Genomic DNA, 57,671 nt, shown 5'->3' on the forward strand with positions numbered 1-57,671 from the left:
CGGCCCGACTCACCGAGAGCACGACCCGGCCCGGCTCCATCGAGCGCACCGTGACGGCTTCGTGCGGATCGGGGTCGGGGTCGAACACGTTGGCCTCCACCACGAGGCGGCCCTCGGGGGCCAGCCGCGCCGCGACACCGCGGAGGCACCGCTGCTGCGCGGTCACGTCCGTGAGGTTGAACAGGGTGTTGAAGGCCGCGAACACCACGCCGAACGACGTGCCCGCGGGAGGCGCGAGGGCTTGCACGTCGGCCATGTCGCCGACCGCCACCTCGATGGCGTCACCGCCCGGCTTGGCGGCCAGCCGGGCGACCATGGCCGGTGAGGCGTCGATGCCGCTGACGGCGACCCCCGCGGCGGCGAGCGGCAGGGCGAGGCGCCCGGTGCCGATCCCCAGCTCGAGGACGGCCCGCCCGGCGGCCTGCGACGCGAGGTGGGCGACGGTGCCCTCGGTGTCGGACACGTCGGCGTACCACTCGTCGTAGACGTCGGCGAAGGCCTCGCCGTAGCTTTCCGGGCCCGCGGGGTCCATGGGCGCCAGTGTGGCCCACGGTGCCTCGGGCACCCCCGGCGCTCGGCACCGGCGGCGGGCCGCGGCCGACCGCCGTACTCATCGTCGTCGCGGGCGCCGCTGCTGTCGCCGCCGCTGCTGTCGCCGCCGCTGCTGCTGGTGTCGCCGCCGCCCGCGCTCCCCGGCCCGGACCGGGTGGGTGCGCTATCAATGGGGCCGTGGACGGCCTCGAGGTGCAGCGCCGGTTGCGGCCCATGGCCATCGGCGAGCTGCTCGACGCCTCGTTCTCCATCATGAAGGCCCGACCCCGCGCCGTCTTCGGCATCACCGCGGTCTTCGTGCTGCCGGCGCAGCTGCTCGCAGCCTTCCTCCAGCGTGACCTGCTGGCCTCGGCGTCGTTCAGCGAGATCTTCAACGACCCGTCGCTGGCGGGCGGGACCACGAGCAGCGGGTCGGGCACCGCGCTGGCGCTGCTCGCCGGCCTGCTCCCGTCGATGTCCCTGCCCTTCATCGCGGGCGCCCTCGGCCGGCTGGTGGCCGCATGGCGCGCCGGCGGCGACATGACCGCCGGAGCGGCGCTCCGGGCGGCGGCGCGGAAGTGGTGGGTGCTACTGATCGCCTGGCTGCTCACCCACCTCGCCGAGGGCCTGGCCATGCTCGCCTTCCTCTTCCCGGCGCTGCTCTTGATGGCGCTCTGGCAGGTGGCGGCGCCGGCGATCGTGGTCGAGGACCTCGGCCCGATGCAGGGCCTGCGTCGCTCGGGTCGCCTCGCGGGCACCCGGTTCTGGCCGACGGTGCTGGCGGTGCTCGCCGCCGGATTCGTGCACTACGTGCTCAACGCGATGCTCCCCCTCGTCTTCCAGCTGGTGGCGACCGCGCTGGGCGACAGCGGTGGGTGGGTGGTCCTGGCGGTCGGCACCACGGCGACCAGCCTCGTCACCACGGCCTTCCTCGCCGGCTTCGCCGTCGCGCTCTATCTCGACCTGCGGGTGCGGAGCGAGGGCCTCGACCTGCAGCTCGACGCCGACCAGCACTTCGCCGCCACCCCGTAGGGGCGCGGGTCAGCAGTCGGGGGCGCCATCCAGCGCCTCGTCGGAGGTCAGGGCGTCCCGGAGGGTGCTGACGGGCACGACGAGCCCGTACCCCGTGGCGATCTCGATGGCATAGACGACGCCGGCGACGTTGCCGTCCTCGTCGATGAGCGGGCCCCCGGAGTTGCCGGGCACCACGTGGACGTCGACCCGCATGATGAGCCCGCCGTTGCCGAGCCGGTCGTCCACCACGTAGTCGACGACCTCGCCCTGGGTGACGGCCTGGGGTCCGCCGAGGGCGTAGCCGACCGCCTGCACGGCGGCGCCGGGCTCGGGGTCGTCGGCGGCCATCTCGATGGCCTCACCGACCCCCGACTCCACCCGCACGATCGAGAGGTCGGCCGACGTGCCGATGGCGACCACCGCAGGGTTGAGGCGCCGGCCGTCCCAGGTCTCCAGCTCGAGGCTGCCGAACCCCTCCACGACGTGGCGGTTGGTGACCAACGTGTGCTCGTCGAGCAGGAAGCCGGTCCCGACTCCGAGCCCGCCGGCACACGGGATGTTGCGGATGCGCACCGTCACGTTGCGTCCTGCCCGTGCGGCCTGGCGCTCGGTCAGCGGCGGCGGGCTGGCGAAGGGCTCGTCCGGCGGCGGCATCGGCCCCGGGAGGTTGGCGCAGCCCGTGACCCCCACCGCGAGGAGGGAGGCGACCACGATCCCGAGCGTTCGGCGGGACGGGCGCACGTCAGGGGGCCAGCTCGTAGCCGAGCGAGTTGAGCGCGTCGTTCAGCAGCCGGTTCTCGTCGGTGAGGGCGGCGTTGTCGGCGGCCAGGTCTTCGATCTGGCGCTGCTGCTCCGCGTTCTCCTCGTTGAGCTCCCGGTTGCGGCCCCGGGACCGGCCGATGCGGGCGATGGCCTCGTCCCGCTCGTTGGCGTGGTCGCCCGCCCGCTCCTCCCACTGCTCGGCCCGCCGCTGCCACGCCTCCTGAGCGTCGTAGGAGCGGGCCGCGGACGCCCAGGCGAGCCCCAGTCCCACCACGAGCACGACGAGGGCGACGCCGGCGACGGCCAGCACCTTGACGCCGCCGATCCTGGTCAGGACGCTCGTCCCGGCGTCGGCGCCGTCGGCCGGTGGTGGGGCCTGGGGCGGGGTCCCGGCGCCCGCAGACTCGCGGGAGCGGCCCCATCGGCGGGCCGGGGAGGGGCCCGCAGCCCCGCCGGGGGCATGGTCGGCCGCCGGGTGCACGGCCGGCGTCGGTGTGGCCTCGGGCTCGGACCCCCGGTGGACGGGAGCGCGCGGTCCCATCACCGCCGCGGGGGAGATGTCGAAGCGCTCGACCGGCTGCTCCTCGACCGACCGGGTGTCGACCACCGCCTTGCCGGTGCGCTCGACTTCGGTCGCCGCCGGCTGCGGTGTCATGCCGAGCGGTGCGCCCGCCGGCGCCATGGGGCCGTCCGGGCCCGTGGGTGCGGCGGGTGCGGCAGACGCGGCGGGCGGAATGAGGCCGAGCGGTGCGCCGGCCGGCGGGACCGGGGCGTCCGGCGCAGCGGAGGACGTGGGAGCAGGGCGCGGGTCGGGCGTCGGCGCCGTCGTGGGGGCAGAGGCACCCGAGGGGGTGGGGGTGGCAGTCGTTTGTGCCGCGGGGCCTTGGCCGACGGGTGCGGACGACGAGGGGGCCGACCGGGCGCCGGCGGCGGCCATCGCCTCGGCCCACCCCCGGTCGATCCCCACCTGGCGCTCGGCGTTCACCACGTTGGCGGTCCATTGTGCGCCGTCCCAGTACCGCAGGGGGAAGCGGCCGACCGGGTCGGGATGCCAGGCGGGGGGCGATGCGGCAGCGGCGCCGGCCGCAGGGGTCGCGCCTGCGCCTCCGCCCGCGGTGAGGCGCTGGTCGGTGGAAACGGTCACCGGATCTCCTCGGGTGTGCTGGCGTGCCCATCGGATGGGCGCGCCGCGAACTGAGGGTCCGGGGCGGGTCAGGGGGTGGACCCGCTGCCGCCGGAGAGGGGCCACGCCCGGGCGGGCGGGTGACCGTATGCTGGCGGGATCGTGACGGCGGTGAGAGGCGCCAACCTCCGAGTTCGTGCGCCCGTCCGGCGGGGCCACCCGTGACCGACCGCCGCGGCACGGCCCGTGGTGCGCCGCCGAGCGCCCCGGCCGGCTTCCGTCGGTGGCACGGCCACGCGGCGTCGGCCCCCGGGGTGCGGGTCGCCGGCCGTGCCGGCGCCGTCGTGGCCGTCGTGGCCGCCGTGCTCACCGTGCTCACCGGGGTGGCCCTCCCGCACGCGGCCGCGGCGCCGGCGGTCGCCGCCGAGCGTGCGGGTTCGGGCGCCGTGGGGTCGGGCGCCACCGGGTCGGGCGGCACGGGGCTGAGCGCCGCAGGGTCGAGCGCCACGGGGTGGGCGTCCGTCGCCACGCACCACCCGTCGGGCAACGCGGCGGTGGGCGCGGTCGCCACGCCCCACGTCGTGTCGGGCCCAGCCCGCACCGCCGACCTGCCCGAGCCCACCTGGACCCCGCCCGAGGTCCGCGACGCCGCCGACGACGTGCTCGACGGGGCCGAGTTCCAGCGGCCCGAGCCCAACCTCCTCGAGCGGGCGAGGGCCTGGGTGGAGGAGCGCATCGGGCGGGTGCTGCAGGGCCTCGTCACCGGCGACGGCGCGTCCGTGCTCGGTTGGATCGTGCTGCTCGCCTCGGTCGTGGCCATCGGGCTGCTCCTCGCCCGCTTCAGCCGCTCGGTGCAGCGCGACCCAGCCCGGGCGGCGGCGGTCAGCGTCGAGCGGGCCCGCACCGCCGCCCAGTGGGCCGAGGAGGCCGAGCGCCTCGAGGCCGAGCAGGAGTGGAAGTCGGCGCTGCGGTGTCGCTTCCGCTCCCTGGTGGCCTCACTGGTCGATCACGGTCGGGTGGACGACGTCCCCGGCCGCACCGCCGGCGAGTACCGGGCCGAGGTCGATGCCGGCCTGCCCGAGGCCGCCGCCGACTTCGCCGAGGCCACCTACCTGTTCGAGGACGCCTGGTACGGCGACCAGCCGACGGGCCGGGCCGAGAACGAGCGGTTCCGCGCGCTGGCCGCCGCGGTGCTGGCCGCCTCGGCCGAGCATCGCTCCGAGGGGCCCGCCGGGCCCGTCGTGACCGAGGCCGAGGCGGTGTCGGCGTGACCGCCACCGCCGGCATCGGCGCCGCACCGGGAGGGGCCGGGAGCGGCCCGTCGGCCCGGCGCGGCGGCGCCCTCTTCTGGGTCGGCCTGGGGGTGGCCGTCGTGGCCCTCGCCCTCGTCGCGGGCCGCCCGCCGAGCGACGGCGAACCCCTGTCCCCGGACGCCACCGGCCCCCTCGGGGCCAAGGGCCTCGTCCTGCTCCTCGGGGACCTCGAAGCCGAGGTGGACACGCCCACCGAGGTGCCCGACGGCGCCACCGACGTCGTCCTCCTGCTCTCCGACCAGACCGACGAGGCGCAGCAGGACGAGCTCCTCGAGTGGGTGGGGGAGGGTGGCATCCTCGTCGTGGCCGACCCCGCCTCCACGTTCACGCCCGCCCCGGCGGGCACCACCGACGTGCTCGGTGGTGTCGTCACCACCAGCACCCCTCCGGGCGTGTGCACCATCGACGTGCTCGCCGACGTGGGCCGCATCGATGCCCGCGGGGGCCTCGCGTACGACGTCGAGGGGTCGTCGGGCCGCTGCTACGGCGACGACGACGCGGCCTTCGTGGTCACCACCGACGTGGGTGACGGCACGGTCGTCGCCGTCGGCGGCGCCGGCATGTTCACCAACGAGGCCCTCGGCGAGCTGGACAACGCCGTGCTCGCCGCGGCCTTCCTCGCACCGCAGCCAGGCACCCGGGTCGCCTTCCTCCAGCCCCCGACCCCCGGATCGGGCGACGACGGCCTCGGCGACCTCGTGGCCCCCGGGGTGAAGGCCGCCATCTTCCAGCTGGTGGTCGCCTTCGTGGTCTACGCGCTCTGGCGGGCCCGCCGCCTCGGACCGCCGATCGAAGAGCCCCAGCCGGTGCAGATCGCCGGCTCCGAGCTCGTGGGGGCGGTCGGTGAGCTGCTCCAGCAGTCACGCGACCCGGCACGCGCCGCCGACCTGCTCCGTGACGATCTCCGTCGCAGCCTCTGCGCCCACCTCGGCCTCGGGGCCGACTCGACCCCCGAGGTGGTCGCCAGCGTCACCGCCCAGCGCACCGGCGTCGACGCCGAGTCGATCCACGCCGCGCTCGCCGGCCCTCCCCTCACCAGCGACCACGACCTCGTGACGCTGGCCCAGACCCACGAGACCATCCGCAAGGAGCTCCTCCATGGTTCCGGAACCTGACGGCCCCGCCAGCCCGCCCCCGGCTTCACCGCCGGCCGGGTCCCCGCCACCGGTGCCGCCACCGCCGGGCGCCCCGCCGCAGACCCCGGCCGGGGGACCGTCCGGCCCGTCACCGTCGCGGGCGGCCGTCGTGGCGGTCCGCGACGAGGTCGGCAAGGTCGTGGTGGGCCAGGAAGGCGTGCTCTCCGGGCTGATCGCCGCCCTCCTCGTCGACGGCCACGTGCTCCTCGAAGGAGTCCCCGGCGTGGCCAAGACCCTGCTGGTGAAGGCACTCGCGGGTGCGCTCGACCTCGACTTCAAGCGGGTCCAGTTCACCCCCGACCTGATGCCGTCCGACGTGACCGGCCAGGTGATCTTCGAGGCCTCCGAGAGCACGTTCCGGTTCCGTGAGGGCCCCGTGTTCACGAACCTGTTCCTCGCCGACGAGATCAACCGCACCCCGCCCAAGACGCAGGCGGCCCTGCTCGAGTCCATGGAGGAGCGCCAGGTCACCGTCGACGGGGAGCGCCGCCCGCTGCCCGAGCCCTTCATCGTCATCGCCACCCAGAACCCCGTCGAGTACGAGGGCACCTACCCCCTGCCCGAGGCACAGCTCGACCGGTTCCTGTTCAAGCTGCTGGTCGACTACCCGACCGCCCAGCAGGAGCAGTTGGTGCTGGCCCGCCACGACCAGGGCCTCGACCCCCACGACCTCGCGTCGACCGGCCTGCGGGCGGTGGCCTCGGCCGCCGACCTGCTCGCCGCGCGCGAGGAGGTCAAGGCCGTGCGGGTCGAGGCGCCGGTGCTGGCGTACATCGTCGCCTTGGCCCGGGCCACCCGTGAGTCCCCGTCGCTCACCCTCGGCGTCTCCCCTCGTGGCGCGGCCTCGTTGCTGCACGCCTCCAAGGCCTGGGCCTGGCTGGCGGGCCGCCCGTTCGTCACCCCCGACGAGGTCAAGGCCGTGGCCAAGCCCGCGCTGCGCCACCGGCTCCTGCTCCGCCCCGAGCTCGAGCTCGAGGGCGCCACGGCCGACGGCGTCCTCGATGGCGTGCTCGCCGCCGTCCCGGCGCCCCGCTGAGGCCGGCGCCACCCTCCGTGCTCCCCGTTCCCACGCGCCGCCTGGCCGTCGTCGCCGCGGTCGCGGCCCTCGTCGTCCTCGCCCTCCCCGTCGACGGGCGCCTCCTGGTGGTGGACGGTCTCCTCCTGCTGGCGGCGCTCTCCGACTGGCTGCTGGCGCCGCGCCCGGACCGGGTCGAGGTCCGTCGGGACGTGCCGGGGGTGCTCGCCCTCGGCGGGCGGGGCGAGGTGGTGTGGCATCTCGCCAACCCCCTCGGCCGGCGCCTCCGGGTCACGCTGGCCGACGACCTCGCTCCGTCCCTGCGGGCCGGCACCCGCCGGATCCGGGTCCGCCTGCCCGCCCGGGGCCGAGCCGAGGCCCGCACCGAGATCCGCCCGGCCCGTCGCGGCCGGTTCGACATCGCCCACGTCACCCTCCGGGTCGAGGGCCCCCTCGGGCTGATGGCCCGTCAGCGCCGGGTCGCCTGCCCTGGCCTCCTGCGGGTGTTCCCACCCTTCCGGTCGCGCGACGAGGCCGAGCTGCGCATCAACAAGGCGCGCATCCTGGAGGTCGGGCTGCGCTCCGCGCAGGGGCGCGGCGGCGGCACCGAGTTCGACCAGCTCCGCGAGTACTCGGTCGACGACGAGTTCCGCCGCATCGACTGGTCCGCCACCGCCCGCGCCGGCAAGCCGATCGTGCGCACGTTCCGGGCCGAGCGGAACCAGACCGTCATCCTGCTGCTCGACAACGGCCGCGTGATGGCGGGCCGGGTGGACGACGTGCCCCGCGTCGAGCACGCGATGGACGCCGTGATGATGATGACCGCGGTCGCGACCCGCCTCGGCGACCGCTGCGGGCTCGTGGCCTTCGACCGGCAGGTCCAGCGCGTGGTGGGGCCGGCCCAGAGCCGCACCCAGCTCGCCCGGGTGACCGAGGCCATGTACGAGCTCGAGCCGCAACTGGCCGAGAGCGACTACGCCGGCGCGTTCGCGGAGACCCTCGGGCGCTTCCGACGCCGGGCCATGCTCGTGATCCTCACCGACCTCGTCGAGCAGGCCGTGGGCGAGTCGCTCGTGCCCGCGCTCCCGCTCATCGTGCGCAACCACCTCGTCGTGGTGGCCGGGGTGCAGGACCCCGACGTCGTCCGGTGGGCGGCGGCGACGCCCACCGACGCCTCCGGGGCCTACCGCAAGGCGGCGGCGGTGCAGGCGCTCGAGGAGCGTCGGCGCACGGTGGCACGGCTCCGCGGCCTCGGCGCCCGCGTGATCGACGCGCCGCCCGGTCGGCTGGCCCCGCTGCTGGCCGACACCTACCTGGCGGTGAAGGCCACCGGGCGCCTCTGAGCCCCGTCGCCGGTGCTGCCGGTGCTGCCGGTGCTGCCGGCCACCTCGTCGGCCGGTGGGTCCCAGCCCTGCTCGTCCTCCCAGCCCCGCGGCACCTCGCCGAGGACCCCCGTGATGCCCCGCGCCGCGGCGGCGCGGCCCTGCACCACGATGTAGGTGACGAAGGCGAGCTCGACGGCGACCCCGATGCCCACTCGGACGGCGGTCGGGAGCGTGGACCCGGTGACGAAGCCCTCGATGGCGCCGGCGGTGATGAACGCGGCCACGAGGCCCATGACGATGACGACCGCCCGGCGACCCGCGTCGGCCAGCGCCTCGGCCCGACGGCGGTCCCCCGGGGCGATGATGGCCCAACCCAGGCGCAGGCCGGCGGCGCCGGCGATCACGACCGCCGTGAGCTCGAGCAGGCCGTGGGGCAGGATCAGGCCCCAGAACTTCGGTTGTTGGCCGGCCGCCGCGAACAGGCCGGCCGCCACCCCGACGTTGGCCCCGTTGAACATGAGGATGTAGGCCGCGCCCACGCACAGGGCGATGCCGGCGGCGAAGGCCAGGATCGACACCTGGATGTTGTTGACGGTGACCTCGGTGGCGAACTGCCCGGCGGGGGCCGACGAGTAGTACGACTCGAAGTCCTCGTTGATGTAGGCCTCGCGCAGGGCCGCCGGCGCGGTGGCGTCGAGGGCGGCATCCGAGTTGGCGATCCAGACCCCCATTGCCGCGGCGGGCACGAAGGTGAGGAGGAAGCTCACCGCCACGAAGCGCCGCGCGTCCCACACCGCGGCCGGGAAGGTGACACGGAAGAACTCGGCGAACGCCCGCACCGTCCTCGCCCGCTTGCCGTAGATCACCCCGCTGGCTCCGGCCACCAGGCGGGTGAGGCGGGTGGTGAGGGCCGGGTTCCCGTAGTTGGTGCGCACGTAGGACAGATGGGTCGACGTGCGCTGGTAGAGCATCACGAGCTCGTCGAGCTCGCCGGGGTCGAGGCGGCGCACCCCCCGTCGGGCCTTGGCCGTCAGTTCGCCGAGGCGGATCCACGACGGCTCGTGCGAGGCGATGTAGCGGTCGATGTCCACGACCCGCCCATCATGGCGCACGGGCGGCCGCCCGGCTTGGCTACCGTCGCTCGTCGTGGACCCCGCCCTCGACCCGCTCACCTTCGCCGGCCTCATGGCCCTCGAGCCCCACGGGCCCGACACCTTCATCGGGGTGAGCGAGCCCGTCCCCTTCCCCCGCGTGTACGGCGGGCAGGTCGCGGCGCAGGGGCTCCGGGCGGCGGCCGCCACCGTCGAGGACCGGTACCGGGTGCACTCGTTGCACGCCTACTTCATCCGCCCCGGGGTCATGGACGAGCCCATCCGCTTCGAGGTGGACCGCACCCGCAACGGCCGTTCGTTCGTCACCCGCAACGTCGTGGCCCGCCAGTCCGCGGGGGCCATCTTCTCGATGTCGGCCTCGTTCAAGGTGGCCGAGGACGAGGCCGAGGTGGTGCTGCACCGTCCTCCGGCCGGCCTCGCGGGGCCGGAGGGCCTGGCGTCGCAGCGCTGGGGTGACCTGCTCGACCGGCGGCCGGCGCCGGTGCCCGAAGGCCTGTCGAGCACGACGCTGACCTGGTTGCGCATCACCGACGACCTGGGCGACGACCCCCTCCTCCAGGCCTGCGCCCTCACCTACTGCTCGGACGACATGCCCACCGCGGCCGCGATCCTCGACCACCCCGCGGCCCGCACGGGCATGGAGTCCGACGACGACTGGCAGCGCTTCATGGCCGCCACGCTCGACCACGCCATCTGGTTCCACCGTCCCCTCCGCGCCGACGAGTGGCACCTCCACGCCTTCCAGGGCCAGGGCCTCACCGGTGGGCGGGGGCTCGCGATGGGGCGGATCTACGACGGTGAGGGCCTCCACGTCGCGACGGTCGCCCAGGAGATCGTGGTGCGCGAGGTGCGCCCCGTCGCCGGCTGAGCCGGGTCTCCGCCACCGGTCGGCCGGTCCGGCCCCGGGTGGGGACGACTGGGTACGGTGGCGCCGATGAGCCAGCCCATCCGAGGGATCGTCACCCCCGAGGCGGTGCTGCTCGAGTTCCAGACCGCGTCGGTGCCCACCCGGGTGCTGCAGTTCTCGCTCGACTTCCTCGTGCAGTTCGCGGCGCTCATCGCCGTGTTCCTCGTGCTGGGGGCTGCGTCGGCCGCCGACCTCGCCATCCCGGAGGCGGTCGCCATCATCTTCGTCACGGTGATGGTCTTCCTGATCTTCCTCGGGTACCCGATCCTCATGGAGACGCTGTGGAACGGGCGCACCCTGGGCATGGCCGCCGCCGGCCTGCGCACGGTCACCACGGAGGGGGCGCCGATCCGCTTCCGTCACGCCCTCATCCGGGGCGCCCTCGGCATCATCGACTTCTGGCTCATCCCCGTCGGCGTCATCGCCACCGTCGTCATCCTGTTGACCCGCGACAACCAGCGCCTCGGTGACCTCGCCGCGGGCACCCTGGTGCTGCGGGAGCGCTCGCCCGTCGACCGCACCGCACAGGCCATGGCCTTCTACCCGCCCTACGGCCTCGAGGGCTACGCCGCGGGGCTGGACGTCACCACCGTGACCCCCGAGCAGTACGAGGTGCTGCGCTCCTACCTGCTGCGGGTGGCGGGCTTCACCCCCGAGGCGCGCTGGGCGTTGGGGGCACGGCTCGCCAACCCGGTGGCCACCGGGATGGGCCACACCCCGCCGGCCAACCTCGCCCCCGAGACGTTCCTCGTCTGCGTGGCGGCCGCCTATCAGCTGCGCCACGGCGGCCCGCCGGGCGGCTGGCCCGACCGAGCGCCGTCCTACGGCGGGCCGGTGGCCGCCCCGCCACCTCCTCCTCCGGGCCGCCCGATGGGGCCCTCGCTGGCCCCGCCGACCGGGGCCGGACGGGCGGCGGCGCCGGCGCCCCTCCCGCCGTCGGCCCCGGCTCCGGGCATGCCCCCGGGCCCGGTCGCCCCGCCGCCGACCGCGCCACCTACGCCACCTACGCCGCCGCCATCCCCGCCCGCAGCCGGGCCCGACGACGGCGGGTTCGCCCCACCCAGCTGAGGCCCACCCACCTGAGGCCCTTCCTCCTAGCCTGACGGGGTGCCCGACGCCCCTGTCGCCTACCTGGACCACGCGGCCAGCACGCCGCTGCGGCCCGAGGCGCACGATGCCGTCCTGGCGGTGCTCGAGGCGAGCTACGCCAACCCGTCGGGGTCGCACCGCGCCGCCCGCGCCGCCCGTCAGCTGGTCGACGAGGCCCGTGACGTCGTGGCCGAGGCGCTCGGGGCCCGTCCCGGTGAGGTCGTGTTCACGAGTGGCGGGACCGAGGCCGACAACCTGGCCGTGCTCGGGGTGCACGCCCGCCGGGCGGGTGCGGTCTTCTGCTCGGCCGTCGAGCACCCGGCCGTGGCCGAGGCCGTGGCCGCCGTGGGGGGCCGAACCGTCGCGGTCGACGAGCGGGGCGCCCTCGACGTGGCCGCGCTCGAGGCCGAGCTCGACGCGTGCGCCGCCCGCGACGAGCCGGTGGCCCTCGTCTCGGTGATGGGCGTGAACAACGAGGTCGGCACCATCGAGCCCCTCGAGGCGGTCGCGGCGGTCGTCCGCGAGCGCGCCCCGGGGGCCCGGCTCCACACCGACGCCGTGCAGGCGGTGCCATGGATCGACGTCGCCCCGCAGGCCGCCGGCTTCGACCTCGTGGCACTCAGCGCGCACAAGTTCGGGGGCCCGAAGGGGGTGGGCGCGCTCGTGGTGCGCGAGGGCGTCGACCTGGCGCCGCTGCTGCTGGGTGGTGGTCAGGAGCGTGAGCGGCGCAGCGGCACCCAGAACGTGGCCGGCATCGTGGGCCTCGCCGCGGCGCTGGCGGTGACGGTGGAGGAGCGCAAGGCCACCGTCGAGCGCGTGGCGGCCCTCCGCGACCGCCTGGCCGACGGCCTGGTCGCCGCCGTCCCCGGCCTCGTCGAGACGGGGGTGGCCGCGGCCGGCGGCGGCTCGCCCGACCGCTCGCACAAGGTCGCCGGCGCCTGCCACGTCTGCATCGAGGGCATCGAGAGCGAGTCGTTGCTCTTCCTGCTCGAGGAGGCCGGCGTCTATGCCTCGGCGGCGTCCTCGTGCGCCAGCGGGGCCATGGAGCCCTCGCCCGTGCTCGCGGCGATGGGGGTGTCCCGGGAAGCGGCCCGCGGGGCGTTGCGTCTCTCGCTGGGTGCCACCACCACCGATGCCGACGTCGCCCTCGCCCTCGCGGCGGTGCCCGCCGCGGTCGAGCGCCTCCGGCGGTTCCCGTGACCGGGCCGATCGCCGCTCGGGACCCCCTCAGCGGGGCAGGGAAGGGCGGCCCCGGCCGGAAGGTGCTCGTCGCCATGTCCGGAGGAGTGGATTCCTCGGTGGCCGCCGCCCTGCTGCTCGACGCCGGCCACGACGTGGTCGGCGTGACCATGCGCCTCTGGGGCGGCGCCTCCGACACGGGCTGCTGCTCGGTGGCCGACGTGGACGACGCCCGCCGGGTGGCCCAGCAGCTCGGCATCGCCCACCACGTGTTCAACTTCAGCGACGAGTTCGAGGCGCAGGTGGTCGCGCCTTACGTGGCCGACCACGCCGCCGGCCGCACGCCCAACCCGTGCGTGGAGTGCAACCGCCACCTGAAGTTCGACCTGCTCCTCCGGCGCGCCGAGGCCCTCGGCTTCGATCTCGTGGCCACGGGACACCACGCGCGGGTGGTGGTCGACGCCGACGGCCACCGCCGGGTCGCCCGCGGCGCCGACGCGGCGAAGGACCAGTCCTACGTGCTGCACATGCTCGACGCCGCCGCGCTGGCCCGGGTGGCCTTCCCCGTGGGGGGCCTTCACAAATCCGAGGTGCGGGCCGAGGCCGAGCGCCTGGGGCTGCGCACGGCCGACAAGCCCGACAGCCAGGACGTCTGCTTCATCACTTCGGCCGGGCGCGCCCAATTCCTGGGCGAGCGCATCCCGTTGCGGCCGGCCCGCGTCCGCGACACGTCGGGTGCGGTCGTCGGCGAGGCGCCGGCGGTCGAGCTCGTCACCATCGGCCAGCGCAAGGGCCTCGGCCTCGCCGGAGGGGCCCGCCCCCGCTACGTGGTCGCGGTGGACGCCCCCGGCGACGGCGCCGAGCCCGTCGTGACCGTCGGCGACCGGGCCGACCTGCTCACCGACCACCTCGAGCTGCGCGACCTGGCCTGGTCGGCGGCGCCCGTCGAGGGGCCCGTGACGGTGCAGTGCTCGGCCCACGGCGCCGCCCTTCCCGCCGTCCTCGACGGCACCACCGTCCGGTGGGACCAGCCGCAGCGCCGGATCGCCCCGGGGCAGAGCGTGGTGCTCTACGCCGGCGACCTCGTGGTCGGCGGCGGCACCGCCGTCTGACGCCCCGCCGCCTGACGCCCCGCCGCCGACCCTGGCGCCCCATCGCACCTTCTGGTGCGTCGCTGGCGACGCCAGGGGAGCGTCGATCTTTCCAGCGGCGCCTGCATACGGCCAGCGCGGCCGAGCGTTTCCCCTGGTGGGAATGCATCGTCGCGCAGGTCCGAGCATGGCTATGCGTTCTGGTCCCATTGCGCGACAGCCCCCCAGCGTTGCCGACGAGCCACCAGAACGACGGTTGGGGCGGGTCAGGCGACGGGGAGGTGGCGCTCCTCGGCGGCGTCGAGGACGTGCGCCGGCCGGGTGGGGGTGAAGAGCAGGCGCTCGACGGTGGCGGTCTCCGGGCGGTCGGCGCGGGGCCGGTACAGGCTCACCGGCAACGGGTCGTTCAGGTCGACCTGGAGGGCGAGGCCGAGTGCCCGCTGGGTCAGGTCGTACGCGTCGGTGTCGGCCGACGCAGGCCCGAGGCGGGCGATCCTGGCCTTCGGCATGAGCACCGACTCGGTGACGGTCAGGGGATCGTGGATCACGACGCCACCGGGCACGAACACCAGCCAGCGGCGGCTCAGGGTGTGGAGCGAGCGCACCGCCCAGAACCCGAGGGGCAGGCCGACCATCAGGGCGGCGCCCCCGGCCACCCACTGCTCGGCGGCGAGGAGGAGCGGGCCGGCGAGCGCCCCGACCAGCAGGAGGGCCCAGGTGACCTCGAGCGGCCCGAGCAGCACCGGCGCCGGGACCCGGAGGGCGAAGCGCCGCTCCGGGCCGTAGGACGACCCGTCCACGAACGTGTCGCCGACGCTCGGGGCCATGGCCACCACGGCCGCGGCGGCGCTCACTACCAGGCCGGCCACCTCGGAGAACCCGATCTCACCGACGTCGGCATCGGTGCCGACGGCCACCGCGACCGCCCACATGGTGGTGACGGCGGCGGCCGGCGCCAGCGCCCGCAGCACGGTCAGGCTCACCGTGCTGGGGACGAGCGAGGCCACCAGCACGGCGGCCCACCCCAGCCAGAGCGCGACGGAGGCGACGAGTTGCACCGGGCCGCTCCGGTCGTCGAGGGCGGCGCCCAGCACCGGGCCCGCCGCCACCGGGAGCACCACCCAGAGCGCCCGGAAAGGCCAGGTCAGGTCGACTCGCACGTCAGGAGATTTGCGCGTGCGTCGGGGCCGTGGCTATTCCATGAGCGGGGGAACGGGCGCCAGCCCGGAAGGTGAAGCTCTCTTCGTGGGGGACACAAGCATCGTGAGTCAACCGAGACGCAGCCGATGAGGGCCATCGACCTGCCCGTCGGCGCGGCCACCTCCATCGGCAGCCTGCCCCACACGGCGCCCGACCAGGCTGTCGCCCTGGTGCTCGACGAGCACGGGTGGCTGCCCGCGGCGCCGTCGCTCCCGCGCCGCTCGCCCCTCGAGGGGATGATCGCCCAGGCCGCCTGGGGCATGCCGGGCGTCACCGTCGCCGACGACGGCTCGCTCGACCTGGTCCTCGACCGCATCGACCCGGAGGCGCCCCCGGCCGACGCCGACCTGTCCGGCGCCCCGTTCCTCGGCCTGCGCGTGTTCCTCGACGCCGTCGCCGGTCGCACCGGGTGGGTGAAGCTCCAGCTGACCGGTCCGGTCACCCTCGGCCTGGCCCTGCACGCCGCCGGGCTCGACGCGGAACGGGCGTTCATGGCGGCGGGCACCGCGGTCCGGGCCCGGGCCGAAGCCCTCCTGGCCCTCGCCGCGCGAAAGGTGCCCGACGCGCCCCTACTGGTCTTCGTGGACGAGCCGGGTCTCGCCAGCTGCATGCACCCGGGGTTCCCGATCGAGCCCGATCGGGCGGTCGACCTCGTGTCCGGTGCGCTCGCCTCCATCGAGCCTCACGCGGTGACGGGGCTCCACTGCTGCGGCAACGCGGACTGGCGCCTCGTCCTCCAGGCGGGGCCCCAGGTGCTGTCCGCCCCGGTGGACGCCGGCCTCGGCGACTTCGCCGGCACCCTGGGCAGCTTCCTCGACCGTGGGGGCTGGGTGGCCTGGGGCGCCGTCCCCACCGACGGCCCCCTGGGCACCACCGCCGACCGGTTGTGGCGCCACCTGTGCGACCTGTGGTGCGAGATGGTCCGGGCCGGGTGCGACCCCGTGCTGCTGCGGACCCAGGCGATGGTCACGCCGGCCTGCGGGCTGGCGCTGCACGGCGAGCCCCAGGCCGCCCACGTGCTCTCCCTGGCCCGCAACGTGGCGCAGCGCCTGCACGACCAGGCCGTGGGCGTCCGCCTCACCGCCGGCGCCTGACCGCCGGCGCCCGGCGCGCTCTACCCTGACGCCGATGCCCGAGCTGGCCGACATCGCCGCCCAGGTCGACGCCCTCCGGGTGCAGATCGACCACCACAACAAGCGCTACCACGAGCTCGACGACCCCGAGATCTCCGACGCGGACTACGACGCGCTGGTGCGCGAGCTGCGCGCCATCGAGGAAGAATTCCCCGAGCTCGTCACCCCCGACTCGCCCACCCAGCGCGTCGGCAGCGCGCCGTCCGCGCTCTTCGCCCCGGTGGTGCACCGCCAGCCGATGATGTCGCTCGACAACGCCTTCTCGGCGGACGAGCTGCTCGCCTGGGGTGCGCGGGTCGAGCGCCGTCTGGCCGCCGAGCGGGGCACCGACGAGGACGAAGCCGGACAGGGCGACATGGCCATCGGCTTCGTGTGCGAGCTGAAGATCGACGGGATGGCGGTGTCGGTCCGCTACGAGGGGGGCCGCTACCTGCAGGCGGCCACCCGGGGGGACGGGAAGGTGGGCGAGGACGTCACCCCCAACGTGGCGACCCTCTCGACCGTGCCGGAGCAGCTGCCCGGGGGAGCGCCGGCGGTGGTCGAGGTGCGGGGCGAGATCTACATGCCGGTGGCGGCCTTCGCCGCCCTCAACGCCCGCCAGGCCGAGGCGGGCGCCCGCCTGTTCGTGAACCCCCGCAACTCGGCGGCGGGGTCGCTGCGCCAGAAGGACGCGGGTGTCACCGCAAGCCGCGACCTGTCGTGGTGGTCCTACCAGCTCGGCGAGGTGGACGGCGGGCCCACCTTCACCCGCCACAGCGAGACCCTCGCGTGGCTGGGTGAGCTGGGCCTGCCCGTGAACCCCGAGATCCGCACCCTCTCGACCCTCGACGAGGTGCTGGCGTTCTGCCGCCGGTGGGAGGCCGACCGCCACGACCTGCCCTACGAGATCGACGGGGTGGTGGTGAAGGTGGACGACCTGGCCACCCGTGAGCTGCTCGGCTTCACCAGCAAGGCGCCGCGCTGGGCCATCGCCTACAAGTTCCCGCCCGAAGAGCGCACCACCACGTTGCGGAACATCTCGGTGTCCATCGGTCGCACCGGCAAGGCCACCCCGTTCGCCGAGCTCGAGCCGGTGTTCGTGGGCGGCAGCACCGTCGGCCTCGCCACCCTGCACAACCAGGACCAGGTGAAGGCCAAGGACGTGCGTCCGGGCGACACCGTGGTGGTGCGCAAGGCGGGTGACGTGATCCCCGAGGTGGTCGGCCCGGTGCTGGCCGATCGGCCCGCCGGCCTGCCCGAGTGGACCTTCCCCACCGAGTGCCCCGTCTGCGGCGAGCCCCTACAACGGCTGGAGGGCGAGGCCGCCACCTACTGCGTGAACCTGGCGTGCCCCGCGCGGCGGGCCACGGCCATCGAGCACTTCGCCTCCCGCGGCGCCCTCGACATCGAGGGCTTCGGCGAGCAGACCGTGCGCCTTTTCCTGGAGCTGGGGATCCTCGGCGACATCGCCGACATCTTCACCCTCGACCTCGACCGCATCCGCGAGCTCGAGGGCTTCGGCGAGACGTCGGTGAACAACCTGCAAGCGGCCATCGAGGCGGCCAAGGACCGTCCGCTCGCCAACCTGCTGGTCGGCCTCAACATCGCCCACCTCGGCGGGGCGGGGGCCCAGGTGCTGGCCCGCCACTTCCGCCACCTCGACGCCCTCCTCGCCGCCTCCGAGGAGGAGATCGCCGCCGTGGCGGGCATCGGGCCCATCATCGCCCAGAGCGTGCACGGCTTCTTCGCCGACGAGGCCAACCGGGCCCTCGTCGAGCGCCTCCGGGCGGCAGGAGTGAACTTCGAGGGCCCGGCGGCGCCGTCGCTGCCGCAGACGTTGGAGGGCAAGTCGGTCGTGGTCACCGGGACGCTCGAGGGCTTCTCCCGCGACGGGGCCGAGGAGGCCATCACGGCACGCGGGGGCAAGTCGCCCGGGAGCGTGTCCAAGAAGACCACCGCGGTCGTGGTGGGAGAGGGCCCGGGGGCGTCCAAGCTCACCAAAGCCGAGGAGCTCGCCATCCCCATCCTCGACGAAGCCGCGTTCGTGCAGCTGCTCGAGACGGGCGAGCTACCCGGCTGACCCGGGTGCGCTCACCCCTGGCCGCGGCAGCGCAGGATCAGGTGATCAGGTGACTTCGAAGCACCAGGTGACGTCGCGGGCCGACTCGGGCGACTCGGAGGACCGGTAGATCGCCGCGGTGACGCAGTTGCGGCCCGAGTCGAGGCCGTCCGGCGGCCGGTAGAGCAGCTGGTTGAGGGCGTCCACCCGCTGCGCGTCGACCTCCTCGCCGTTCAACCGGAGCGTGCCCGTCCAGCCGGCGGCGAGGTCGATGCCGATCTCGGTCTGGCTGAGGGTCTCGGCGTCCCGGCCGGGGATGAGGGCCTCGACGGCGTCGTCCCCGCCGGTGATGGCGATGTCGTCGGCGCCCCCGTTGCGGACGGTGAGCCGGCCGGCCACCACGAGCCCGGCGAGGGCCCCCAGCACGAGGAGGGTCAACACGATGCGCCGCAGCGCGTTCCGCGGGCGGGTGTCTCGGGAGGCGGTGGATCCAGGACCGGTGGTCACGCACCCATTGTGGGTCCACAGAACGCGAAAACCCAGCCGGTACCATCGCCCTCGTGCTGCTGTCCCAGATGACCGACCAGATCGGTCGGGTCCTGGGCTCGCGCTACCGCCTCAAGGCGCCCATCGGCACGGGCTCGTCGGCCCAGGTGTTCCTGGCCGACGACGTGCGCCTCCACCGCCTCGTGGCGGTCAAGGTGCTGCACCCCGCCCTGGCCGACGACCAGACCTTCCTGCGCCGCTTCCGGGCCGAGGCCCAGGCCTCGGCCAAGCTCAACCACTCCAACATCGTGAAGCTCTTCGACTCGGGCAGCGACGACGGCCCGTACCTCGTCACCGAGTTCGTGGACGGCGGCAGCCTCCGGGCCCTGCTCGACCTCGGTCACCGCCTCACGGTGGCCCAGGCCGTGGACGTCGGCCTGGGTGCGGCGCGGGGGCTCGACTTCGCCCACCGCCAGGGGTTCGTGCACCGCGACGTGAAGCCCGCCAACCTGCTGTTCGGCCTCCAGGACGGTCGCCTGCGCATCGCCGACTTCGGGGTGGCGCGCGCCCTCGCCGAGGCGGCGTGGACCGAGCCGTCCGGCGCCGTGCTCGGCACCGCCCGCTACGCCTCCCCCGAGCAGGCCAACGGCCAGGCCGCCACCGGCAAGAGCGACGTGTACTCCCTGGCCCTCGTGCTCGTGGAATCGGTCACCGGTCACGTGCCGTTCGCCACCGACACCACCCTCAGCACCCTACGCGCCCGGGTGGACGCCGACCTGTCCGTCAGCGCCGACCTGGGGCCACTCGCCGAGGTCCTCGAATGGGCGGGCCGGGCCGACCCCGACGAGCGTCCGGACGCCGCGCAGCTGCGCGACACCCTGGCCGAACTGGCCGAAGGCCTCGATCCCGCCGAGCCACTCCCGCTGGCCGGCGCCTTCCCAGCGGTCGAGCAGCAGCCCTTCGTCGACCCCGACCCCACCCATCTCCCGGAAGACGGCGACGACATCGTCGTGGTGGAGGACGCCGCGCCGGCCGCGGGTCTGGGCGCACTCGTCGGGCGGGCCCGCACTGCCATCGAAGGGCGCGGTCGCAAGGACGACGCCGACGAAGAGGCGGACGTCGACACCGGACCGGCGGACGACGCCGACGCGCCGGCGGCCCCGGTCACGGTGCGCCCGTCCGGTGCGAAGCCCTACGACCACAGCGACGACTTCGGTGGTGGTCACTTCGACGAGCACGCCGCAGCCGCTGCGACCTCGCCGGCGCCGCGTGCGGGTGGCGATCACACCGATGGTGGCGCACCCCTCGCGCGCACCGGCACCCGCCGCCGTTGGTCCAGGCCGGTCCTCGTGGGCGTCGGGCTCGTGGCGGTGCTGGCGATGCTCGCCGCGGCGCTGTCGGTGCGCGAACTGCTGCGCCCTCGCCACGAGGTCCCGCAGCTGGCGGGCCTGGACGTGTCCGAGCTGGGCGCGCTCGTCGAGGGCAAGGGGTGGGATGTCGAGCGGGTGCAGGTGCGCGAGGACGGCACCCGGGAGGGCGAGATCGTGGACCAGGACCCCGCCGTCGGCGAGCAGCTGCGGGAAGGTCAGACCCTCACGGTGACGGTGTCCCGAGGCGCCGAGCTCGTCCCCGTGCCCGACAACCTCGGCGGGCTCACCCAGGGCGAGGCCGCCGCCGCGCTGGAGGCGGTCGGGCTCCGCCCGGGCGCCGTCAGCGAGAAGTGGGGCGAGCTGGTGCCCGCCGGCATCGTGCTCGGCGAGTCACTGGTGTACGACGAGGTCCCGGCGGGATCCCCGGTGCCGCTCGTGGTGTCGAAGGGCCCGAGGCCCCGGGCCGTGCCCGAGGGCATGGCCGCGGCCGGGCTCAGCTTCGACGAGGTCTCCGCCCGGCTCGCCGAGGTGCAGCTGGTCGCCGTCCGGGGCCAGGACTACAGCGACACCGTGCCCGAGGGGCAGGTCATCGGCACCAGCCCGGCCGGCGGGGCGTTGGTCCCCCGGGACAGCGAGGTCGTGGTGATCGTCTCCCGGGGCCCGCAGCCGGTGATCATCCCCGACGTCTCGGGTGACTCCGTGGCCGAGGCACAGGCCACCCTCGAGGCGGCCGGGCTCGTCGTCGACGGCGTGGAGGGCCCGCCCAACGGCGTCGTGACGGGCACCGACCCCGCGGCCGGCCTCCAGGTCGACCGGGGCGCGAGCATCGTGCTCGTGACGCAACGCCGCGGCGCCAACGCCGACGACTGATCAACCCTCGAGGATCGCGGCCCCACCCCTGCGGGTGGGTCGGCCGATAGTCTCGGGCGATGGCGTCCGAGCTCCGCCAGCTGGTCCCGGTCAGGGTGCGCAGGGCCGTGCGCCGCCGCCGCCCCCCAGGCGAGGGCCGCCCGTACTCCGCCTGCTACGCCCCGTCGGTGCTGCTCTACTTCCAGCCCGACGGCGACGTGCGGGCCTGCTGCCGGAACATGACCTACCCGCTCGGCAATGTCGGCACCCAGCGCCTCACCGACATCTGGGACGGGCCCCGCCGCCACGAGCTGGTGGCCCGCCTGGCCGACGACGACTTCTCGCACGGCTGCGAGGGCTGCAAGTGGGAGATCGAGACCGAGGGACGCGACGGGTCGTACCCGCAGAGCTTCGAGACGCGGGCCTCCCACCTCACCGAGGACCCCGCCAGCGCGGCGTGGCCCCGTGCCATGGAGTTCAACCTGTCGAACTCGTGCAACCTCCAGTGCATCCAGTGCAACGGCGACCTGTCCTCGTCGATCCGGATCCACCGGGAGGGCCGGGCGCCGCTGCCCAAGGTCTACGGCGACGAGTTCTTCGAGGACCTCGCCCTCTTCCTGCCGCACCTCCGCACCGTGCAGTTCGCCGGGGGCGAGCCCTTCCTCGGCCCGGAGAACTTCCGGGCGTGGGACCTCATCGCCGAGGTGGCGCCCGACCTCGTGGTGCAGGTCGTGACCAACGCGACGCAGTGGAACAAGCGGGTGGAGGCCGTGCTCGAGAAGGTGCGCGTCGCGCCGACCTTCTCGCTCGATGGCATCACCGCCACGACCTACGAGGCCGTCCGCCACGGGGCCGACCACGACGCCGTGATGGCCAACGTCGACCGCTTCTGCGCCTACGCCGAGCGCGTGGGCACCCACGTGAGCATCAACTTCTGCCTCATGGCCCAGAACCACCACGAGTTCGGGCCGCTGCTCGTCTTCGCCGAGGAGCGCGGCATCAGCGTCAACGTGAGCGTCGTGCACTACCCCGAGCACTGCAGCATCGCCCGCCTCGCTCCCGACGAGATCGCCGCCATCCACCAGTCCCTGCTCGCCCAGTCCGATGAGATCCTGTCCAAGCTCGATCGCAATGCGCGGGTGTGGACCACCGAGGTGGCCCGCGTCGGCTCCTGGCTCGACGGCCACGACCCGGGCACCGACCACGAGACCCTCTGGGGGGTCGCCGACGCCGGGCCCTTCGCCTTCCCCAAGTGGGCCGACCGTCAGCAGGACGACACCGAGGCCCGCGCCGAGCTCAGCGAGTTCGGCCTCGACGGAGTCGTGCACGTGCTGCACATCGGCACGGGCGAGATCATCACGGCGTGCTCGGACGAGGCCGCCGCGGCCCTCGGGGCATCGGCGGGCGAATTGGCCGGCGCCCCGATCTCCCGGGTGCAGGAGGTGGTCGAGCGCGCCCACGGCGCCATCGTCGACCAGCGCATGCTGAGCGAGGGCGACGACCGCATCGACGTGCTCTCGGTGTTCGGTGACCTCGAGGTCCGCACCGCGATCGTGGCCATGCGCGACGCCACCGGCTTCGCCGACCACGCCCGGTTCCTCTTCGCCACGCGACCCGCCGCCCCGGCCGGCTGAGGGGCCTGGGCGTGAGCGCCGGTGGCATCCCGGTCCGGGTCCGGCGCGCGGCCGGAGGCGCCCGCCGTCGACTGTCCCCGCCCCCGCACATGGCGTGCTACGCGCCGCTCGTCCAGCTCTACTTCTTCCCCAACGGTGACGTCCGGCCCTGCTGCGTGAACGACACCTACCCGCTCGGCAACCTCGGGCAGGAGCGCCTCGTCGACATCTGGAACGGCGTACGACGGGCCACCCTCGTCGACCGCCTCGCGCACGACGACTTCTCCCACGGCTGCTCGGCGTGCGCGTGGGAGCTGTCGGTCGAGGGCCGGGCCACGTCGTTCCCCGGCCACTTCGACGTGAAGGCACGGCACCTGCGACGGGACCCGGCCACGGCGGCGTGGCCGAGGTGGATGGAGTTCAACCTCTCGAACTCGTGCAACCTCCAGTGCATCCAGTGCAACGGCGACCTGTCCTCGTCGATCCGGATCCACCGGGAGGGCCGGGCGCCGCTGCCCAAGGTGTACGGCGACGAGTTCTTCGAGGACCTCGCGCTCTTCCTGCCGCACCTCACCGAGGCCCAGTTCGCCGGCGGGGAGCCCTTCCTCGGCGCCGAGAACTACCGGGCCTGGGAGCTGCTCGCCGAGGTGGCCCCCCACGTCCGCTGCCAGGTGGTCACCAACGCGACCCAGTGGAACCGGCGCGTCGTGGAGGTGCTCGACCGCATCCCGTTCTCGTTCTGTTTCTCGATCGACGGGATCACCGCAGAGACCTACGAGTCGATCCGCATGGGGGCCGACTTCGACGAGGTGCTGACCAACGTCGACCGGTTCTGCGGCTACGCCCGCCGCAACGGCACCCGCCTCCGGTGGAACTTCTGCCTCATGCCCCAGAACGTCCACGAGTTCGGTGACGTGCTCGAGTTCGCGGAGCACCGCGGCATCGAGGTGTCGGTCCAGGTGGTGCACGCCCCGTCCAGCGCGAGCATCGCCGCCCTGCCCCCCGACGAGTTGGTCGAGGTCCACCGTCGGCTGTGCCGTCAGTCGGACGACGTGCTCGCCCGGCTCGAGCTCAACGCCCACGTGTGGCGGACCGAGGTCGACCGCATCGGCGCCTGGGCCGCGGCATCGGACCCCGAGGCCCACCTGGCCGCCTGGGGCGGCGGGCCCCCGCCTCCCGTCGAGCCGCCACCGCCGCCACCGCCGGTCGAGTACGTGCTGGGCCTCCCCGTGCTCGGAGACGGGCCGGTCGACCGGGCCGAGGCCGTCGAGCGGCTCCGCGCCTTCGACACCGGGGCCACGGTGCACGAGGTGGTGGTCGACCGCAGCGACACCATCGTCGACTGCTCGCCCGGTGTCCCCGAGGGGCTGGGTTGCGCCCGTGAGGACCTCGTGGGTCGGCCTGCCGAGGCGCTGCGCGTCGCGAGCGAGGCCCGCTTCGGGCCCCTGTCGGGTGGCGACACGCTCTCCCGGTCGGATGACGAGATCGACGCCGTGGCCCGCTACGGCGACCAGGAGCTCCGTGCGATCACGGTGGCGCTCCGCGACGAGCACGGGGTCGCCGAGCACGCCGCCATCCTCTTCGCCCTCGGGTCGGCGGACTGAGCCCACCGTGGCTTGGCGGCACACGGTGGTGACGCTCCTAGCCTGAGGGGTCCATGGCCCCGTCCGACTCACGCGACCACGACGCCGACCTGGTCGTCGAGGCGCCGGGAGCGGACGAACTGGGCTCGATCCCGTGGCCGCTGCTGTTGCGCCACCGGGTCCAGGGTCGGATCGAGGAGCACGACCGCGGCCCGTGGATCGTCCTGTTCGCGGCGCTGTTCGGCCTGCTCGCGGTCAGCAGCACCATCACCATCCTCGCCGTCTCGATCCCGACCATCGCCGACGACTTCGGTGCCTCCGAGACCACCCTCACCTGGCTCATCACCGGCCCGGTCCTCGCCTTCGCGGTCCTCGGGCCGTCGGTGGGCAAGCTCGGCGACCTCTGGGGCTACCGCCGCATCTTCCTCCTCGGCCTCGGTGGCGCCACGGTGTTCGCCGCGCTCACGGCCGTGGCGTGGGACGTCGGGTCGCTGATCGCCTTCCGGGTCCTGGCCGCGGGCATCGGCGCCGCCACCGGGCCGGCGTCGATGGCCATGATCAACCGGTCGTTCCCGCCCGAGCGGCGGGTGCAGGCCATGGGGTACTGGTCGCTGGTCATGGCCGGCGGCCCCGTGCTCGGCGTGGTCATCGGCGGCCCGCTGGTCGAGGCCTTCTCGTGGCGGATGATCTTCGTCCTGCAGGTGCCCTTGATGCTGGTCGCGCTGGCCGTCGCTGCGGCCGTGCTACCCGACACCCAGCGGGGCGACGAGCGCCACGGCTTCGACCTGGCCGGCTCGGTGCTGCTGGCGGTGGGGGTCACCTCGCTGCTGTTCGCCATCAACCGGGGCCCGGTGTCGGGCTGGACCAGCACCCCGGTGCTGGTGGCGTTCGTCGTCGCGCCCGTGCTCCTCGCGCTCTTCGTGCGGGTCGAACGGCGGACCGCGCACCCGCTCATCCCGCTCGAGTACTTCCGCCGGCGGAACTTCGCCTTTCCCATCGGGGTCCAGGTCTTCATCAACGCCGCCTACATGGGCGGGTTCATCCTGACCCCGCTGCTTTTGCAGAACGTGCTGGGCTACGGCGAGACCCGCACGGGGCTCGTGTCCATCGCCCGCCCGCTGGCCTTCGCCATCGCCGGCCCGTCCTTCGGCTACCTGTCCGTGCGGGTGGGGGAGCGCACCTCGGCCATGACCGGGGCGATCCTCGTGGGAGCCTCGATGGTCGCGCTCTCCGCGGTCGGCGCCGGCACGCGCGACGTGGTCATCATGGGCGCGCTCGCGCTGTCCGGCGTGGGGGCGGGCGCCGCGCTCCCCGCCACCGCGGCCACCATCGCCAACTCGGTGGACGAGCGCGATCTCGGTGTGGTGGGTGCCGCCCAGCAGATGATGACCGAGGTCGGGTTGTTGGCCGGCGTCCAGCTCATGCAGACGGTGCAGGTCTCGCGCGCCGACGTGGTGGGGGAGGCCGCGTCCTACAGCGACGCGTACCTCGTCGGGGCGGGCGCTGCGGTGCTCGCCCTCGTGTGCGCGTCGTTCGTGCGCAGCACCCCGCGTGGGGGCGACGCCGGCCGTGACGCCGCGGCGGTGCCCGCTACTCGGTGATCTCCTTGACCCGCTCGGCCACCTGCTGGGCCACCGGGTCGGGCGCCTGCGACTGCATGGCCATGAGCTTGGTCATGTCGCCCTGCACCTTGATCTTGCCGGCCATGAAGGCCTGCATCCCGGCCTGCGGGTTCTGCTCCACGAAGATGGCCTTGGCCGTCTCGTAGTCGACCGTGACCGTGAGGTCGGGGTTCTCGAGGGAGCCCAGGTCGAGCTCGAGGTCGCCCTGGCTGGTGTCCATGTAGGCGTTGATGGGCTCGTCGCTGAAGGGCACGTCGGTGATGATCTGGTTCATGCGCACCGCGTGCGCAGGGGCGGCGGTCTGCCCGGCGAATTCCTCGCGGATCTTGTGCGCCTCTTCCATCCACTCGGCGCTCAGGAACGGGTACTTGGCCACGGTGTCACTCCTCGACGTACGGGGGTCCGGTCGGGCGCAGACGCTAGTCCAGTTCTTGACCGGGCGGTCAAGGATCCTGGTGGCCCGGCCCTCGTCGCTCGGGCGCGGTCGTGCTCGCCCCGCATCGTGGTCCCCTACGCTGACCCGGTGGCCGCCGCCAACCGCGCCGAGCGCATCGCCGACCGCGAGCGCAACCCCAAGTGGAAGCCGGCGCCGCTGCGCATCGACATGTCGATCTGCATCAACTGCGACGCCTGCCTTCGCCACTGCCCGCCGCAGTTCGGGGCGATCTTCAACCACGACGCCGACGTGATCATCATCCCCGAGCTGTGCTCGGGCTGCGGGAAGTGCCTCGACCCGTGCCCGGTGAACTGCATCGTCGACGACCCCGACTGGGCGCCGGCGCCCGACGACTGGTGGGGCGCCCAGGCCTTCGACGACCCCTACGCCTGACCGCGCCCCGTACCATCCTCAATCGATCACCACTCGATCCTGAAGCCCTGGCGGGAGGACCCCAGTGACCGCACCCATCATCCCCGGCGCCGAGCCCTGGTCGGCCGACGGCACCAACGGCCACGGCGCCCTCGTGCTGCACGGCTTCACGGGCAACTGCAACTCGATGCGGGGCCTGGCCGAGGCCTTCCATGCCGCCGGCTACAGCGTGGAGCTGCCGCTGCTGCCGGGCCACGGCACCGCCATCGAGGACATGCTCGTCACCGGCTGGGCCGACTGGTCGGCCGCCGCGGAGGAGGCGTACCAGCGCCTGGCCGCCCGGGTCGACAAGGTCGTCGTGGCGGGCCTCTCGATGGGCGGCTCCCTCACGTGCTGGCTGGCGGTGCACCACCCCGAGATCGCCGGCATCGTCTGCGTCAACCCCGCCACCCAGGTCAACGAGGACGTGCGGGCGCTGGTCGCGGGCATGGTCGAGGCCGGCGAGACGGTGATGCCGGGCATCGGCTCCGACATCGCCGATCCCGACGCCACCGAGTCGGCGTACGAGGGCGCGCCCCTGGCCCCTCTGCTGTCCATGTTCGCCGCCGCCGACGAGTTCGGCGCCGAGCTGGCGAAGATCGAATGCCCGCTGCTGCTCTTCACCAGCCCGCAGGACCACGTCGTGCCGCCCACCGACAGCGACCACCTCGCCGCCAGCGTCTCCGGTGCGGTGGAGCGCGTCACGTGTGAGCGCAGCTACCACGTGGCCACCCTCGACTACGACAAGGGTCTCATCGAGGAGGGCGCCGTCGCCTTCGCCGACAAGGTGACCGCTTCCTGACCTCCGGGCGGGCCGCGCATGGCCCGCAGCGAGCGCACCCCTCTAGATTCAACGGGTGCCCCAGAAGATCACCCGTGACGACGTCGCCCACGTGGCCGACCTCGCGCGCCTCGCCCTGAGCGACGACGAGCTCGACACCTTCACCGGGCAGCTCGCCGCCGTGTTGGACCACGCCGCCGACGTCGAGGCCCTCGACGTGGCCGACGTGGCGCCCACCTCGCACCCGTACCCCCTGGAGAACGTGCTCCGCGAGGACGAGGTGCGCCCCACCCTGGACCGGGCCGAGGTGCTGGCCCAGGCCCCCTCGGTCGAGGACGACCGCTTCCGGGTGCCGCCGGCGCTGGGACAGGAGCCCTGATGGCCCCCGACACCGGCTCGCCCGACACCGCCGTCTCCATCGCCGAGGACGTCCGCTCGGGAGCGCGCTCGGCCCGATCGGTGCTCGACGCCCACCTGGCCGCCATCGACGACCGCGAGGGCGAGATCCACGCCTTCAACCTCGTGCTGGCCGACGAGGCCCGCGCCGCGGCCGACGCCATCGACGCACGGGTGGCCGCCGGCGAGGACCCCGGCCCGCTGGCCGGCGTCCCCGTGGCCCTGAAGGACAACCTCTGCACCCGGGGCATCCCCACCACGTGCTCGTCCAAGATCCTCGAGGGCTGGCAGCCGCCGTACGACGCCACCGTGGTCACCCGCCTGACCGAGGCCGGCGCCGTGCTGGTGGGCAAGACCAACCTCGACGAGTTCGCCATGGGCAGCTCCACCGAGAACTCGGCCTTCGGCCCCACCCGCAACCCCCGCGACACCAGCCGGGTGCCCGGTGGCTCCAGCGGCGGCAGCACCGCAGCCGTGGCGGCCGGGTTCGCCGCCGTGGGCCTGGGCAGCGACACGGGCGGTTCCATCCGCCAGCCGGCCGCCCTGTGCGGCGTGGTGGGCCTGAAGCCCACCTACGGGCTCGTGTCCCGCTACGGCCTCGTCGCCTTCGCCTCGTCGCTCGACCAGATCGGCCCCCTCACCCACACGGTGGCAGACGCCGCCCGGGTGCTCGAGGTCATCGGCGGCCACGACGCCATGGACTCCACGTCCATCCCGCAGGCACTGCCGCCCATCTCGGCCACCCTCGGCGACGGCGTCGCCGGCCTGCGCATCGGCCTCGTCAGCGAGCTGATGGGCGAGGGCATCGCCCCCGACGTGGCCGCCCGGGTCCGCCAGGCCGCCGAGGCCCTGGAGGCGGCCGGCGCCACCGTCGGCGAGGCCACTGTCCCCGCCGTCACCTACGGATTGTCGGCGTACTACCTGATCGCTCCCGCCGAGGCGTCGAGCAACCTGTCCCGCTACGACGGGGTGCGCTACGGCCTGCGGGTCGAGGCCCCCACCACGGCCGAGATGAACCTGGCCAGCCGCACCGCCGGCTTCGGGGCGGAGGTGAAGCGCCGCATCATGCTCGGCACCTACGCCCTGTCGGCGGGCTACTACGACGCCTACTACGGCAAGGCCCAGAAGGTGCGCACGCTGATCCTGCGGGACTTCGCCGCCGCCTACGAGCAGTTCGATCTGCTGCTCTCGCCCACGTCGCCGACCACCGCGTTCCCCCTGGGCGAGAAGGTGAGCGACCCGCTGACCATGTACCTCAACGACATCTGCACCATCCCGTCGAACCTGGCCGGCCACCCCGCCGTCTCGGTGCCCTTCGGAAGCGGCGACGACGGCCTGCCCGTCGGGGTGCAGCTGCTCGGCCCGGCGCTGTCCGAGGGGCCGCTGCTGCGGGCCGCGGCCGTGCTCGAGGAAGGAGCCCCCCGATGAGCGACACGTCGACCCTTCCGGACGGGTGGGAGCTGGTGGTGGGCCTCGAGGTCCACTGCGAGCTGGCCACCGCCACCAAGCTGTTCTGCGGCTGCCCCAACCAGTTCGGGTCCGAGCCCAACACCAACGTCTGCCCGGTGTGCCTCGGCCTGCCCGGCTCGCTGCCGGTGCTCAACCGCACCGCGGTCGAGTACGCCATGCGCCTCGGCCGGGCCCTGCACTGCAGCGTCGAGCCATCCACCTTCGCCCGGAAGAACTACTTCTACCCGGACATGCCGAAGGACTACCAGGTCACCCAGTTCGACCAGCCCACCAACGTCGAGGGCCACCTCGACCTCCCGACGGGCCAGCGGGTCGGCATCGAGCGGGCCCACATCGAGGAGGACACCGGCAAGTCCACCCACGTGGGCGGCGGCGGTCGCATCCACGAGGCCGGGCACTCGCTCGTGGACTACAACCGCGCCGGCGTGCCCCTGGTCGAGATCGTGGGCAAGCCCGACCTCCGCTCGGGAGAGGACGCCAAGGCCTACGTGGCCGAGCTGCGGGCCGTGCTGCTCGCCGTCGAGGTGTCCGACGCCAAGATGGAAGAGGGCTCGATGCGCGTCGACGCCAACGTGTCGGTGCGGCGCAGGGGCACCGAGGAATTCGGCACCCGCTGCGAGATCAAGAACCTCAACTCGCTGCGCTCGCTGGGCCGCGCCATCGACTACGAGGCGCGCCGCCAGGTCGACCTCATCGAGGCGGGGGAGCGGGTCGTCCAGCAGACCCGCCACTGGGACGAGGACGACGGCCGCACCCACACCCTTCGGTCCAAGGAAGAGGCGTACGACTACCGGTACTTCCCCGAGCCCGACCTCGTCCCGCTCGTGCCCGACGCCGAACTGCTGGCGTCGGTCGAGGCCAGCGTGCCGGTGCTGCCCGCGGAGCGACGCGTCGCGGTGGCCGAGGCTGCCGGCGTCACGCCGGCCGACGCCGCCCTCGTGGTGGAGCGGGGCCTCGACGGCCTCGTCCTCGCCGCCATCGGCGCCGGCGCCGACCCCCTGCGGGTTCTGACCCACGCCGACCACAACCTGGCCGTCGAGGGCGCCGAGGCACTCGACCCGGCCGCCCTGGCCGAGCTGGTGACCATGGAGGCTGACGGCGCCCTCACCGCCACCCAGGCGAAGACGGTGCTGGCCGAGATGGTGGCCGGCGGCGGATCGCCCGCCGAGATCGCCAGCGCCAAGGGCTTCGAGGCCCTGTCGGCCGACGACCTGGGCGGCGTGGTCGATGGCATCATCGCGGCCAACCCCGAGCAGTGGGAGCGATTCGTGGCCGGTGACGACAAGACGCGGGGCAAGCTCACGGGCTTCTTCGTGGGCCAGGTCATGAAGGCCACCCAGGGCAACGCCGACGGCAAGGCCGTCACCGCCCTCCTCGAGCAGCGCCGGGCCGGCTGACGGTGGCCCAGCGCCCCGCCGTCCGCTGGGCGGCCATCGCCATGGCCGCGCTCCTCGTCGTGGCCCTGGTGGCCGGCGTGGCCGCCAGCATCGGCGGCGGCGGCGCCGACGGCGCGTCGTCGACCACGACGGGGCCTCCCGCCACCCAGAGCACCGTCCCCCGCGACGGCGACCCCGCCTTCTGCGCCGCCATCGTCGACTTCCAGGACGCGTACGTGGCCGTGGGCGAGCCGGACCCCGCCTCGACGCCGGCCGAGGTGGAAGCGGACTGGGACTCGCTGGCCACGGCCTCGGGCGAGCTGACCGAGACGGCGCCGGCGGACATGTCCACGTTCGTGACGCCGGTGGTGTCCGCTTTCGACACCCTCCGCCAGGACGCCGACGCGGTGGGCTACGACTACGAGAACTTCGACTCGCTCGCCAGCGCGGCCACCATCGACCCCGACGGCAGCATCGCCCAGTCCGCCTACGTGCTCTTCACCTACGAGGCCGACCGCTGCCCCGAGCCGGCGGCCACCACCGACACCACGGCGGCTGCGGCGGGCTGAGCCACGGGCAGGCCTGAGCTCGGCTCGTCCGCCACCGGCTGAGCGGCCCGGTCGCTGGGAACCGGGCGCGGGTACCCTCCGCACAGGGCGACCGGGGAGGTGGGCGTGGGGACGGAGACGGCGACGATCCTGGTGGTCGACCTCGTCGGGTCGACCGAGCTGCGCGCCGCCCTGGGTGAGGACGCCGCCGAGGAGCTGCGCCGGCGCTTCGACCGGCTCGTCGCTGACGTGATCGCCGAGCACGGCGGCACCTTCGTGAAGGGTCTGGGGGACGGGGCATTGGCCTCGTTCGCCGGGGCCGCGGCGGCCGTGTCCGCCGGCGTCTCGCTGCAGCAGGGCGTCGACGTGCTCGCCCGGAAGGAGCGCCAAGCGCTCGCCATAAGAGTCGGGCTGTCCGCCGGCGACGTCACCGTCGAGGACGGCGACACGTTCGGCGTCCCGGTGGTCGAGGCCTCCCGGCTCTGCGGCGCGGCCGAGGCCGACCAGATCCTCGCCGCCGACATCGTGAGGGTGCTGGCCCGCGGCCGGGGTGGCCACGAGCTCACGCCCGTCGGCGCGCTCGACCTGAAGGGCCTGCCGGACCCGGTGGACGCTTTGGCCGTCGGCTGGGAGCCGCTCGAGGCCACGAGCGACCTTCGGGCGCGGTCGCCCTACGTGGGACGTGAGCGGGAGCAAGCCGTGCTGGCCGAGCGCGTCGCGTCGGCCGCGGCGGGGGCCGGGGGACTGGTGCTGATCGCCGGCGAGCCGGGCATCGGCAAGTCCCGCCTGGTGGCCGAGGCGTGCGCCGCGGCGGAAGGCGGCGACCCGGCCGCGCTCGTGTTGCTGGGCGGCAGTCACGACGGCGAGGCCACGGCCTACGGGGCCTTCGCCGAGGCCTTCGCGGCGTGGGCGCGCCGCACGCCGACGGCCGAGGTGGGCAACGCCCTGGGCCCCGACGGCGCCGTGCTCGGTCGGATCGTCCCTGCGTTGCACGAGGTCGTCGACCTGGGTGAACCGGCCGCGCTCTCCGCGGCCGAGGCAACCGCCCGGGTGCACGACGCGGTGGCCCAGGTGCTCGGCCGCCTCGCCGAGACGGCGCCGGTGGTGCTCGTGCTCGACGACCTGCACTGGGCCGACCACGCCACGATCGGACTGCTCCGAGCAGTGTCGCGGCGAGCCCTGCGGACGCGCCTGTTGGTCATCGGCACGTACCGCGACACCGACCTCGACCGGCGTCACCCGCTGTCCGAGGCGCTGCCCGTCCTGCGGCGGGAGGTCGAGCCGACCCGCCTGGCCCTCGCCGGCCTGCCCGTCGACGAGGTGCACGCCCTCCTGGAGCAGGTGTCCGGACAGGCGGTGCCCCACGAGTTCGCGGTGTTGCTCGCGGGCCAGACCGACGGCAACCCGTTCTTCCTCCGCGAGCTGCTGCTGCATCTGAGCGAGTCCGGCGGCCTGCGCTTCGAGGGCGGCGCCTGGGTGGCGGCCGACGACCTGGCCGACGTGATCCCCGAGGGCATCCGGGAGGTGCTGGGGCGGCGCCTCTCGCAGCTCTCGCGAGAAGCCAACCAGCTGCTCGCCGTCGGCGCCCTCTTCGACGCCGGCTTCCCCGTCGACGTCGCCGCGGAGGTGGCGGGCCTGTCCGAGGACGAGGCCCTGGACGCGGTCGACGAGGCGCTCGCCGCCCGCATCCTCGCCCCGACCGAGACCTTCGACCAGTACGTGTTCACCCACGCACTGTTCCGCCAGACCCTCGTCGCCGAGCTCAACCCGAGCCGCCAGGTGCGCCTGCACCGGGCCGTGGCCGAGGCCCTGGAGAAGGCGGTGGTCGGCGAGCCCACGCCCGAGCAGGCGGCGGCGCTGGCGCACCACTTGTACCGCAGCGCCGCGCTCCCGGGCGCCGAGCGGGGGGTGCCGTACGCGGTGGCGGCGGCCGAGTCAGCCATCGAACGCTACGCCTACGCCGAGGCCGCCGACGCCTGGGCCGTCGCCCTCGAGCTTCTCGGTGAAGGCGACGAGCGCGAGGGGGCCATTCGCGTGGGCCACTTCCAGGCTGCGGTGCTCGCCGGCCGCTCGGGCGATGAACTCCTGGCCGAAGCCGAGGAGATGGGAACCTGGCTGGCGGCCCACGTCGGTCCGGACGCCGCCGCCGATCAGATCGCCGAGGCGCTGCGGCTCGAGATCGGCGCCTTCAGCGCCGAGGAGGGTTGGGCGCTCGCCGCACTGGCCCGACGCTGGCTCCGGACCGACCGGCGGGACCCCACCTGGCTCCTGATCCGCCTCCAGGAGCTCCAGGAAGCGGACTTCGCCGATCCGGAGCAACCCGGCATCCCGGTCGACAGCCCGGCGCGTCGCGAAGCGACCGCTGTGTTCGAGCGGTTGCCCCCCGAGCATCGGGACGGCCTCTTCCTGCAGCCTTCGTCACGACCGATTGCCCTGGAGATGCTCGCCGTTTCGAGCACCGACATGGCCTCGGACTGGCAGCCGCTCTGGGCGGCGGGCCACCTGAGTGAGCTGGCCGACGGCTTCGGGGCGCTGGCGGTCCAGGCAGAGACCGAGGATGGCGCTCCGGCCGGGCGGGCGATGGTCGGCGCGATGCTGATGCGGGTCCACACCCTCCTCGGCGACCACGAGGAGGCGGCCGAGCATCTCGCCGACGCGCTGACGCTGCTCGATCGGCTGCCGCCGGACAGCCACGCCGCCTTTCAGGTCTTCGCCGCCGACGCGCTCGTCTCTCGGGTGCGGGGCAACGCCGGCTCGGCCATCGATGCGTCCTTCCTCGACCTCCCTGCCACCCGGTGGGCGGCGCTGGCCATCCGGGGGTCGAATGCCGTGGCCCTCGCCCACACGGGTGATGGGGACGGTGCCGCGGCCGAGCTCGACCGGGTCCTCGTCGGGGTGGAGCGGGCGCCCGGCTGGGCCATCAACTACCCGCTGATGGTGTGCGACGCCATCGAGGCCCTCTGGGTGCTCGAGCGCACCGACCATCTCGACGTCTTCGAGGCCAACCTGCGCACCAAGGTGCTGGAGCCGGACCTCCGCTATGGGGAGGTGGACGCCCGCTGGGCGTTGGGGCGGGTGGCGGCGCTGCAGGGCCGGCCCGATGAGGCCCGGGAGTGGTTCGCCGAAGCCCGCCGGGTGCTGGCCGAGGAGGAGGCGATCGCCCTGCTGCCCGCCGTCGACTACGACGAGGCCCTGCTGGAGCTGCGCCTCGGTGCCGCCGGCGACCCCGCCAGGTTCGCCGAGCTCGTGGCCTCGGCCCGCGCCGCCTGCGCCCATCCCGCCATGTCGGCGTGGCTCGACCGCCTCGACGTGCTGGAGGCCCGCGCCGCCGAGACGTGGTAGTCGTCGCCCCTGCTGCGGGACCAGAACTCGGCCATCCGGTGGCCACCCCCGGTCGCGGTCCGGACACCGGGCCCTCCGGGGAGCCGAAGCGTCGGATCTGATCCACCGGTGTGGCCCCCGGCCACCCCCTCTGGCACCGGATTTCGGTGCCAGGGCACCGAAATCCGGTGCCAGTTCGGGGGCGTCGTGGCAGGGTGACGGGCGTGGCCGTCGAGATCCGCAGCGTCGCCGAGGAAGAGGCACCCGACTACTTCCACACCATCGCCGCCGGGTTCGGCTCGGCGGGGCCCTCCGACGACGACCTCGCCGAGTGGCAGACCGTCGCCGAGTACGACCAGTGCTTCGCCGCGGTCGACGGTGACCGGTTCGTCGGCGGCGCCAGCGCCTACACGTTCGAGATGACCCTGCCGGGCGGAGGGATCACGTCGATCGGCGGCGTCAGCAACGTCGCCGTGCTGCCCACCCACCGCCGCCAGGGCGCGCTCACCGGCCTGCTGGCGCGCCAACTCGACGACCTGGCCGAGCGGGGCCGGTCCCTCGCCGCGCTCAACGCCTCGGAGAGCCACATCTACCGGCGCTTCGGCTACGGCCTGGCCACCGACTCGGTGTCGGTGGAGATCGACACCCGCCACACCGAGTACCTCGGTGAGCTGCCGCCTGGGCGCCTCCACCTCGTGAGCTCGGACGAGGCCCGTTCGATCTTCCCGGCCTTCTACGAGCGGTGGCGTCGCTCCCGCACGGGGTCGCTGTCGCGCTCCGACGCGTGGTGGGACATCATGCTCGGCCCGAAGGAGGGCTGGAAGGGCGGCGGCGAGGCCTTCCACCTCGTCCACGAGGACGCCGCCGGCGAGGTCGACGGCTACGCCAGCTACCAGCGCGAGCCGAAGTTCGAGCACGGCAACTTCCAGGGCGTCGTCCGGGTGCGCGAGCTCATCGGGTCGACCGGTGGGGTCGAGGCGGCGCTCTGGCGCTTCTGCTTCGACCTGGACCTGGTGCGGCGGGCCCGGTCCGACATGCGCCCGGTGGACGATCCGCTGCGGTGGTGGCTGGTCGAGCCCCGCCAGCTCGCGGTCACGTCACGGACGGACCAGCTCTGGCTGCGGGTGGTCGACGTGGCCGCCGCCCTCGCCCAGCGCCGCTACGCCGCCGACGGCGGCCTCGTGCTGGAGGTCGACGACTCCTTCCGGCCGGCCGGCTCGGGCCGCTACCGATTGGAGGGCGGCCCCGACGGCGCGACCTGCATCCGCGACGACGGCGGCACCGCCGACCTGCGCCTCGGCGTGGCGGATCTCGGCGCCGCCTACCTCGGCGGCGTGTCCTTCTCGCTCCTGGCCGCTGGGGGCCGGGTGGAGGAGCTGACCGCGGGTGCCGCCGCCCGCGCCGACGCGCTCTTCCGCACCGACCGCGCCCCCTACTGCGCCACGACCTTCTGACGCCACCGCTTGCGGCCCTGTGGTCGATCGATCCCTTTGGTCGATGATCAGCTCGGTCCTGGCGGTCTCGTCGGCGGCGGCGTCGGTCGGTGTGCAGTCCCCGCGTCGGTCTCGCCGATCTCGTGCTCGAAGGCGTCCAGCACCTGGAACAGCTCATCGCTGATCCACTCACGGTTCCGGCGCCTGCCCACCCTCGTCGGTATGAGCACTCCTGTCTCTTCCAGGCGGTTCAGGGCCGTTCGGCTCGCCGTGGGGGTGACGGCGTACCGCTCGGCGGTGGTCTCGGCGCTGACGACGGGCTGTGCGGGGAGGCCGAGGATGATCCGACGCGCCACCGAGTCGGTCCGCGGGGATCCGGCTCGTTCGATCAGTCCGGTCAGCAGGTCGTCGATCTTGATGGTCAACCGGCCGGTTGCCGCGGTGGCGGCGGTGAGTGCGTCGGCGAAGACCCCGACCCAGTCATCGTGATGACCCTCCCGAAAATCGGTGAGGCCTGCGATGTATCGCCGAGCGTTCGTCGCGAGGACGACGCTGACCGGAGGAACGACGAGCGGGGCCACGCCCCGCCGCCGGAGCACCACGTGGATGAGACATCGGCCCGACCGCCCGTTTCCGTCACCGAAGGGGTGAATCGTCTCGAACTGCGCATGGGCGAGTGCCGCTTGTGACACCGCCGGCAGGTCGTCGCGGTTCAACAGCTCGACGAGGTCTTGGAGCAGCCGCGGCACCTCACCCTCGGGCGGAGGAATGAAGCTCGCGTCCTTCGGGCTGAGCCCTCGTCCGCCGATCCAGTTCTGATCCGTTCGGACGATGCCCGCGTACCGCTCCTCCGATGTGCCAACGAGCAGCGTGTGATGGATGTCGATCAGGTCATCGACGGTGAGCGTCCGCTGCGCACTGCCGATCTCGATCGCCCGCTCCATGGCCCGCACGTTGCCGAGGACGGCTCGGGCGACGCCGTCCGCTGCGATCGGCTCGTAGGCCGCGAGTGCCACCCGCTTGTTGGAGGCGCGCAGCCCCTCGATGAAGGAGGACCCGAGCGCTTCGGCTCGGAGCAGGGGCGCGGCGATCGCCTCGAGGTCGTGTCCGGCGGTGAGTTGCTGTACGGCGCCGATCGCTGCCGTGGCGGTGGCAACGGCTTCCGCCGCCCGACCGGTGAGGGCGTGGTCTGCGTCGCCGACCGGATCCGGTACGAAGGCTTGGTAGCGGAACGGAATCCGGTCCCGACGGGCGCCGTACCCGCCGCCTTCCCAGATCCGTTCGACGAGCTCGGGCACGCGTGCTGATCCTTTCGCCGTCCCACGCTTACGCAAAGATCATCTCGATCCTGGCGTAAGTGGATCCTTGCGCATGTCGAGTCGTTACGCAAGCTCTTTGTCTGATCCTTTCGTATGAGGCGCCAGCAGTACCAAAGTGTGCGGGTCGTCAGCCGTTGGTGGTGCGACCGAGGACGATCCAGGCGTCGCCGTGGAAGCGCCATGACAGCGGGACGAGCCGGGCGACCATGAACAGCGAGATCGCCGCCCAGAGCCAGCCGATGCCCAGGCCGAGCACGAGGACGGCGGCCGCGGCGGGCAGGAAGACCACCATGCTCCCCACCATCGCCTTGGCGAGGAAGCGCAGGTCACCGGCGCCGATGAGCAGGCCGTCGAGCACGAACACGGCACCGTTGACGGGTTGGAGGACGGCGACGAACACCAGCAGGAAGGTGGCGAGGGCGATGACCGCGGGGTCGTCGGTGAACAGGTCGGGGAGCACGGGACGGAGGACCAGCACGAGGAGGCCGGCGCCGATGCCGGCGACGACGCCCCACTCGAGCATGCGCCGGCCCGCCGCCCGGGCACCGGGGCCGTCGCCGGCGCCGAGGCGCAGGCCGGTGATGGACTGGCCGGCGATGGCGATGGCGTCGAGCGCCAGGGCGAGGAACGACCAGATCTCGAAGGCGATCTGGTGGGCAGCGAGGTCGGCGGTGCCGATACGGGCCGCGACCGCGGTCGCCACCGTCAGCGACCCCCGCAGGGCGACGGTGCGGAAGAACAGGTCGCGGCCCACCACGAGCAGGGACCCGAGGGTCTGGGCGTGGGGTCGGAGCGCCACCTGGTGCGTGGCCACCGCCCGGTGCACCCACCACACGTAGACCGCCGCCGCGCCCCACTCCGCCACGACGGTCGATGCTGCGGAGGCGCCGATGCCGAAGCCCAGGCCGTAGATGAGGACCACCTCGAACGCGAGGTTGAACACCGCCGATGCGACCGCCACCACGAGCGGGCCCTTGGTGTTCTGGAGGCCACGGAGGTAGCCGACCCCGGCGAAGGTGACGAGGGTGGCGGGCACCCCGAGCAGGCTCACCCGCAGGTAGATCAGCGCGTTGGTGGCCACCTCGCCCTCGGCCCCCAGCACCCGGACGAGGGGCTCCGCGAAGAGCTCGCCGGCGGCCGCCAGGCCGACCCCGATGGCCACCGCCAGCCAGAGCCCCTGCACCGCCTGGTGGGCGGCCTCGCGGTGGTCGCCGGCGCCGATGAGACGGGCCACCGCCGACGTGGTGCCGTAGGCCAGGAAGATGAAGACCGCGTAGAGGGTGGCGAGGACGGTGTTGGCCACCGCGAGTCCGGCCAGCTCGGGAGTGCCCAGGTGGCCCACCACGGCGGTGTCGGCCAGCACGTAGAGCGGCTGGGCGATGAGCGCGCCGAAGGCCGGGACGGCGAGGCGGACGATCTGGCGGTCGGCCGGCGTCCACCGGGCACGGTCCCGCAAGCGCTCGCTCACGCCGGTCCCCGCAGGGCGAACGTTGGAGCGCCGCCAGTGGCCGTCGCCTCACTGCGGTCGGGCACGTCCGACCGTGCCACCGGACCGGGCCCCACCGGCGCCGGCCGGGACGGGCGCCGGGTCAGCTCAGGCTGATGGGGGTCAGCACCGGGTCGTCGGGGGTCCCTGTCGCCGAGTACAGCTCGATGCGGTTGTCGCCCTCCACGAAGAACCATTCCGGGACCATCGTGTACCACTCGGGCGCGCCCGGCGTACCCGCGTGCAGGTGCGACCAGCCCGCCACCGTGCCGTTCACCGCGACGAGCACCGTGTCGACGTCGCGGTCGCTGGTGCGCACCACCCCCGACACGTAGGCAGGCACCTCGCCGGTGGTGCGGTCCACGTCGTGGTAGGCGCTGGCGCGGTCGAGGCGGCCGCTGTGGCGGGCCCCTCCGTCGACCTCGAGCTCGTCGACGTCCCTCCCCACCAAGGGCCCCCACTCGCCGAACCGGTAGAAGCGCAGCTCGTCGCGGCCTCCCTCGCCGGCCGGCTCCTCGTCGAGCAGCCGCTGGAACCCCGTCGGGCCGTCCACCTCGACGTAGTTGCCGTCGGTGGGACGCAGGGCGTTGAGGGTCCAGTCGAAGAAGCGGCGAGGACCGTCCTCCCGTGGCTGGTCGCTCAGGGCCGACTGCCCGTCGACCTGCCACGGGATGTCGACGTCGAGCACGTCGGCGATGGTGGGGAGCACGTCGACGGCCGAGAGGGGGCGGTCATCGACGGCACCCTCGGTCTGGCGGGGCTCCTTCACCAGGAACGGCGTCCACATGACCTGGTGGTAGTTCTCCGAGGAGACGCCCCGGATCGGGTTGCCGGCGAGGAACGACACACCGTGGTCGGCGGTGAGCACGATGAGGCTCTCGTCGTAGGTCCCCAGCTCTTCCATGCGGTCGAGGACGTCGCCCAACATGGCGTCGGCGTGCTGGAGCTGGAGGAGGTGGCGCTGGCGGCCGGCGTCGGCCACCTGCTGGTCCTTCCAGCGGTAGGACGAGTCGAGCCCCTCGGCCACGAAGGGAGCCTCGTACACGGCCCCCGACGGGGTGTGGAACCAGGGCTGGTGCGGGTACAGCACGTGGAGGAAGTCGAGGCGGGGCTCGTCACCGCTGGCCTCCATCGAGTCCACGAAGTCGGCGATGGTCAGGGGCGCGTTCGGGTTGGACTGCCGCACCTGGAAGGTGACCTGGCCGGCGCTGCGGTCGGGGGTGACGTGACGCTGCCAGACGTCGGCGGCGTCGTCGAGCAGGCCGGCGAGCGTGCCCCCGCCCTGGCTGCCGTTGCGCTCGGGACACACGTCGGTGGGGCACAGCTGGGTGACGCCCTCCCACACGTTCTCCCGGTAGGTGGCGCCCAGCAGGGTGAAGAGGTTGTCCGGGTACTCGGCGCTGTCGGGCAGGGCATCGGGGTCGGTCGGGTACGTGCCGGTGAGGATGGCGGGCACGGCTTCGGGCGTCGACGGTGCCACCGACGACTCGTTGCGGAACCACGTGGCGTCGCCCGACAGCCGGGCCAGGTTGGGGAACTGCTGGGGGTCGATGCGGTCGCGCTCGTCGAGCAGCGAGACCAGGGGCAGCTCGTCGAGCACGATCATGACCACGGGGTCCGGCGAGCCCACCGCCACGCCGTCGGCGGCGGCGGCCTGGTCGCGGGAGAGGACGATGTCGGTGACGGGGGAGGCGAACAGGAAGCCCAGCCCGAGGAGGACGGGGAAGGCGGCGAGGTAGCGCAGCCAGAGGCGCACGGCGGGCCAGCGCGAGACCGCCACGGCGGCGAGGGCGACGGCGACCAGCGCCCCGGTGACGAGTAGGACGGGACCCCACGAGGTGCGGTCGCGCAGGGTGCCCAGCACGACGACACCCGCGGCGAGCGAGAGGAACACGACGTGCACCACCCGGCGCACGGTCCTCCCGAGGATCGAGAACAGGCTCTCGAAGCCGAGGAGAACCAGAGTCGGCAGGAAGACCACCGCGGCGACGAAGCCGACCACGTCGAAGGCGCCGGCGTGGCGCAGCACGAACACGTCCGCGCCGTTGCGGAACGACGAGAGCACCGGCTCGGCGACCCCGAGTCCGGTGATGCCGAGGTACTCGAGGAACGACCGGCCCGTCTCCCGCCACCACGACGGCGGTGTCGAGGTCTCCTCGGTGGTCTCCGGCATGGCGGCGTCAGCGTAAAGCGGAATCGGCCGCAGGCGGCCTCGCCGGTACGATCGCCGTCATGAGCGATATGAAGCCACGGTCGCGGGTGGTCACCGACGGGTTCGAGCGGGCCCCCGCGCGGGCCATGCTGCGGGCGGTCGGCATGACCGACGACGACTGGGAGAAGCCCCAGGTGGGCGTGGCGTCCTCGTGGAACGAGGTCACCCCCTGCAACCTGCCGCTCGACCGCCTGGCGAAGCGCTCGAAGGACGGCGTGCGCGCCGCCGGCGGCTTCCCTCTCGAGTTCACCACCATCGCGGTCAGCGACGGCATCTCCATGGGCCACGAGGGCATGCGGGCGTCGCTGGTCAGCCGTGAGGTCATCGCCGACTCGGTCGAGACCGTCATGCACGCCGAGTGCCTCGACGCCATGGTCACCTTCGCCGGCTGCGACAAGTCCCTGCCCGGCATGCTCATGGCCGCGGCCCGGATCAACGTGCCGTCGGTGTTCCTCTACGGCGGGTCGATCCTGCCGGGCCAGCGCAACGGCGAGGCCCTCGACATCGTGAGCGTCTTCGAGGCCGTCGGAGCCTGCGCGGCGGGCACCCTCACCGAGAACGAGCTCGGCGAGATCGAGATGGCGGCGTGTCCCACCGAGGGCAGCTGCGCCGGCATGTTCACCGCCAACACGATGGCGTCGGTGGCCGAGGCCATCGGCATGTCGCTGCCCGGCAGCTCGGCGGCGCCGGCGGTGGACCGCCGCCGCGACGACTTCGCCTACGCCAGCGGCCAAGCCGTCGTCGCTCTGATCGAGAAGGGCATCCGCCCCCGTCAGATCATGACCAAGGAGGCCTTCGAGAACGCCATCGCCGTGGTGATGGCCCTCGGTGGCTCCACCAACGCGGTGCTGCACCTCCTCGCCATCGCCTACGAGGCCGAGGTCGACCTCGCCCTCGAGGACTTCAACAAGGTGGCCGCCCGCGTCCCCCACATCGCCGACACCAAACCCCACGGCAAGTACCACATGAGCGACCTCGACCGCATCGGCGGCGTGCCCGTCGTCATGCGCGAGCTGCTCGACGCCGGCCTGCTCCACGGTGACTGCATGACCGTCACCGGGAAGACGGTGGCCGAGAACCTCGCCGCCATCGACCCGCCCGGTCCCGACGGCGCGGTCGTGCACCCCTTGTCCCAGCCCATCCACGACATCGGCGGCATCGCCGTGCTGCGGGGTTCGCTCGCCCCCAACGGCGCGGTGTTGAAGGTCGCCGGCATCGACTTCGACCACTTCGAAGGCCCCGCCCGGGTCTTCGACGGCGAAGAGGCCGCCATGGAGTGCATCCTCGCCGGTGGCATCAACCCCGGCGACATCGTGGTCATCCGCTACGAGGGCCCCAAGGGCGGCCCGGGCATGCGCGAGATGCTGGCCGTCACCGGCGCCATGAAGGGCGCCGGCCGCGGCGGCGATTGCGCTCTCATCACCGACGGCCGCTTCTCCGGCGGCACCCATGGCTTCTGCATCGGCCACGTCGCCCCTGAGGCCGTCGACGGCGGCCCCATCGCGTTCATCAACGAGGGTGACCGCATCACCATCGACGTGAAGAACCACACCATCGAGCTCGACGTCGACGACGTCACCCTGGCCGCCCGCCGCGAGGAGTGGAAGCTTCCCGAGCCCCGCTACACCAAGGGCGTCCTCGCCAAGTACGCCAAGCTCGCCCAGGGCGCCGAGAAGGGCGCCATCACGAGCGCGTAGCGAGTGGGGCCAACGGCAAAGGCGGCTTTCAAGGCGGCGCCGCACCGCCGGCCGCGAGCTCCGCGGGGCGCGCCACGCTGCGTGGCTGAGTGGCGGTCGTCGGGCTCCAGATCGTCTCTTTGGAGGAAATAGCTGTCGGATTCCGGGGGCTATTTCCTCCAACGATGTAGATGAAGGCCCGGTTGGCCACGGAGCGTGCCATTGCAGGCGACGAGGCGGCGACCCGGCCCGTGTTCGTTCTTCGCGCCTTTGTCTTTCAGCCCTGCCCGGCGAGCCAGGCGTCGTAGCGCCCCGGGTCGGACCACGCGCCCGTCGCCCTGTCGAACGCCGCCGCCTCCGGGGCCATCCAGTCGTGGCGGCCGGCCCGGACGTCGCTCGACGACACCGGGTGGTGGTCGGGGTGGACGTCGAGGCGCACCTCCGGTGGCGCCAGGAGTGGCGGGCGGTCGACCACGGCGACTTGGGGGAGTGCGGCCAGCGCTTCGTCGCGGGCCGCTTCCGACCCGCCGTAGAAGGCGGGGTCGTGCAACTGCTCCCACTTGTCCGCGCCCATGACCACCACGTCGTACCCCTGGGCGAGGTCGACGAAGAGCTGCTCGTCGCGCAGGGCCACGCCCAGCCAGGGGCGGGCGGCGGCCGTGTCCTCGAGCACCCGCAGGCGATCCACCAGCCGGGGCCGCTCGACGGCGCCCTTGACCAGCGGCACCCGCGACACCACGAGGTCCACCCGGTCGAGCCCGAAGGCGGCCACCGCCGCCTCCGCAACCGCGAGGTGGGCGACGGTCAGCGGGTTGAACGACCCCGGGTAGCAGGCGGTGCGCGCCATCGGCCTCATTCTCGACGCAATGGCCGTCGGAATCCGACGGCCATTGCGTCGAGTTCGCTCGTGCCGGTCAGTTCGACTGCGTCGGCAGCTTGGGGATGAGCCAGTTGAGGAAGTCGGTGGTGCTGCGGGACTGGAGGTAGATGCGTCCCGGTCCCGTCAGGGTGCACACCAGGCCCTCGCCGCCGAGCAGGGTCTGCTTCCAGCCGCCGCCGGCCTTGGACACCTGGTAGGTCACGCCCTCGGACCAGCCCACCATGTGCCCGGTGTCGACCGTGTAGCTCTGGCCGGCGGCGAGGTCGATGGCGTGGATGGCGCCGTAGGCCGAGACCAGCAGGTCGCCCGTGCCCCAGACCTTCAGGACGATCAGGCCGCCACTGCTGAACATCGTCTTGGCGCCGCCCCACGAGCTGTCCACCTCGATCCCCATGGCCGACGCCAGGTAGGCCCCCGACTGGAGGTAGACGGTCTGGCCTGCCAGCGGCCAGTGGGCGATGTCGCCGGGCAGCGGAGCGGCGAGGCCGATGTGGTCGCCGGGCTGGGTGGCGGTGAAGGTGTTCATGAAGAACGACTCGCCGCCGACCGCCCGCTTCAGGCCCTTCATGAGCCCACCCTGCGTGGATGTCTCCATCTGGAGGCCGGGGGTGTGGCTCACCATGGCGCCGGCCTCGGCCCGGATGGCCTCGCCGGGCTCGAGGTGGGCGAAGGCCATGGCGAAGGCGGGGTCGTACTTGATGTCGATCTGCACGGTGCAGGCTCCTTGCTCGGCGGCTGCGCGCAGGATACGGCACCGCCTGCGCGGGACCGGCGGGTCACAAAGGGGTTGCCAGATCGGCGGAGTCGTGCCATCCTCGGGAGCGATGTCGTCCCCCCGCCGCCTCTCCCTCCTCGTAATCACCTAGCGCACGCCGACTTCTTCCCCGCGTGCGCTCGTCCGGCCTCCCAATCGGGAGGCCGTTGCAGTTTTCGCACCCAGGTGCCGCCCGCCCGTCCGTCCGCTTTCCCCGCAGTTGCCCGACCTGATAGGAACCCACCGCCATGATTGCCGAAGGTCAACCCACCAACGGTGGCCGAGCGCTGATCCAGAGCCTCGAGATGGAAGGCGTCGAGGCCATCTTCGGCCTGCCCGGGGGCGCCATCCTCCCGGTGTACGACCCCATCATCGACTCGCCCATCCGCCACATCCTCGTGCGCCACGAGCAGGGCGCCGGCCACATGGCCGAGGGCTACGCCCACGCCACCGGCCGCCCCGGCGTGGCCATGGTCACGAGCGGTCCCGGTGCCACCAACATCGTCACCCCGCTGGCCGACGCGTACATGGACTCGATCCCCATGGTGTGCATCACCGGCCAGGTGCCCCTGCCGGCGATCGGCAGCGACGCCTTCCAGGAGGCCGACATCACCGGCATCACCCAGTCGGTGACCAAGCACAACTTCCTTGTGACCAGCGCGGCGGACATCCCCCGGACCATCCGTGAGGCGTTCCACATCGCCACCACGGGCCGCCCCGGCCCGGTGCTGGTCGACATCCCCAAGGACATCGTCGACCCCAACAACCCGGCATCGGCCATGGACTGGTACTGGCCCGACTCGGTCGACCTCCCCGGGTACAAGCCCAACACCCGTGGCCACCCGAAGATGATCAAGCAGGCCGCCGAGCTGATCTGCCGCTCTGAGCGCCCGGTCATCTACGCCGGCGGCGGCATCCTCAAGGCCCGGGCCGCCGAGGCGCTGCGCGAGCTCGCCGAGCTGACCGGCATCCCCGTCGTGACCACCCTGATGGCCCGGGGCGCCTTCCCCGACGACCACGAGCTGTGCCTCGGCATGCCCGGCATGCACGGCAACTACACCGCGGTCACCTCCATGCAGGAGTCCGACCTGCTCATCGCCCTGGGCAGCCGCTTCGACGACCGGGTCACGGGCAAGGTGCCCGACTTCGCCCCCGAGGCGAAGATCATCCACGTCGACATCGACCCCGCCGAGCTGGGCAAGGTCCGCCGGCCCGACGTCCCCATCGTGGGCGACTGCCGCCTCGTCATCGAGGAGCTGGTCCGGGCCATCGGGGATCTGGGCGGCAGCGACGCCCAGCCCGACCGCTCGCCGTGGCGCAGCCGTATCAGCGGCTGGCAGGAGAAGTACCCCCTGACCTACGAGCCGTCCGAGCCCGGCGACGGCCTCAAGCCCCAGTTCGTGCTCGAAACCCTGCGCGACCACACCCCCGACGACACCATCGTCGCCTCGGGCGTGGGCCAGCACCAGATGTGGGCCAGCCAGCACTGGAAGTTCAACCACCCCTACACCTGGGTGAACTCCGGCGGCCTCGGCACCATGGGCTTCTCGGTGCCGGCCGCCATCGGCGCCAAGGTGGGCCGCCCCGACCGGATGGTCTGGGCCGTCGACGGCGACGGCTGCTTCCAGATGACGGCGCAGGAGCTCGTCACCGCGGCCGCCGAGCGCATCCCGGTGAAGGTCGCCATCCTCAACAACGCCTACCTGGGCATGGTGCGCCAGTGGCAGGAGATGTTCTACGAGGAGCGCTACTCCGAGGTCTACCTCTCGCCCGACCTGCCCGATTACAAGCTCTGGGCCGAGGCCATGGGCTGCGAGGGCATGCGGGTCGAGGACCCGGAGGACGTCCTGCCCGCCATCGAGAAGGCCAACGAGATCGACGACCGCCCCGTGGTCATCGACTTCCGCACCGACCACCGCGAGAAGGTGTACCCCATGGTCCCTGCGGGCCAGTCCAACTCGAACATCGTGGTGGACCCGTCCCAGGGCGAGGGGGGCCACTGATGTTGGACACCGACCACCGCGAGAAGGCGACCTACCCCCGCCTGATGGTCCCGGCCGGCCAGTCCAACTCGAACATCGTGGTCGACCCCTCTCAGGGCGAGGGGGGCCACTGATGCCGTCCTCCCCGCACGCGTCGCACCCCGCCGCCCCGCACCACACGCTGTCCGTCCTGGTCGAGAACAAGGCCGGCGTGCTCACGCGCATCGCCTCCCTGTTCGCCCGCCGGGGCTTCAACATCTACTCCCTGGCCGTCGCCCCCACCGAGGACGACAAGTTCAGCCGCATCACCATCGTGGTGGACGTCGAGTCGGCGCCCCTCGAGCAGATCACCAAGCAGCTCAACAAGCTGATCAACGTCATCAAGATCACCGAGCTGCACCCGGACCACGCCGTCGAGCGTGAGCTGCTCATCGCCACGGTGCGCGCCGCCCCCGAGGTGCGGGGCCAGGTCATCCAGCTCGTGGACGTCTTCTCGGGCCGCATCCTCGACGTGGGCCACGAGGACCTCACGGTCTCGGTCGACGACGAGCCTGCTCGGGTGGACGACTTCGAGGAGCTCCTGCGACCCTATGGGATCGTCGAGTTGCAGCGCACCGGTCGCGTGGCGCTGCCGAAGATCGAGCGTCCGGCCCGCCTCCGCGGCGTGCGGCGCGCCTCCTGACCGGCCCGCCGGTCCCCCCGAGTCACGCAGCTTCTTCCTGAACCCCCGAAAGGACCCCCCGATGGCCAACGTCTACTACGAGAAGGACGCCGACCGGTCGTACATCGCCGACCGAAAGGTCGCGATCCTCGGCTACGGCTCGCAGGGCCACGCCCACGCCCTGAACCTGAAGGACTCGGGCATCGACGTCCGTGTCGGCCTGCGCGAGGGGTCGTCGTCCAAGGCCAAGGCGGAGAACGCCGGGCTCAAGGTGCTCACCACCGCGGAGGCGTGCGCCGAGGCCGACGTGATCATGGTGCTGCTGCCCGACACGGAGCAGCGCGACGTCTACGAGAAGGACATCGAGCCCAACCTCACCAACGGCGACGCCCTGTTCTTCGCCCACGGCTTCAACATCCGCTTCGAGCAGATCACCCCGCCCGAGTGGGTGGACGTGGCCATGGTGGCCCCCAAGGGCCCCGGCCACCTCGTGCGCCGCACCTACACCGAGGGTGGCGGCGTGCCCTGCCTCATCGCCGTGGCCCAGGACGCCTCGGGCCACGCCCGTGACCTCGCCCTCGCCTACGCCGACGCCATCGGCGGCACCCGTGCCGGCGTGCTCGACACCACCTTCGAAGAGGAGACCGAGACGGACCTCTTCGGCGAGCAGGTCGTGCTCTGCGGCGGCCTCACCTCGCTCGTGCAGGCCGGCTTCGAGACCCTCGTCGAGGCGGGCTACCAGCCCGAGTCGGCGTACTTCGAGTGCCTCCACGAGGTGAAGCTCATCGTGGACCTCATGTACGAGCAGGGCATCGCCGGCATGCGCTACTCCATCTCCGACACCGCCGAGTACGGCGACCTCACCCGGGGCTCGCGCATCATCACCCCCACGGTGAAGGCCGAGATGCGCACGATCCTCGACGAGATCCAGAGCGGCCAGTTCGCGGAGGAGTGGATCGCCGAGAGCCGGGGCGGCCGCTCGAACTTCGAGCAGCTCCGCCAGGCCGACCGCGACCACCAGATCGAGCAGGTCGGCTCGGACCTCCGCGGCATGATGCCGTGGATCTCCGCCGGCAAGCAGTCCGTCCAGGACGCCAGCGGCGGCGACTGACTCGTCGCCCCGGGAGGTGCGCCGGCGCGCGCTTCCCGGGGCTCAGTCGGTCAGTCGGTCAGTTCGTACACGAAGACCGCCATCTGACCGGAGGGCGGCGGGCCGCCGGCCGTGCCGGTGGTGGTGCCGCTGTAGGTGAACTCCTCGCGGTGCACCTGTTCGAGGCCGTCGGCGGTGGCCTCGTCGAACAGGCCCTCGGTGACGTCGTGGATCACCGGGTCCTCGCCGTCGACCAGGTCGCCGTGGTTCACGAGGTAGCCCAGCCCGCGGTCGCGCAGGAACTCGTCCCGGGTGCCCTCACGGCTGGCGTCCAGGTAGTCGAAGGAGTTCACCACGCCGTCGAGGTTCATCACGGGTTGCTCGGTGAAGTAGCCGACGACGCCGGCGTCCCACGAGCCGAGGACGGCGTCGGCGGGAAGGTTGTCGGTGATCCAGGCGCCGGCTTCGCGGTTGGCCACCTGGATCGACCGGAGGTGCGGGTCGGCGAAGCTGCGCAACTGGATGGCGAAGGCCAGCACCAGGGGGACGCCGAGGATGGCGGCGATGGGCAGCACGGAGCGATGGGGGGCGCGGTCGGGGGTCTCGAGGCGGGCGCCGTCGGCGAGGTCGGCGGCCACCAACACGAGCAGGGTGGTGGCGTAGAGGCCCACCGGGGCGAAGTACCAGAGCCACAGCTGGGTGGACAGGATCAGGTAGTAGCCGAGCAGCAGCACCAGGAAGGCGGGGTACCAGGCGGTGTGGGCGCAGAAGCCCGCCACCCGCCAGAACTTGGGCCGGACCTCGGGTTCCCGGTCACGGCTGAGGCCGGCCATGAGGGCGACCGCGGCCGCTCCGGCCAGCAACAGCAGCACCGCCCGCCCCGGGGTGATGTCGGCGCGCTTCACGTCGCCGCTGACCTGGGTGAGGTGGCCGAACCAGGCGAGGTTGATGGCGCCGTAGGCCAACACCGTCAGCGCCGGTAGCACGAGCACCTCGGCCAGCGACTTGCGCGACGAGGGCCCCTGGGCGCGGGCCTCGACGAGGGCCCACGCCCCCAGGCACACGAGGAGCAGGGCGGCGTCGGTGCGGGCCAGGAAGGCCAGGCCGAGCAGGGCCCCGGTGAGCAGGCGGGTGAGCTGGGTGCCGCCGAGCACCTTGCCCTGCTGGCGGTCGAGTCGGTCGAGCAGGAGCACGGCGATCAGCACGGCCGGTGCCGCCTCGAGCCCGTTGACCACCATCTTGAGCACGAAGGGGTTGGCCCCGGTCAGGGCGAGGACGCCGCCCACGAGCAGCACCACCGCCTTGGGGGTGCCTCCGAGGCGCCGGCCCACGATGCCGGCCACCACCCACAAGGTGATCACCCACATGACCAGCTGCATGGCCAGCAGCGCCCGGATGGCGGCCACGCCGTCGAACCCGAGCAGGAACACGGTCGTGGCCAGCCCCTGCCAGAGCGGGTGGTAGCCGTTGGTCACGTTGATGGTGTCGAACGTCGAGCCCGCGCCCTCGGACAGGTTGCGGGCGATCTCGGCGTAGTAGAAGGCGTCGTCGAAGGTGAGGGCGAAGGGCATGCCCGACCAGATCAGGATGACCGGCAGCCACACGAGGCCGACCAGCCAGGCGGCCCGGCGCACGATGCGGGTGGCCTCGGCCTCGTCGACCGGGTCGTCCAGTGCGGTGCGACGGCTCACGGTGGGTGCGCGCTCGGTGAGGGCCACCCTCCTTCATCGGCATGCTGAACGGTGTTTGGAGGCCCAATCGCGGTGGCCGCGACCGGCCGGCCGCTACATCGTCTCGGAGAAGGAGACTTCGCCCTCGCCCCGCAGGACGTTCTTCAGCAGCTTGCCCGACGCGTTGCGGGGGAGCTTGTCGTCGGTGAGCTCGACGTAGGTCGGCACCTTGAACTGGGCGAGGGTCTCGGCCACCCACTGCCGCACCTCGTCCTCGGTGAGGGACTCGCCGGGCTCGACCTGGACGACGGCCTTCACCTCCTCGCCGAGCTCGGGGTGGGCCACCCCGATGATGGCGGCGTCGGCCACCTTCGGGTGGGCCACGAGACGGTTCTCGATCTCGACGCAGTAGATGTTCTCGCCGCCCCGGATGATCATGTCCTTGGCCCGGTCGGTGATGTAGAGGTAGCCCTCCTCGTCGACGTGGCCCACGTCGCCGGTGTGCAACCAGCCGTCCCGGACGGTCTCGGCGGTGGCCTCGGGCTTGCCCCAGTACCCCGGCATGATGATCGGGCCCCGCAACAGCACCTCGCCGGTCTCGCCGGCGGGCACCTCGTTGCCGTCGGGGTCGGCGATCTTCAGGTCGACCACGGGCACCGGCGGGCCCACCGAGTCGGGCTTGGCGAGGGCGTCCTTGCCCGAGATGATGGTGGCCGCCGAGCTCGACTCGGTGAGGCCGTAGACGTTGCTGGTGCTGCGCACGTTGGGGAAGGTGTCGCGCACCTTGCGCTGGAGCTCGTCGGCCGACGGCGAGCCGCCGAAGGCCACCGACGTCACCGTCGACGTGTCGTAGTCGTGACGGGCCGGGTGCTCGCACACGCGCCACACCATGGTGGGCACGGTCGCCCAGATGGTGACGCCCTCCTCCTCGATGAGCTGGAGCGCCTTCTCGGGCTCGAACTTCCCCTCGGTCATGACGAGGCGCAGGCCCGCGAGCAGCCCCACCACCAGGGTGGAGTGGCAGCCCGAGACATGGAACAGGGGCGAGGTGAAGAGTGAGACCGTCTGCCCCTTGCCCAGCCCCGGCGCGGCCGCAGCGTCGTCGTCCTCGGCGGCCATCATCCCCGTGAGCACGCCGTTGAACAGGGTGTTCATGAGGTTGGCCACCATGTTGCGGTGGGTGCTGATGGCGCCCTTGGGGCGGCCGGTGGTGCCGCTGGTGTAGAAGATCACCGCGGGGTCGTCCGGTGCGATGGGGGTGTCGGGCAGGACGGGCGTGGGGTCGCCGGTCAGCACCGAGAAGTCGTGCACCCGGTGGTCGTCCTCGTCGCTGCTCTCGGCGTCGACGAGGAACACGGCCTCGAGGTCGGGGAGCTCGCCGAGGTGATCAGCGATGCGCTCGAAGCGCCGGCCGTCGGCCACGAGCACCTTGGCGCCCGAGTCCTGGAGGCCGTAGACGATCTCGTCGGTCTTCCACCAGCCGTTGAGACCCACGAGGATGGCCCCGAGGTTCACCGTCGCCCAGAAGGTGAGGCACCACTCGGGGTTGTTGGCCGACAGCACCGCCACCCGGTCGCCGTGGCCCACGCCGAACTCGGCACGGAGTCGTTCGGCCACGCCATTGGAGCGCTCGACGAACTCGGCCGGGCCCATGCGCAGGTCGCCATAGACGAGGAAGGGCTGGTCGTTGCCCCGGGCCAGGCCGGCGGCGGCGACCTCTCGCAGCGACGTCATCGACGACTTGTAGACCTTCATCTCGATGCCGTTGACCACCTCGGTCACGACCTCGAACGGCCCCCCGGGCCCCGTCAGCTGTGCTCGCATCTCGGCCGTCGTCGCCATCCGCCCTTTCTAGCCCTCCCGCCGCTCGGTCTGGGGACGAAGCCTGATCCAGGAAATGTCGTTCGTCCGTTCTAGGCTGGCGGTCCGGCTGGGTCGACGAGCGCGCGCGGAGGAACGGCGACGATGGTGGTGCTGGGGCTGTCCGAGGTGGTCTTCGGCGATCTCACGGAGTGGGTGACCGACGTCATCGACGCGGTCGGCTACCTGGGGGTGGCGCTGCTCGTGGCGCTGGAGAGCATGTTCCCGCCCATCCCCTCCGAGGTGGTGCTGCCCGCCGCCGGCTTCGCCGCGGCCGACGGCGCCGCCAACGTGTGGGGGATGATCCTCGCCGCGACGGTGGGCTCGGTCATCGGGGCCTGGTGGCTCTACCTGGCATCGGCCGCCATCGGGCGGACCCGACTGCACGCGCTGACCGTCCGCTACGGGCGCTGGGTCGGGGTGCGGCCGCACGACCTCGAGCGCGCCGAGTCCTGGTTCGACGACCACTCCTCAGCCGCGGTCCTCGTGTGCCGCTGCATCCCGCTGATCCGGTCACTGGTCTCGATCCCGGCGGGCTTCCGGCGCATGAACCCGGTGACCTTTACCGTCTACACGGCCTTGGGCAGCGCCGTGTGGAACTCGCTTCTGATCGGCGCCGGCTTCCTGCTCGGCGACAACTGGGAGCAGGTGTCCGACTACGTCGGCACGTTCCAGTACGTGGTCATCGCCGCGATCCTGCTGGGGCTCACCTGGTGGGTCTGGACCCGGTTTCTCTCGCCCAGCCACCGCGCCCGGCGTGCCGCGGAGGACCGCGCCGTCGAGGAGGCCGAGCCCGACGCCGAGGCCGTCCTCGAGGCCACCGACTGAGTCCTGCCCCGCGGCCTCGGCTGCGGACGCGGCTCCGCCGGGCCCCCTCCGTTCCTGTGGTGGCAGGGCGGAGGTGGTCCGGCGAGAACCTGTGCTCAGGACGAGATGGCGGCCCGTCCCGTGCGAATACAGCGGGTCCAGCAGCGGCGCCACCTGCATCGATGCGGCGTCGCTGGGCCCAGCCTCCCGGTGCGCGGTTGTCTCCCGGTTGTCGCTCGGTTGTCCCGTTCCCAGTCTGCGGGATGCGTCAGGCGGTGAGCGCGGCCAGGACGTGGTCGATGCTGCGGGTGAGCTGGGCCACGTCGTCGGGGTCGATGGCCGGGAAGAGCGCGACGCGCAGCTGGTTGCGGCCGAGCTTGCGGTAGCTCTCGGTGTCGTGGATGCCGTTGGCCCGCAGGATGGCGGCCACCTGGTTGGCGTCGACGGCGTCGTCGAGATCGATGGTGGCCACCACGTGGCTGCGTTCGGCGGGATCGGCCACGTACGGGGTGGTCAGCGCGCCGGCCTCGGCCCAGGAGTAGATGGTCTCGGCGGAGCGGTCGCAGCGACCGGCGGCGAACTCGAGGCCCCCGTTCTGGTTCATCCAGTCCACCTGCTCGGCGGCGAGGAACACGGTGGCCAGCGCCGGCGTGTTGTAGGTCTGGTCCTTCCGGCTGTTGTCGAGCGCGGTCTTGAGGTCGAGCGAGGCCGGGATCCAGCGATCCGATGCGGCGATGCGCTCGATGCGCTCGATGGCCGCGGGTGACACGGTGGCGAGCCAGAGGCCGCCGTCCGAGCCCAGGCACTTCTGGGGGGCGAAGTAGTACACGTCGGTCTCGGCCGGGTCGAAGCGCAGGCCGCCGGCCGCCGAGGTGGCGTCGACCGCGACGAGGCCGTCGGCGGCCGTGGTGCCCTCGGGGCGCCGGGGCGTGTGCATCACGCCCGTGGACGTCTCGTTGTGGGTGAGGGCGTAGACGTCGACGTCGGGGTTGGCGTGGGCCTCGGGGTGGGTGCCGGTCGGCGACGAGATGACCTCGGGCTCGCCGAGGTGGGGCGCCGCCGCTGCGGCGGTGGCGAACTTGGACGAGAACTCACCGAAGGACAGGTGCTGGCTGCGCTCGTCGATCAGCCCGAAGGTGAGGGCGTCCCAGAACACCGTGGTGCCGCCGTTGCCGAGGATGACCTCGTAGCCGTCGGGCAGGCGGAACAGCTCGGCGAGGCCGTTGCGCAGCGCGCCGACCACGAAGCGGACGCCGCCCTGGCGGTGGCTGGTGCCGAGGTAGGTGGGCGCGGCGGCGGCGAGAGCCGCGACGGCCTCGGAGCGGACCTTGGACGGGCCGCAGCAGAAGCGGCCGTCGGCGGGCAGCAGCTCGGCGGGGATCGAGATGTCGGGCGAGGTGGCGATTTCGGGCGGCGGCGAGCTCATCGCGTGCCACTATCGCGGCAGGGCCGCAGACGAGCGAATCCGATTCGACCGGCCCGCTCCACGCAACACCCCTGCGCCACCCATCAGACCCACCGAGGACCCGCCCCATGTCACCGAGCACCGCCCGAGACGTCCGCCTGAGCACCCGGGTCGGCGCCATCGCCGAATCCGCCACCCTGGCCGTCGACGCCAAGGCCAAGGCCCTGAAGGCCGCCGGCGAGCCCGTCATCGGCTTCGGCGCCGGCGAGCCCGACTTCCCCACGCCGGACAACATCGTCGAGGCCGCGGTCCAGGCCTGCCGGGACGAGAAGAACCACCGCTACACGCCCGCGGCGGGCCTGCCCGAGCTGCGCGAGGCGGTGGCGGTCAAGACCGAACGCGACTCCGCCTACACCGTCTCGGCCGGCCAGGTCGTGATCACCAACGGGGGCAAGCAGGCCCTCTACGAGACGTGCGAGGCCATCCTCAACCCGGGCGACGAGGTGCTGTTGCCGGCGCCGTTCTGGACCACCTACCCCGAGCCCATCGCCCTGTGCGGCGCGAGCTCGGTGGTCATCCCCACCGACGTCCGCTCGGAGTTCAAGGTGTCGATCGAGCAGCTCGACGCCGCCTTCACCGACCGCACCAAGGCCCTCATCTTCGTGTCGCCGTCGAACCCGAGCGGCGCCGTGTACTCGCCGGCCGAGGTCGAGGCCATCGGCCGCTGGGCCCTCGACAAGGGTGTCTGGGTCATCTGTGACGAGATCTACGAGCACCTCACCTTCGGCGACCACGTGTTCTCGTCGATGCCGGCGCTCGTGCCCGAACTGGCCGACCGCTGCGTCGTCCTCAACGGCGTGGCCAAGAGCTACGCCATGACGGGGTGGCGGGTGGGGTGGCTCATCGGCCCGCCCGACATGGTGAAGCTGGCGGTGAACCTCCAGTCGCACCTCACCTCCAACGTCTCGAACGTGAGCCAGCGCGCCGCGCTGTGCGCCGTGTCGGGCGACCTGACGGCCGTGGCGGAGATGCGTGAGGCCTTCGCCCGCCGCGGCGCCACCATCCACAAGCTGCTCAACGCCATCGACGGCGTGTCCTGCATGGAGCCGCAGGGCGCGTTCTACGCGTTCCCGTCCATGGAGGGGGTGCTCGGCCGCACGATCGCCGGCCGCCACATCGAGACCACCCTCGACCTCGCCGCGGTCATCCTCGACGAGGCCAAGGTGGCCATCGTCCCCGGCGAGGCCTTCGGTGCCCCCGGCTACGCCCGGCTGTCGTTCGCCCTCGGCGACGACGACCTCGGCGAGGGCGTCGGCCGCATCGCCGACCTCCTGGCGTGACCCCGACGCATCGTTCTGGCCGCGACATGCTGTTGTCACGAACGGGTTTTCGCGGCCAGAACGAAACGCTTCTCGTTCTGGCCGCGACGCTCTGTTGTCACGAACGAGATTTCGCGGCCAGAACGAACGGGGTTGGATCGTGAGCGGTCGCGTGGAGGCGCCGTACGGGGCGTGGGCGTCGCCCATCACCGCCGAGACGGTGATCTCGGCCGCGGTCGGGCTGTCCGAGGTGCGGGTGGACCGCGGCGACGGTGGCGCCGTGTGGTGGAGCGAGAGCCGCCCCGAGGAAGGCGGCCGGGTCCAGATCGTCCGTGAGGGCGTCGACGTCCTGCCCGAGGGCTTCGCCGCCCGCACCCGCGTGCACGAGTACGGCGGCGGCGCCTGGACCGTCGATCGGGGCGTGCTGTTCTTCGCCAACTGGGCTGACCAGCGCCTCTACCGCCTCGACCCCGGCTCGACCGAGCCGGTGGCGATCACGCCGGAGCCCGAGGTCCCCATGGGCGACCGCTACGCCGACATCCAGGTGCCGTACGACCGCACCTGGCTGGTGTGCGTGCGTGAGCACCATCCGGCCGACGGCGGCGAGGCCGTGAACGAGATCGTGCGCATCGACCAGCACGGCGAGGGCGAGATCGAGGTCTTGGTCACCGGTCCCGACTTCGTGGCTTCGCCGCGGATCGGTCCGTCCGAGGAGGAGTTGGCCTGGATCCAGTGGGATCACCCGAACATGCCGTGGGACGAGACGTCGCTGTGGATCATCGAGCAACCGCCTACTCACGAGTGGCGTGGGCCGACGCACACCTATGACGACCCTCCGCAAGCGCCACGGCTGGTCGCCGGCGGCGAGGGCAAGCGAGAGTCGGTCTTCCAGCCGGCGTTCCTTCCCGCGGGGCAGCTGCGGGACCCGCGGCCGGGCCGGGAGGGGCACTGGTTGCCGCCGGGCCCGCACTACGTGTCCGACCGCACCGACGGCTGGTGGAACCTCTACTACGACGGGCTCGACGAGCCGGTGCTCGCCGTCGACGGCGAGATCGGGACCCCGCAGTGGGTGTTCGGGATGTCCCGCTACGCCTTCCTCGACGACGGCACCGTCGTCGCCGCCTGCCGGCGCAACGGCCGCGACGAGCTGCTCGGGTACGACGTGCCCTTCACCAGCATCGACAGCGTCGTGTCCGACGGGCGCAGGGTGCTGTTCGTCGGTGCCTCGCCGACGCAGGAGTCGGCCATCGTGCGCTTCGACCCAGCCACGGGCGAGCACGAGCTGCTGCGGGCTCCTCGCGACCTCGGGCTCGACCCGGCGTGGCTCTCGGCGCCGGAGCCGATCGAGTTCCCGACCGAACCGGGGCCCGACGGCGCCGCCCGGACCGCCCACGCGCTCTACTACCCGCCCACCAACCCCGAGGCCCATGCGCCGACGGGGGAGCGGCCGCCGCTGCTCGTGCTCAGCCACGGCGGGCCCACCGCCGCCGCCCGACCGATGCTGAGCCTGGGCACCCAGTTCTGGACCAGCCGGGGCTTCGCCGTGGTCGACGTCGACTACGGCGGCAGCACGGGGTACGGGCGCGAGTACCGCGACCGCCTCCAGGGCGCTTGGGGGATCGTGGATGTGCAGGACTGCGTGGCCGCCGCCCGCTTCCTCGCCGACCGGGGAGACGCCGACCCCGAGCGCCTCTGCATCCGAGGCGGCAGCGCCGGCGGCTACACCACGCTCCAGGCCCTCAGCACCACCGACGTTTTCGCCGCCGGCGCCAGCCACTACGGCGTGGCCGACCTCAGCGCGCTCGCCCGGGACACCCACAAGTTCGAGTCGCGCTACCTCGACGGGCTGATCGGGCCCTGGCCAGAGGCGGAGGCGGTCTACCGGGAGCGCTCACCCATCGAGCACACCGACGGCCTCTCGAGCCCGATGATCATCCTCCAGGGCAGCGAGGACGAGGTCGTGCCGCCCAACCAGGCCGAGCTGATGGTGTCCGCGCTCGACGCCAAGGGCCTGCCCTACGCCTACGTGCTCTTCGAGGGCGAGCAGCACGGCTTCCGCAAGGCCGAGAACATCATCCGGGCCCTGGAGTCCGAGCTGTCGTTCTACGCCCAGGTGTTCGGCTTCACGCCGGCCGGCGACGTCACCCCCGTCGAGGTCCGCAACCTCCCCTGAGCGCGGTCGCTCCGAGCGCCACGCAACGACCCGCCGGACTCCCGTGGGCGGGCCGGTCATCGGCCCACCACGCGTCGACCACATCGACGAGCCGGACGCCCCCTGGTCGGAAGGGGCCTGACCGGCGCGCCGTCGACCCGGCGACCCTCCTCGAGCAGGTCGGGTCAGGCGCCGGTGACGGGGTCGACGCCGAGGCGCTTGAGGATCGTCGCTGCGGCCGCTTCGCCGGACAGCCAGGCGCCCTCGACACGAGGGCCTCCGAAGGCGTCGCCGGCCAGCAGCAGGGGGCCGGGCGACTCGGCCACGGTGACGCACCGGTTGGTCCAGACCACGCGCGGGGTGGCGTACTCCCACCTCGTGAGGTGCACGTCGCGGACCGTACGGCCGGCGAGGTACTCCTCGGCGGCGTCGAGGAGGTTGGCGATGGCCTTCGAGTCCGACTCGTTCCACAGGGCGCTCGACACGGCGGCGCTCGCGTGGAGGGTGAGGGCCGGCTCGTCGGAAAGCCCCTTGGCCTCGTTGTCGGCCACGAAGCTGAACGGGCCGACGTCGGGCTGGACCGCCCCGGGCCGAGCCACGGCCGGCGGTCCGTCGAGCACGGCCACCAGCGCCAGCGTGGGGTCGTATTGGATCCCCGGGAGGCCCTCCTGCTCGTCGTGGCCCAACGTCACGCCGCCGGCCTCGAGGATGCGCAGACTCTGGGGGACCGGCGCG

The 57,671-nt window shown here is 73.0% G+C and carries 46 protein-coding genes (2 of these 46 running past the window's edge); 30 read left to right on the forward strand and 16 right to left on the reverse strand.

Features of this window, described 5'->3' with window-relative positions:
• Nucleotides 1-532, reverse strand: the 5' portion of a protein-coding gene (locus tag JNK12_22845) for a class I SAM-dependent methyltransferase (GenBank protein MBL8778786.1). The gene continues 227 nt to the left of window position 1, outside the view; only the first 532 of its 759 coding nucleotides appear in the window; it begins with the start codon at nucleotides 530-532; its stop codon lies off the left edge, out of view.
• Between the two features lie 197 nt (nucleotides 533-729).
• Here JNK12_22845 and JNK12_22850 point away from each other — a divergent pair, with 197 nt between their 5' ends.
• Nucleotides 730-1,563, forward strand: coding sequence for a hypothetical protein (locus tag JNK12_22850; GenBank protein MBL8778787.1), 834 nt, complete (start codon nucleotides 730-732; stop codon nucleotides 1,561-1,563).
• Nucleotides 1,564-1,572: 9 nt separating this feature from the next.
• Here the strand turns inward: JNK12_22850 and JNK12_22855 are convergent, their stop codons facing one another.
• Nucleotides 1,573-2,256 (reverse strand): trypsin-like peptidase domain-containing protein, encoded by a 684-nt coding sequence (locus JNK12_22855; protein MBL8778788.1) that lies wholly within the window; start codon nucleotides 2,254-2,256, stop codon nucleotides 1,573-1,575.
• 31 nt (nucleotides 2,257-2,287) lie between these two features.
• Nucleotides 2,288-3,451, reverse strand: a complete 1,164-nt coding sequence (locus tag JNK12_22860; GenBank protein ID MBL8778789.1) for a DUF2510 domain-containing protein — start codon at nucleotides 3,449-3,451, stop codon at nucleotides 2,288-2,290.
• Nucleotides 3,452-3,651: 200 nt separating this feature from the next.
• Between JNK12_22860 and JNK12_22865 the strand changes: the two genes are divergently transcribed.
• The 4 genes from JNK12_22865 to JNK12_22880 are packed head-to-tail and all read left to right on the forward strand — an operon-like array spanning nucleotide 3,652 to nucleotide 8,237.
• Complete coding sequence (locus JNK12_22865) at nucleotides 3,652-4,701, forward strand: DUF4129 domain-containing protein (GenBank protein ID MBL8778790.1); 1,050 nt, start codon at nucleotides 3,652-3,654, stop codon at nucleotides 4,699-4,701.
• On the forward strand, nucleotides 4,698-5,858 hold the full coding sequence (locus tag JNK12_22870) for a DUF4350 domain-containing protein (protein MBL8778791.1): 1,161 nt from the start codon (nucleotides 4,698-4,700) through the stop codon (nucleotides 5,856-5,858). The genes JNK12_22865 and JNK12_22870 overlap by 4 nt, the downstream gene beginning before the upstream one ends.
• Nucleotides 5,842-6,915: a MoxR family ATPase gene (locus JNK12_22875; GenBank protein ID MBL8778792.1), complete on the forward strand. Its 1,074-nt coding sequence runs from the start codon at nucleotides 5,842-5,844 to the stop codon at nucleotides 6,913-6,915. The genes JNK12_22870 and JNK12_22875 overlap by 17 nt, the downstream gene beginning before the upstream one ends.
• 17 nt (nucleotides 6,916-6,932) lie before the next feature.
• A complete protein-coding gene (locus tag JNK12_22880) occupies nucleotides 6,933-8,237 on the forward strand; it encodes a DUF58 domain-containing protein (protein ID MBL8778793.1) in 1,305 nt (434 codons plus the stop codon).
• On the opposite strand, the gene JNK12_22885 is transcribed toward JNK12_22880, so the two are convergent.
• A complete protein-coding gene (locus JNK12_22885) occupies nucleotides 8,204-9,310 on the reverse strand; it encodes a stage II sporulation protein M (GenBank protein MBL8778794.1) in 1,107 nt (368 codons plus the stop codon). The genes JNK12_22880 and JNK12_22885 overlap by 34 nt on opposite strands.
• 55 nt (nucleotides 9,311-9,365) lie before the next feature.
• On the opposite strand from JNK12_22885, the gene JNK12_22890 reads away from it, so the two are divergent.
• From JNK12_22890 to mnmA, 4 genes are all read left to right on the forward strand, one after another.
• Nucleotides 9,366-10,199: a thioesterase family protein gene (locus JNK12_22890; protein ID MBL8778795.1), complete on the forward strand. Its 834-nt coding sequence runs from the start codon at nucleotides 9,366-9,368 to the stop codon at nucleotides 10,197-10,199.
• Nucleotides 10,200-10,265: 66 nt separating this feature from the next.
• Nucleotides 10,266-11,306, forward strand: a complete 1,041-nt coding sequence (locus JNK12_22895; GenBank protein MBL8778796.1) for an RDD family protein — start codon at nucleotides 10,266-10,268, stop codon at nucleotides 11,304-11,306.
• Between the two features lie 39 nt (nucleotides 11,307-11,345).
• Entirely contained in the window at nucleotides 11,346-12,527 is a 1,182-nt protein-coding gene (locus tag JNK12_22900) for a cysteine desulfurase (GenBank protein ID MBL8778797.1), read from the forward strand.
• 74 nt (nucleotides 12,528-12,601) lie between these two features.
• Nucleotides 12,602-13,618: a tRNA 2-thiouridine(34) synthase MnmA gene (gene mnmA / locus JNK12_22905; protein ID MBL8778798.1), complete on the forward strand. Its 1,017-nt coding sequence runs from the start codon at nucleotides 12,602-12,604 to the stop codon at nucleotides 13,616-13,618.
• Between the two features lie 245 nt (nucleotides 13,619-13,863).
• Here the strand turns inward: mnmA and JNK12_22910 are convergent, their stop codons facing one another.
• Entirely contained in the window at nucleotides 13,864-14,757 is an 894-nt protein-coding gene (locus JNK12_22910) for a hypothetical protein (GenBank protein MBL8778799.1), read from the reverse strand.
• Between the two features lie 126 nt (nucleotides 14,758-14,883).
• Here JNK12_22910 and JNK12_22915 point away from each other — a divergent pair, with 126 nt between their 5' ends.
• Nucleotides 14,884-15,891 (forward strand): hypothetical protein, encoded by a 1,008-nt coding sequence (locus tag JNK12_22915; protein ID MBL8778800.1) that lies wholly within the window; start codon nucleotides 14,884-14,886, stop codon nucleotides 15,889-15,891.
• A 34-nt stretch (nucleotides 15,892-15,925) separates the two neighbouring features.
• Nucleotides 15,926-17,989: an NAD-dependent DNA ligase LigA gene (ligA, locus tag JNK12_22920; GenBank protein ID MBL8778801.1), complete on the forward strand. Its 2,064-nt coding sequence runs from the start codon at nucleotides 15,926-15,928 to the stop codon at nucleotides 17,987-17,989.
• 45 nt (nucleotides 17,990-18,034) lie between these two features.
• On the opposite strand, the gene JNK12_22925 is transcribed toward ligA, so the two are convergent.
• Nucleotides 18,035-18,475, reverse strand: a complete 441-nt coding sequence (locus JNK12_22925) for a hypothetical protein (protein ID MBL8778802.1) — start codon at nucleotides 18,473-18,475, stop codon at nucleotides 18,035-18,037.
• A 53-nt stretch (nucleotides 18,476-18,528) separates the two neighbouring features.
• On the opposite strand from JNK12_22925, the gene JNK12_22930 reads away from it, so the two are divergent.
• Genes JNK12_22930 through JNK12_22945 form a run of 4 tightly spaced genes read left to right on the forward strand, consistent with a single transcriptional unit; the run spans nucleotide 18,529 to nucleotide 25,470 of the window.
• Nucleotides 18,529-20,694 carry a PASTA domain-containing protein gene (locus JNK12_22930; protein ID MBL8778803.1) on the forward strand — a complete coding sequence of 722 codons (2,166 nt, stop codon included), beginning with the start codon at nucleotides 18,529-18,531 and terminating at the stop codon, nucleotides 20,692-20,694.
• Nucleotides 20,695-20,753: 59 nt separating this feature from the next.
• Nucleotides 20,754-22,307: an SPASM domain-containing protein gene (locus JNK12_22935; GenBank protein ID MBL8778804.1), complete on the forward strand. Its 1,554-nt coding sequence runs from the start codon at nucleotides 20,754-20,756 to the stop codon at nucleotides 22,305-22,307.
• An 11-nt stretch (nucleotides 22,308-22,318) separates the two neighbouring features.
• Nucleotides 22,319-23,890 carry an SPASM domain-containing protein gene (locus JNK12_22940; protein ID MBL8778805.1) on the forward strand — a complete coding sequence of 524 codons (1,572 nt, stop codon included), beginning with the start codon at nucleotides 22,319-22,321 and terminating at the stop codon, nucleotides 23,888-23,890.
• Nucleotides 23,891-23,943: 53 nt separating this feature from the next.
• Nucleotides 23,944-25,470, forward strand: coding sequence for an MFS transporter (locus tag JNK12_22945; GenBank protein MBL8778806.1), 1,527 nt, complete (start codon nucleotides 23,944-23,946; stop codon nucleotides 25,468-25,470).
• Here the strand turns inward: JNK12_22945 and JNK12_22950 are convergent.
• Entirely contained in the window at nucleotides 25,460-25,867 is a 408-nt protein-coding gene (locus JNK12_22950; protein ID MBL8778807.1) for an SCP2 sterol-binding domain-containing protein, read from the reverse strand. The genes JNK12_22945 and JNK12_22950 overlap by 11 nt on opposite strands.
• A gap of 228 nt (nucleotides 25,868-26,095) precedes the next feature.
• Here JNK12_22950 and JNK12_22955 point away from each other — a divergent pair, with 228 nt between their 5' ends.
• The 8 genes from JNK12_22955 to JNK12_22990 all read left to right on the forward strand — a co-directional run bounded on the left by JNK12_22955 (nucleotide 26,096) and on the right by JNK12_22990 (nucleotide 35,684).
• On the forward strand, nucleotides 26,096-26,320 hold the full coding sequence (locus tag JNK12_22955; protein MBL8778808.1) for a 4Fe-4S binding protein: 225 nt from the start codon (nucleotides 26,096-26,098) through the stop codon (nucleotides 26,318-26,320).
• A 64-nt stretch (nucleotides 26,321-26,384) separates the two neighbouring features.
• Entirely contained in the window at nucleotides 26,385-27,140 is a 756-nt protein-coding gene (locus JNK12_22960) for an alpha/beta fold hydrolase (protein MBL8778809.1), read from the forward strand.
• Nucleotides 27,141-27,207: 67 nt separating this feature from the next.
• Nucleotides 27,208-27,498, forward strand: a complete 291-nt coding sequence (gene gatC, locus JNK12_22965; GenBank protein MBL8778810.1) for an Asp-tRNA(Asn)/Glu-tRNA(Gln) amidotransferase subunit GatC — start codon at nucleotides 27,208-27,210, stop codon at nucleotides 27,496-27,498.
• A complete protein-coding gene (gatA, locus tag JNK12_22970; protein MBL8778811.1) occupies nucleotides 27,498-28,943 on the forward strand; it encodes an Asp-tRNA(Asn)/Glu-tRNA(Gln) amidotransferase subunit GatA in 1,446 nt (481 codons plus the stop codon). The genes gatC and gatA overlap by 1 nt, the downstream gene beginning before the upstream one ends.
• Nucleotides 28,940-30,382: an Asp-tRNA(Asn)/Glu-tRNA(Gln) amidotransferase subunit GatB gene (gene gatB / locus JNK12_22975; GenBank protein ID MBL8778812.1), complete on the forward strand. Its 1,443-nt coding sequence runs from the start codon at nucleotides 28,940-28,942 to the stop codon at nucleotides 30,380-30,382. The genes gatA and gatB overlap by 4 nt, the downstream gene beginning before the upstream one ends.
• 2 nt (nucleotides 30,383-30,384) lie before the next feature.
• Nucleotides 30,385-30,930, forward strand: a complete 546-nt coding sequence (locus tag JNK12_22980; GenBank protein MBL8778813.1) for a hypothetical protein — start codon at nucleotides 30,385-30,387, stop codon at nucleotides 30,928-30,930.
• 105 nt (nucleotides 30,931-31,035) lie between these two features.
• Nucleotides 31,036-34,251, forward strand: a complete 3,216-nt coding sequence (locus JNK12_22985) for an AAA family ATPase (GenBank protein MBL8778814.1) — start codon at nucleotides 31,036-31,038, stop codon at nucleotides 34,249-34,251.
• Nucleotides 34,252-34,454: 203 nt separating this feature from the next.
• The gene (locus JNK12_22990; GenBank protein ID MBL8778815.1) at nucleotides 34,455-35,684 is read left to right on the forward strand and encodes a GNAT family N-acetyltransferase; all 1,230 of its coding nucleotides are present in this window, start codon (nucleotides 34,455-34,457) and stop codon (nucleotides 35,682-35,684) included.
• Nucleotides 35,685-35,731: 47 nt separating this feature from the next.
• Here the strand turns inward: JNK12_22990 and JNK12_22995 are convergent, their stop codons facing one another.
• The 3 genes from JNK12_22995 to JNK12_23005 form a co-directional block, all read right to left on the reverse strand.
• Nucleotides 35,732-36,961, reverse strand: a complete 1,230-nt coding sequence (locus JNK12_22995) for a Fic family protein (protein MBL8778816.1) — start codon at nucleotides 36,959-36,961, stop codon at nucleotides 35,732-35,734.
• A gap of 148 nt (nucleotides 36,962-37,109) precedes the next feature.
• Nucleotides 37,110-38,450 (reverse strand): MATE family efflux transporter, encoded by a 1,341-nt coding sequence (locus JNK12_23000; protein ID MBL8778817.1) that lies wholly within the window; start codon nucleotides 38,448-38,450, stop codon nucleotides 37,110-37,112.
• 121 nt (nucleotides 38,451-38,571) lie between these two features.
• A complete protein-coding gene (locus JNK12_23005) occupies nucleotides 38,572-40,641 on the reverse strand; it encodes a sulfatase-like hydrolase/transferase (protein MBL8778818.1) in 2,070 nt (689 codons plus the stop codon).
• A 59-nt stretch (nucleotides 40,642-40,700) separates the two neighbouring features.
• Between JNK12_23005 and ilvD the strand changes: the two genes are divergently transcribed.
• Nucleotides 40,701-42,377: a dihydroxy-acid dehydratase gene (gene ilvD, locus JNK12_23010; GenBank protein MBL8778819.1), complete on the forward strand. Its 1,677-nt coding sequence runs from the start codon at nucleotides 40,701-40,703 to the stop codon at nucleotides 42,375-42,377.
• A gap of 256 nt (nucleotides 42,378-42,633) precedes the next feature.
• Here ilvD and JNK12_23015 read toward each other — a convergent pair whose 3' ends face one another.
• Together JNK12_23015 and JNK12_23020 are read right to left on the reverse strand one after the other, a co-directional pair.
• Complete coding sequence (locus tag JNK12_23015) at nucleotides 42,634-43,203, reverse strand: hypothetical protein (protein MBL8778820.1); 570 nt, start codon at nucleotides 43,201-43,203, stop codon at nucleotides 42,634-42,636.
• A gap of 67 nt (nucleotides 43,204-43,270) precedes the next feature.
• Complete coding sequence (locus JNK12_23020) at nucleotides 43,271-43,948, reverse strand: TIGR00266 family protein (protein ID MBL8778821.1); 678 nt, start codon at nucleotides 43,946-43,948, stop codon at nucleotides 43,271-43,273.
• A 290-nt stretch (nucleotides 43,949-44,238) separates the two neighbouring features.
• Between JNK12_23020 and JNK12_23025 the strand changes: the two genes are divergently transcribed.
• From JNK12_23025 to ilvC, 3 genes are all read left to right on the forward strand, one after another.
• Nucleotides 44,239-45,993: an acetolactate synthase large subunit gene (locus JNK12_23025; GenBank protein ID MBL8778822.1), complete on the forward strand. Its 1,755-nt coding sequence runs from the start codon at nucleotides 44,239-44,241 to the stop codon at nucleotides 45,991-45,993.
• A 112-nt stretch (nucleotides 45,994-46,105) separates the two neighbouring features.
• Nucleotides 46,106-46,654, forward strand: a complete 549-nt coding sequence (gene ilvN / locus JNK12_23030; GenBank protein MBL8778823.1) for an acetolactate synthase small subunit — start codon at nucleotides 46,106-46,108, stop codon at nucleotides 46,652-46,654.
• A 61-nt stretch (nucleotides 46,655-46,715) separates the two neighbouring features.
• Nucleotides 46,716-47,744 (forward strand): ketol-acid reductoisomerase, encoded by a 1,029-nt coding sequence (gene ilvC, locus JNK12_23035; protein MBL8778824.1) that lies wholly within the window; start codon nucleotides 46,716-46,718, stop codon nucleotides 47,742-47,744.
• A 50-nt stretch (nucleotides 47,745-47,794) separates the two neighbouring features.
• Here the strand turns inward: ilvC and JNK12_23040 are convergent, their stop codons facing one another.
• On the reverse strand, nucleotides 47,795-49,441 hold the full coding sequence (locus JNK12_23040; GenBank protein MBL8778825.1) for a hypothetical protein: 1,647 nt from the start codon (nucleotides 49,439-49,441) through the stop codon (nucleotides 47,795-47,797).
• A gap of 66 nt (nucleotides 49,442-49,507) precedes the next feature.
• Nucleotides 49,508-51,235: an acyl--CoA ligase gene (locus JNK12_23045; protein ID MBL8778826.1), complete on the reverse strand. Its 1,728-nt coding sequence runs from the start codon at nucleotides 51,233-51,235 to the stop codon at nucleotides 49,508-49,510.
• 123 nt (nucleotides 51,236-51,358) lie between these two features.
• Between JNK12_23045 and JNK12_23050 the strand changes: the two genes are divergently transcribed.
• Complete coding sequence (locus JNK12_23050) at nucleotides 51,359-52,081, forward strand: DedA family protein (GenBank protein MBL8778827.1); 723 nt, start codon at nucleotides 51,359-51,361, stop codon at nucleotides 52,079-52,081.
• A gap of 247 nt (nucleotides 52,082-52,328) precedes the next feature.
• Here the strand turns inward: JNK12_23050 and JNK12_23055 are convergent, their stop codons facing one another.
• Nucleotides 52,329-53,486: a phosphoserine transaminase gene (locus JNK12_23055; protein ID MBL8778828.1), complete on the reverse strand. Its 1,158-nt coding sequence runs from the start codon at nucleotides 53,484-53,486 to the stop codon at nucleotides 52,329-52,331.
• Nucleotides 53,487-53,593: 107 nt separating this feature from the next.
• Between JNK12_23055 and JNK12_23060 the strand changes: the two genes are divergently transcribed.
• Together JNK12_23060 and JNK12_23065 are read left to right on the forward strand one after the other, a co-directional pair.
• Nucleotides 53,594-54,805: a pyridoxal phosphate-dependent aminotransferase gene (locus JNK12_23060; protein ID MBL8778829.1), complete on the forward strand. Its 1,212-nt coding sequence runs from the start codon at nucleotides 53,594-53,596 to the stop codon at nucleotides 54,803-54,805.
• 139 nt (nucleotides 54,806-54,944) lie between these two features.
• Nucleotides 54,945-56,957, forward strand: a complete 2,013-nt coding sequence (locus JNK12_23065; GenBank protein ID MBL8778830.1) for a S9 family peptidase — start codon at nucleotides 54,945-54,947, stop codon at nucleotides 56,955-56,957.
• 164 nt (nucleotides 56,958-57,121) lie between these two features.
• Here the strand turns inward: JNK12_23065 and JNK12_23070 are convergent, their stop codons facing one another.
• Nucleotides 57,122-57,671, reverse strand: partial view of an FAD-dependent oxidoreductase gene (locus JNK12_23070; protein MBL8778831.1) — the 3' portion only. The gene runs 446 nt beyond the window's last position; the window shows 550 of its 996 coding nt (coding positions 447-996); its start codon lies off the right edge, out of view — the gene reads right to left on this strand; it ends in the stop codon at nucleotides 57,122-57,124.

The sequence above is a fragment of the Acidimicrobiales bacterium genome (genome assembly GCA_016794585.1).
In the GTDB taxonomy this organism is placed as follows: Bacteria; Actinomycetota; Acidimicrobiia; order Acidimicrobiales; family DATDAH01; genus JAEUJM01.

What these genes read in the sequence shown, in the direction of transcription:
- JNK12_22875 (MBL8778792.1), top strand. Translation starts at nt 5,842, where the DNA reads ATGGTTCCGGAACCTGACGGCCCCGCCAGCCCGCCCCCGGCTTCACCG.
- JNK12_22895 (MBL8778796.1), top strand. Translation starts at nt 10,266, where the DNA reads ATGAGCCAGCCCATCCGAGGGATCGTCACCCCCGAGGCGGTGCTGCTC.
- mnmA (MBL8778798.1), top strand. Translation starts at nt 12,602, where the DNA reads ATGTCCGGAGGAGTGGATTCCTCGGTGGCCGCCGCCCTGCTGCTCGAC.
- JNK12_22915 (MBL8778800.1), top strand. Translation starts at nt 14,884, where the DNA reads ATGAGGGCCATCGACCTGCCCGTCGGCGCGGCCACCTCCATCGGCAGC.
- ligA (MBL8778801.1), top strand. Translation starts at nt 15,926, where the DNA reads ATGCCCGAGCTGGCCGACATCGCCGCCCAGGTCGACGCCCTCCGGGTG.
- JNK12_22935 (MBL8778804.1), top strand. Translation starts at nt 20,754, where the DNA reads ATGGCGTCCGAGCTCCGCCAGCTGGTCCCGGTCAGGGTGCGCAGGGCC.
- JNK12_22945 (MBL8778806.1), top strand. Translation starts at nt 23,944, where the DNA reads ATGGCCCCGTCCGACTCACGCGACCACGACGCCGACCTGGTCGTCGAG.
- JNK12_22955 (MBL8778808.1), top strand. Translation starts at nt 26,096, where the DNA reads ATGTCGATCTGCATCAACTGCGACGCCTGCCTTCGCCACTGCCCGCCG.
- gatA (MBL8778811.1), top strand. Translation starts at nt 27,498, where the DNA reads ATGGCCCCCGACACCGGCTCGCCCGACACCGCCGTCTCCATCGCCGAG.
- gatB (MBL8778812.1), top strand. Translation starts at nt 28,940, where the DNA reads ATGAGCGACACGTCGACCCTTCCGGACGGGTGGGAGCTGGTGGTGGGC.
- JNK12_23005 (MBL8778818.1), bottom strand. Translation starts at nt 40,641, where the DNA reads ATGCCGGAGACCACCGAGGAGACCTCGACACCGCCGTCGTGGTGGCGG.
- ilvD (MBL8778819.1), top strand. Translation starts at nt 40,701, where the DNA reads ATGAGCGATATGAAGCCACGGTCGCGGGTGGTCACCGACGGGTTCGAG.
- JNK12_23015 (MBL8778820.1), bottom strand. Translation starts at nt 43,203, where the DNA reads ATGGCGCGCACCGCCTGCTACCCGGGGTCGTTCAACCCGCTGACCGTC.
- JNK12_23025 (MBL8778822.1), top strand. Translation starts at nt 44,239, where the DNA reads ATGATTGCCGAAGGTCAACCCACCAACGGTGGCCGAGCGCTGATCCAG.
- ilvN (MBL8778823.1), top strand. Translation starts at nt 46,106, where the DNA reads ATGCCGTCCTCCCCGCACGCGTCGCACCCCGCCGCCCCGCACCACACG.
- ilvC (MBL8778824.1), top strand. Translation starts at nt 46,716, where the DNA reads ATGGCCAACGTCTACTACGAGAAGGACGCCGACCGGTCGTACATCGCC.
- JNK12_23045 (MBL8778826.1), bottom strand. Translation starts at nt 51,235, where the DNA reads ATGGCGACGACGGCCGAGATGCGAGCACAGCTGACGGGGCCCGGGGGG.
- JNK12_23050 (MBL8778827.1), top strand. Translation starts at nt 51,359, where the DNA reads ATGGTGGTGCTGGGGCTGTCCGAGGTGGTCTTCGGCGATCTCACGGAG.
- JNK12_23055 (MBL8778828.1), bottom strand. Translation starts at nt 53,486, where the DNA reads ATGAGCTCGCCGCCGCCCGAAATCGCCACCTCGCCCGACATCTCGATC.
- JNK12_23060 (MBL8778829.1), top strand. Translation starts at nt 53,594, where the DNA reads ATGTCACCGAGCACCGCCCGAGACGTCCGCCTGAGCACCCGGGTCGGC.